51 protein-coding genes (2 of these 51 only partly in view) are annotated in these 57671 nt (G+C 50.8%); 40 read left to right on the top strand and 11 right to left on the bottom strand.

Features of this window, described 5'->3' with window-relative positions:
- From ilvD to BUB13_RS01235, 10 genes are all read left to right on the top strand, one after another.
- On the top strand, positions 1–602 hold the 3' portion of the coding sequence (ilvD, locus tag BUB13_RS01280) for a dihydroxy-acid dehydratase (protein ID WP_072904937.1). Its footprint begins 1069 nt before the window's first position; only the last 602 of its 1671 coding nucleotides appear in the window; the start codon falls outside the window, past its left edge; the stop codon is at positions 600–602.
- Positions 603–747: 145 nt separating this feature from the next.
- A complete protein-coding gene (gene ilvB / locus BUB13_RS01275; RefSeq protein ID WP_072904936.1) occupies positions 748–2445 on the top strand; it encodes a biosynthetic-type acetolactate synthase large subunit in 1698 nt (565 codons plus the stop codon).
- Between the two features lie 37 nt (positions 2446–2482).
- On the top strand, positions 2483–2974 hold the full coding sequence (gene ilvN, locus BUB13_RS01270; RefSeq protein WP_072904935.1) for an acetolactate synthase small subunit: 492 nt from the start codon (positions 2483–2485) through the stop codon (positions 2972–2974).
- 165 nt (positions 2975–3139) lie between these two features.
- Complete coding sequence (ilvC, locus tag BUB13_RS01265; protein ID WP_072905327.1) at positions 3140–4150, top strand: ketol-acid reductoisomerase; 1011 nt, start codon at positions 3140–3142, stop codon at positions 4148–4150.
- Between the two features lie 83 nt (positions 4151–4233).
- Entirely contained in the window at positions 4234–4878 is a 645-nt protein-coding gene (locus BUB13_RS01260; RefSeq protein WP_072904934.1) for a phosphatidylserine decarboxylase family protein, read from the top strand.
- A 26-nt stretch (positions 4879–4904) separates the two neighbouring features.
- On the top strand, positions 4905–5660 hold the full coding sequence (pssA, locus tag BUB13_RS01255; RefSeq protein WP_072904933.1) for a CDP-diacylglycerol--serine O-phosphatidyltransferase: 756 nt from the start codon (positions 4905–4907) through the stop codon (positions 5658–5660).
- Between the two features lie 169 nt (positions 5661–5829).
- The gene (gene pepN, locus BUB13_RS01250; protein WP_072904932.1) at positions 5830–8469 is read left to right on the top strand and encodes an aminopeptidase N; all 2640 of its coding nucleotides are present in this window, start codon (positions 5830–5832) and stop codon (positions 8467–8469) included.
- 11 nt (positions 8470–8480) lie between these two features.
- Positions 8481–9356 (top strand): SDR family oxidoreductase, encoded by an 876-nt coding sequence (locus BUB13_RS01245; protein WP_072904931.1) that lies wholly within the window; start codon positions 8481–8483, stop codon positions 9354–9356.
- A complete protein-coding gene (locus BUB13_RS01240) occupies positions 9353–10135 on the top strand; it encodes an EI24 domain-containing protein (RefSeq protein WP_072904930.1) in 783 nt (260 codons plus the stop codon). Before BUB13_RS01245 ends, BUB13_RS01240 begins: the two co-directional genes overlap by 4 nt.
- Positions 10132–11361 (top strand): peptidase MA family metallohydrolase, encoded by a 1230-nt coding sequence (locus BUB13_RS01235; RefSeq protein ID WP_072904929.1) that lies wholly within the window; start codon positions 10132–10134, stop codon positions 11359–11361. Before BUB13_RS01240 ends, BUB13_RS01235 begins: the two co-directional genes overlap by 4 nt.
- A gap of 21 nt (positions 11362–11382) precedes the next feature.
- On the opposite strand, the gene BUB13_RS01230 is transcribed toward BUB13_RS01235, so the two are convergent.
- The gene (locus BUB13_RS01230) at positions 11383–11697 is read right to left on the bottom strand and encodes a hypothetical protein (protein WP_072904928.1); all 315 of its coding nucleotides are present in this window, start codon (positions 11695–11697) and stop codon (positions 11383–11385) included.
- Between the two features lie 176 nt (positions 11698–11873).
- Between BUB13_RS01230 and BUB13_RS01225 the strand changes: the two genes are divergently transcribed.
- The 12 genes from BUB13_RS01225 (at position 11874) to bamJ (ending at position 25892) form a co-directional block, all read left to right on the top strand.
- Positions 11874–12872, top strand: coding sequence for a class 1 fructose-bisphosphatase (locus tag BUB13_RS01225; RefSeq protein ID WP_084091644.1), 999 nt, complete (start codon positions 11874–11876; stop codon positions 12870–12872).
- A gap of 78 nt (positions 12873–12950) precedes the next feature.
- Positions 12951–15320 carry a DNA internalization-related competence protein ComEC/Rec2 gene (locus tag BUB13_RS01220; RefSeq protein ID WP_072904927.1) on the top strand — a complete coding sequence of 790 codons (2370 nt, stop codon included), beginning with the start codon at positions 12951–12953 and terminating at the stop codon, positions 15318–15320.
- Positions 15321–15370: 50 nt separating this feature from the next.
- On the top strand, positions 15371–16735 hold the full coding sequence (locus BUB13_RS01215; protein ID WP_072904926.1) for a GGDEF domain-containing response regulator: 1365 nt from the start codon (positions 15371–15373) through the stop codon (positions 16733–16735).
- Between the two features lie 189 nt (positions 16736–16924).
- Entirely contained in the window at positions 16925–18151 is a 1227-nt protein-coding gene (hisS, locus tag BUB13_RS01210) for a histidine--tRNA ligase (protein WP_244151827.1), read from the top strand.
- A 142-nt stretch (positions 18152–18293) separates the two neighbouring features.
- Positions 18294–20081, top strand: a complete 1788-nt coding sequence (gene aspS / locus BUB13_RS01205) for an aspartate--tRNA ligase (RefSeq protein ID WP_072904924.1) — start codon at positions 18294–18296, stop codon at positions 20079–20081.
- Between the two features lie 25 nt (positions 20082–20106).
- On the top strand, positions 20107–20805 hold the full coding sequence (locus tag BUB13_RS01200; protein WP_072904923.1) for a LysM peptidoglycan-binding domain-containing protein: 699 nt from the start codon (positions 20107–20109) through the stop codon (positions 20803–20805).
- A gap of 339 nt (positions 20806–21144) precedes the next feature.
- Positions 21145–22101, top strand: coding sequence for a malate dehydrogenase (gene mdh / locus BUB13_RS01195; protein ID WP_072904922.1), 957 nt, complete (start codon positions 21145–21147; stop codon positions 22099–22101).
- A 260-nt stretch (positions 22102–22361) separates the two neighbouring features.
- Positions 22362–22556 (top strand): 4Fe-4S binding protein, encoded by a 195-nt coding sequence (locus BUB13_RS01190; RefSeq protein ID WP_072904921.1) that lies wholly within the window; start codon positions 22362–22364, stop codon positions 22554–22556.
- Between the two features lie 21 nt (positions 22557–22577).
- Positions 22578–23720: a 2-oxoacid:acceptor oxidoreductase subunit alpha gene (locus BUB13_RS01185; protein ID WP_072904920.1), complete on the top strand. Its 1143-nt coding sequence runs from the start codon at positions 22578–22580 to the stop codon at positions 23718–23720.
- Entirely contained in the window at positions 23721–24536 is an 816-nt protein-coding gene (locus BUB13_RS01180; RefSeq protein ID WP_072904919.1) for a 2-oxoacid:ferredoxin oxidoreductase subunit beta, read from the top strand.
- Positions 24537–24561: 25 nt separating this feature from the next.
- Positions 24562–25110: a 2-oxoacid:acceptor oxidoreductase family protein gene (locus tag BUB13_RS01175; protein ID WP_072904918.1), complete on the top strand. Its 549-nt coding sequence runs from the start codon at positions 24562–24564 to the stop codon at positions 25108–25110.
- Between the two features lie 98 nt (positions 25111–25208).
- Positions 25209–25892, top strand: a complete 684-nt coding sequence (bamJ, locus tag BUB13_RS19320) for a BamJ family beta-barrel-assembly machinery protein (RefSeq protein WP_072904917.1) — start codon at positions 25209–25211, stop codon at positions 25890–25892.
- Here bamJ and BUB13_RS01165 read toward each other — a convergent pair.
- Positions 25882–26088 (bottom strand): hypothetical protein, encoded by a 207-nt coding sequence (locus tag BUB13_RS01165; protein ID WP_072904916.1) that lies wholly within the window; start codon positions 26086–26088, stop codon positions 25882–25884. The two genes, bamJ and BUB13_RS01165, sit on opposite strands and share 11 nt — an antisense overlap.
- 265 nt (positions 26089–26353) lie before the next feature.
- Between BUB13_RS01165 and BUB13_RS01160 the strand changes: the two genes are divergently transcribed.
- On the top strand, positions 26354–28888 hold the full coding sequence (locus tag BUB13_RS01160; RefSeq protein WP_072904915.1) for a bifunctional aconitate hydratase 2/2-methylisocitrate dehydratase: 2535 nt from the start codon (positions 26354–26356) through the stop codon (positions 28886–28888).
- 83 nt (positions 28889–28971) lie between these two features.
- Here BUB13_RS01160 and BUB13_RS01155 read toward each other — a convergent pair whose 3' ends face one another.
- The 5 genes from BUB13_RS01155 to BUB13_RS01135 are packed head-to-tail and all read right to left on the bottom strand — an operon-like array spanning position 28972 to position 31574.
- On the bottom strand, positions 28972–29619 hold the full coding sequence (locus tag BUB13_RS01155) for a YceH family protein (RefSeq protein WP_072904914.1): 648 nt from the start codon (positions 29617–29619) through the stop codon (positions 28972–28974).
- A 3-nt stretch (positions 29620–29622) separates the two neighbouring features.
- Positions 29623–30240, bottom strand: a complete 618-nt coding sequence (locus BUB13_RS01150) for a DedA family protein (RefSeq protein WP_072904913.1) — start codon at positions 30238–30240, stop codon at positions 29623–29625.
- A gap of 1 nt (position 30241) precedes the next feature.
- Positions 30242–30811, bottom strand: a complete 570-nt coding sequence (locus BUB13_RS01145) for an HD domain-containing protein (protein ID WP_072904912.1) — start codon at positions 30809–30811, stop codon at positions 30242–30244.
- The gene (locus BUB13_RS01140; protein WP_072904911.1) at positions 30808–31380 is read right to left on the bottom strand and encodes a hypothetical protein; all 573 of its coding nucleotides are present in this window, start codon (positions 31378–31380) and stop codon (positions 30808–30810) included. Before BUB13_RS01140 ends, BUB13_RS01145 begins: the two co-directional genes overlap by 4 nt.
- A 2-nt stretch (positions 31381–31382) precedes the next feature.
- Positions 31383–31574, bottom strand: a complete 192-nt coding sequence (locus BUB13_RS01135) for a ferredoxin (RefSeq protein ID WP_072904910.1) — start codon at positions 31572–31574, stop codon at positions 31383–31385.
- Positions 31575–31744: 170 nt separating this feature from the next.
- Here BUB13_RS01135 and BUB13_RS01130 point away from each other — a divergent pair, with 170 nt between their 5' ends.
- The 13 genes from BUB13_RS01130 (at position 31745) to BUB13_RS01070 (ending at position 48851) form a co-directional block, all read left to right on the top strand.
- Positions 31745–33223, top strand: a complete 1479-nt coding sequence (locus BUB13_RS01130; protein WP_072904909.1) for a sensor histidine kinase — start codon at positions 31745–31747, stop codon at positions 33221–33223.
- A 182-nt stretch (positions 33224–33405) separates the two neighbouring features.
- A complete protein-coding gene (locus tag BUB13_RS01125; protein ID WP_072904908.1) occupies positions 33406–33831 on the top strand; it encodes a type IV pilus modification PilV family protein in 426 nt (141 codons plus the stop codon).
- A 2-nt stretch (positions 33832–33833) separates the two neighbouring features.
- Positions 33834–34775, top strand: coding sequence for a PilW family protein (locus tag BUB13_RS01120; RefSeq protein WP_072904907.1), 942 nt, complete (start codon positions 33834–33836; stop codon positions 34773–34775).
- Between the two features lie 2 nt (positions 34776–34777).
- Positions 34778–35329, top strand: a complete 552-nt coding sequence (locus tag BUB13_RS01115) for a pilus assembly PilX N-terminal domain-containing protein (RefSeq protein ID WP_072904906.1) — start codon at positions 34778–34780, stop codon at positions 35327–35329.
- 27 nt (positions 35330–35356) lie between these two features.
- Complete coding sequence (locus tag BUB13_RS01110) at positions 35357–39208, top strand: pilus assembly protein (RefSeq protein WP_072904905.1); 3852 nt, start codon at positions 35357–35359, stop codon at positions 39206–39208.
- A 5-nt stretch (positions 39209–39213) separates the two neighbouring features.
- Entirely contained in the window at positions 39214–39843 is a 630-nt protein-coding gene (locus BUB13_RS01105; protein WP_139249268.1) for a putative Ig domain-containing protein, read from the top strand.
- A complete protein-coding gene (locus tag BUB13_RS01100) occupies positions 39843–40292 on the top strand; it encodes a pilus assembly FimT family protein (protein WP_072904903.1) in 450 nt (149 codons plus the stop codon). The genes BUB13_RS01105 and BUB13_RS01100 overlap by 1 nt, the downstream gene beginning before the upstream one ends.
- 131 nt (positions 40293–40423) lie before the next feature.
- Positions 40424–40945: a GspH/FimT family pseudopilin gene (locus BUB13_RS18720; protein WP_072904902.1), complete on the top strand. Its 522-nt coding sequence runs from the start codon at positions 40424–40426 to the stop codon at positions 40943–40945.
- Between the two features lie 131 nt (positions 40946–41076).
- Positions 41077–41466 (top strand): IS200/IS605 family transposase, encoded by a 390-nt coding sequence (gene tnpA, locus BUB13_RS19450; protein WP_072904901.1) that lies wholly within the window; start codon positions 41077–41079, stop codon positions 41464–41466.
- A 161-nt stretch (positions 41467–41627) separates the two neighbouring features.
- Positions 41628–44129, top strand: coding sequence for a PAS domain-containing sensor histidine kinase (locus BUB13_RS01085; RefSeq protein ID WP_072904900.1), 2502 nt, complete (start codon positions 41628–41630; stop codon positions 44127–44129).
- Positions 44130–44299: 170 nt separating this feature from the next.
- On the top strand, positions 44300–45667 hold the full coding sequence (locus BUB13_RS01080) for a sigma-54-dependent transcriptional regulator (protein WP_072904899.1): 1368 nt from the start codon (positions 44300–44302) through the stop codon (positions 45665–45667).
- A gap of 294 nt (positions 45668–45961) precedes the next feature.
- Entirely contained in the window at positions 45962–47707 is a 1746-nt protein-coding gene (locus tag BUB13_RS01075) for a DASS family sodium-coupled anion symporter (RefSeq protein ID WP_072904898.1), read from the top strand.
- Positions 47708–47888: 181 nt separating this feature from the next.
- Positions 47889–48851 carry a lytic murein transglycosylase gene (locus BUB13_RS01070; protein ID WP_208610104.1) on the top strand — a complete coding sequence of 321 codons (963 nt, stop codon included), beginning with the start codon at positions 47889–47891 and terminating at the stop codon, positions 48849–48851.
- Between the two features lie 61 nt (positions 48852–48912).
- Here BUB13_RS01070 and purB read toward each other — a convergent pair whose 3' ends face one another.
- Together purB and BUB13_RS01060 are read right to left on the bottom strand one after the other, a co-directional pair.
- Entirely contained in the window at positions 48913–50268 is a 1356-nt protein-coding gene (purB, locus tag BUB13_RS01065) for an adenylosuccinate lyase (protein WP_072904897.1), read from the bottom strand.
- A gap of 82 nt (positions 50269–50350) precedes the next feature.
- The gene (locus tag BUB13_RS01060) at positions 50351–51004 is read right to left on the bottom strand and encodes an RluA family pseudouridine synthase (RefSeq protein WP_072904896.1); all 654 of its coding nucleotides are present in this window, start codon (positions 51002–51004) and stop codon (positions 50351–50353) included.
- Between the two features lie 148 nt (positions 51005–51152).
- On the opposite strand from BUB13_RS01060, the gene hypF reads away from it, so the two are divergent.
- Positions 51153–53432, top strand: a complete 2280-nt coding sequence (gene hypF, locus BUB13_RS01055) for a carbamoyltransferase HypF (protein ID WP_244151821.1) — start codon at positions 51153–51155, stop codon at positions 53430–53432.
- Here the strand turns inward: hypF and BUB13_RS01050 are convergent.
- On the bottom strand, positions 53413–54126 hold the full coding sequence (locus BUB13_RS01050) for a sulfite exporter TauE/SafE family protein (protein ID WP_072904894.1): 714 nt from the start codon (positions 54124–54126) through the stop codon (positions 53413–53415). The two genes, hypF and BUB13_RS01050, sit on opposite strands and share 20 nt — an antisense overlap.
- A gap of 36 nt (positions 54127–54162) precedes the next feature.
- On the opposite strand from BUB13_RS01050, the gene BUB13_RS01045 reads away from it, so the two are divergent.
- Complete coding sequence (locus BUB13_RS01045) at positions 54163–54753, top strand: DUF938 domain-containing protein (RefSeq protein WP_072904893.1); 591 nt, start codon at positions 54163–54165, stop codon at positions 54751–54753.
- 145 nt (positions 54754–54898) lie between these two features.
- The gene (fbp, locus tag BUB13_RS01040; protein WP_072904892.1) at positions 54899–55912 is read left to right on the top strand and encodes a class 1 fructose-bisphosphatase; all 1014 of its coding nucleotides are present in this window, start codon (positions 54899–54901) and stop codon (positions 55910–55912) included.
- 51 nt (positions 55913–55963) lie between these two features.
- Here the strand turns inward: fbp and pfkA are convergent, their stop codons facing one another.
- A complete protein-coding gene (gene pfkA, locus BUB13_RS01035) occupies positions 55964–56926 on the bottom strand; it encodes a 6-phosphofructokinase (protein ID WP_072904891.1) in 963 nt (320 codons plus the stop codon).
- A 227-nt stretch (positions 56927–57153) separates the two neighbouring features.
- Here pfkA and lon point away from each other — a divergent pair, with 227 nt between their 5' ends.
- On the top strand, positions 57154–57671 hold the 5' portion of the coding sequence (gene lon / locus BUB13_RS01030) for an endopeptidase La (RefSeq protein ID WP_072904890.1). Its footprint extends 1801 nt past the window's final position; the window shows 518 of its 2319 coding nt (coding positions 1–518); the start codon lies at positions 57154–57156; its stop codon lies off the right edge, out of view.

The raw sequence follows: 57671 nt of genomic DNA, 5'->3' as shown, positions 1-57671 counted from the left end.
TGGATGAAGAGGTTGTTCATCCGGTCAATGATCCGGTTCGTCCGGAAGGCGGGATTGCTATCCTCAAAGGCAACCTTGCACCGGAAGGAGCAGTGGTCAAGCAGTCAGGTGTGTCCGAAAAGATGATGACTTTCACCGGCAAGGCGCGCTGCTACGACTCGGAAGAAGCAGCGATGGAGGCTCTGATGGGTGGAGAAGTCGTCGCTGGCGATGTTGTCGTCATTCGCTACGAGGGTCCTAAGGGCGGCCCCGGTATGCGCGAAATGCTCGCACCGACCGCAACCTTGATGGGACTTGGCCTTGGCGACAGCGTTGCTTTGATTACCGACGGTCGTTTCTCCGGTGGAACCCGCGGCCCCTGCATCGGTCACATCTCCCCGGAAGCTGCTCAGGGCGGTCCGATTTCTTTGATCGAAGATGGTGATTCGATCAGCCTCGATATTCCGAATCGCAGCCTGAAAATCGATTTGTCGGACGATGTCCTGGCTGAGCGCGCTGGCAAATGGCAAGCGCCGGAGCCGAAGATCAAAACTGGTTGGCTGGCACGTTACGCCAAGGTTGTGACCCATGCGGGAACTGGTGCTGTGTGCAAGGCGGATTAAAATCAAACAAAGTTTCGAAACTATATTGATTTTTATATCTTCAGGGCGTTAAACTCCCTTCTTTACCACCGGCAGTGAATCATCATATTCACTGCCGGTGTCTTATATATGCTGATTCAGAGAGACGACTTTAGAGGAGGATCAGGTGGAACTGACCGGATCGCAGATTTTACTGGAGAGTTTGCAGAAAGAGGGCGTCGATACCGTGTTCGGTTATCCCGGCGGCGCTGTCATCAATATCTATGACGATCTTTTCGATTCGCCGATTGAGCATGTCCTGACTCGGCATGAACAGGCCGCTGTTCATGCTGCTGATGGTTATGCCCGCTGCACCGGCAAGGTCGGCGTGGTGATCGCGACCAGTGGCCCTGGGGCGACCAATACAGTTACCGGTATTGCAACAGCCTACATGGACTCGATTCCGATGGTGGTGATCACCGGCCAGGTTCCGACCCCGTTGATTGGCAACGACGCTTTTCAGGAAGCGGATATGTGCGGTATTACCCGCCCCTGCACAAAACACAACTTCCTTGTGCAGGATATCAAGGATCTGGCACGGACTATCAAGGAGGCCTTCTATATTGCCCGCACTGGGCGTCCAGGCCCGGTTCTGATTGATCTGCCGAAAGACATCCAGGTCACGAAATATAAATTCAAGTATCCGGATAAAGTCAGCTTACGCGGTTATAAACCAACCTATACCGGCAATAAGCGGCAGATCAGTAAAGCCGCCAAAATGCTGCTGGATGCGAAACGCCCGGTTTTCTATGTCGGCGGTGGTATCAACCTGTCAGCCGCTAACGAAGAACTGGTCAAGCTTACCGAAATGACCCAGACCCCGGTGACCACAACCCTGATGGCGATGTCCGGCTTCCCTCAGGACCACGCGTTAGCGCTGGGTATGCTCGGTATGCATGGGACTTTTTACGCCAACATGGCTGTGACCGAATGTGACCTGCTGGTCGCGATCGGTGCCCGTTTTGATGATCGCGTTACCGGTCGTATCGATGCCTTTGCCAAGAAAGCAAAAGTCATCCACATCGATATTGATCCGACCTCGATCAAGAAGAACGTTGCCGTTGATTTGCCGATCGTTGGCGATCTGAAGGATGTTCTCAGCCAGTTGGGAGCTGCCCTGGCTGAAAAGCCGGATGAATTGCAGAAACTGGTCAGTAAAACCACGGAGTGGCGCGAAACGGTCGATGAGTGGAAGCAGAAGCACCCGATGGCTTACAAGCACTCCGAATCAACCATCAAGCCGCAGTTCGTTATTGAGAAGGTTCGCGAGCTGACAGAAGATGACGCCATCATTACCACTGAGGTCGGCCAGCATCAAATGTGGACAGCGCAGTTTTTTCAGTTCCGTCAGCCACGCACATTCCTGACATCCGGAGGACTCGGTACCATGGGTTACGGCCTGCCTGCGGCACTTGGCGCTCAGGTCGCGTACCCTGAGCGGCAGGTGGTCGATATCTCCGGTGACGGGTCTTTCCAGATGAACTCGCAGGAACTGGCGACCCTGGTGCAGTACAAACTGCCGGTGAAAATCGTCATTCTCAACAACAATTATCTCGGTATGGTGCGTCAGTGGCAGCAAATGTTCTTTGATAAGCGCTACAGTCAGACGGTCATGGAACTGCCGATCGATTTCATCAAACTAGCAGAAGCTTACGGCGCTGCGGGTCTTCAATGCGACAAGGTTGGTGATGTTGAGGCGACCATCAAAAAAGCGCTGGAAATCCCGGGACCCGTCCTGATGGAATTCAAGATTTCGCGCGAAGAAAATGTATTGCCGATGGTCCCGGCCGGTAAGGGCATTCACGAAATGGTGCTGGCGTCCTAGCGTCGGTCAGATTTTTTAAGATAGAGAGGATTTTGCAATGAAGCATACAATTTCTGTGTTGGTGGAGAATGAGTTCGGTGTTCTCTCGCGTATTTCCGGTCTGTTTTCCGGACGTGGTTTCAATATAGAGAGTCTGTCGGTGGCACCGACTCTGGAGCCGAATATTTCACGGATGACACTGGTGACCCGTGGCGATGATCGCATTCTGGAGCAGATCAACAAACAGCTGAACAAGCTGATTTCGACCATCAAGGTGGTTGATTTTACCGGCGAGCAATATGTCGAGCGTGAACTGGCTTTGATCAAAGTAACAGCAGAAGCGGATCAGCGCGCCGAAGCGCTGCGGATTGTCGATATTTTCCGCGCCAACGTTGTCGATGTAACACCGAAGTCATACACCGTGCAGATTACCGGCGCGCCGGCCAAAATTGATGGCCTGATTGAGCTGCTGCGGCCGATGGGAATCAAGGAGATCGTTCGTTCCGGCCCGATCGTTATGGGGCGGGGTGCAAAAGGGGTGACCGGTTAGTTTGATCAAGCCAAACGGTTGTTAAGTTGCCGGTGTTTAAGACTTTGCCTCGCGGATAGCTCTGTGTTATAAGTGGCAACCGTTTTGTCACCAAACCTGCTCTGAGGCGACTTTATGACGTGCCGGGCGGGATAAATTTCAGGAGGATTTACACTCATGCAAACAATGCCAGTTTATTATGATAAGGATGCCGATCTCTCCATTATCCAGGGGATGAAGGTTTCTATCATCGGTTATGGCTCCCAGGGCCATGCTCATGCCTGCAACCTGAAGGACTCCGGCGTCGACGTTACTGTCGGCCTGCGTGCTGATTCGTCCTCGGTTGCCAAGGCCGAAGCTCATGGCCTGCAGGTTAAGCCGGTTGCCGAGGCTGTTGCCCAGGCTGACTTGGTGATGATCCTGACTCCGGACGAGTTCCAGTCCCAGCTGTATGCAGAAGAGATCGAGCCGAACCTGAAGCAGGGCGCCACAATGGCTTTCGCGCACGGTTTTGCCATTCACTACAACCAGATTGTGCCGCGCGCTGATCTCGATGTCATCATGATTGCACCGAAAGCTCCTGGTCACACCGTTCGCTCCGAGTTTGTTCGTGGCGGCGGTATTCCTGACCTGATCGCAATTTTCCAGGATGCATCCGGCAAGGCCAAACAGGTTGCCATGTCTTACGCCAGCGGTGTCGGCGGTGGCCGTACCGGCATCATCGAAACCACTTTTAAGGATGAGACCGAAACTGATCTGTTCGGTGAGCAGGCTGTCCTCTGTGGCGGCGCGGTCGAGCTTGTCAAGGCTGGTTTCGAGACCCTGACCGAGGCGGGCTACGCTCCGGAGATGGCTTACTTCGAGTGTCTGCACGAGCTGAAGCTGATCGTCGACCTGATGTACGAAGGTGGCATCGCCAACATGAACTACTCGATCTCTAATAACGCTGAGTACGGCGAATACGTCACCGGTCCGAAAGTGATCAACGACGAAAGCCGCAAGGCGATGAAGGAGTGTCTGGAGAACATCCAGAACGGCGAATACGCCAAGAAATTCATCCTCGAAGGCCAGACCAACTACCCGGAAATGACCGCGCGTCGCCGCCTCAACGCTGCTCACCCGATCGAGCAGGTCGGCGAGAACCTGCGCAGCATGATGCCATGGATTCAGAAGATTGTTGATAAGTCGAAAAACTAATTCGGCTAAACAATTTCATTTGTTTGTGGTAAAAAGGTCGGTCGTTAAACGATTGCCCTTTTTCCTTTTTGCGGGATGAAAAGATGAAAAATCAAAACAAACCGATTGCCGTCGAAGGCTATCCTTTTATAGGACTGTTCGGCTTTGTCACGCTGGTATTTGCCATGATCGGTTGGGGTTTCCTGACCTTCCTGGCCTTGTTGCTCACTCTGTTCACGGTCTATTTTTTCCGCAACCCGGAACGGGTCGTCCCGGAAGGAGATGATCTGGTCATCGCTCCGGCGGATGGAAAAGTCATCTTTGTCGGCGATACGGAAGAACCGCGCTACTTCAAGGAGAGGGTGACCAAGGTCAGCATTTTCATGAATGTCTTCAATGTGCATGTCAACCGTGCGCCCTGCAGCGGCAAAGTGGTCGAAATGTACTATCAGAAGGGCCAGTTCCTCAATGCCTCTCTCGATAAGGCTGCCAAGTGCAATGAACAGGGTGGTATTTTGCTGGAGACGGATAAGGGGAGCCGTATTCTGTTCGTGCAGATTGCCGGACTGGTTGCGCGCCGCATTGTTACTTACCCGGTCATCGGCGATATGCTTAAAACAGGTATGCGTTACGGTCTGATCCGTTTCGGATCACGGGTCGATATCTATTTCCCGAATGGCAGTGACGTGACAATCAGGCTCGGCGAAAAGACTGTCGCCGGCGAAACTGTATTGGGGACACTGCCTTGAATGACGAACCTGTAAACAACGACTGCATGAGAAGCTACAAGCGGGATAACCTGCGCAAGGGGGTTTACCTGCTGCCGAACCTGGTGACCGCCGGCGGGATCTTTGCCGGCTTTTACGCCATTATCGCCACCACAGACGGTAATTTTGCCCGCGCCGCCTGGTTTATCCTGCTGGCCGGTGTTTTCGACGGCCTCGACGGGAAGGTGGCGCGACTGACTGGGACAACCAGCAAGTTTGGTGTCGAGCTCGATTCGTTGGCAGATGTCATCTCTTTCGGCGTTGCACCGGGCGTCCTCATGTATACCTGGGCGCTGCAGCCTTTTGGCAAGCTCGGTTGGCTGGCGGCTTTCCTGTTTGTTATCTGTGGGGCCCTGCGCCTGGCGCGCTTCAACGTCCAGGTGTCAACGGTCGAATCGAAGCGGTTTGTCGGCCTGCCAATTCCTGCGGCGGCGGGAATTGTTGCCACCTGCGTCCTGCTGTTTTACGAATTGGGCGGAACCGGAACGATCAAAAAGGTTTCCGTGGTGATCCTGGTGTTTGCCCTCGCATTTCTGATGGTCAGCAACATCAAGTATTTCTCGCTCAAAGACCCTGAGCTGTTTAAGCGGCAGCCGTTCATGATGCTGGTTGGGGCGATCATGGCTATGATTCTGATCGTCGCCAAGCCTGAAATTATGCTGTTTATCATCGGCATGGTTTACATGATTTCAGGCCCGATCGAAGCGCTCTATCGACGGCGGAAAATAAAATCACAACGGGCGGAGTCGGCAAGCGAGAGCTGATTCAAGCTTAAGACGACAAAACGGGTTGCAGCAGGGGGAGTTGAAAAAGTTCTTTGCTGACAGCCCGTTTTTCTTTTCGGCACCACGCTACCCGGATCGGGTTGAAAGGTGCTATCATCAAAACTTCACTGAATCTATCGGGCTTCATTCCCAATCAGGATAAAATATTATGGCCGCAAATACGAAAGCTCCTGAAGCTATTCACCTTGAAGATTATAAAACCCCCGCCTACTTGGTTGATCAGGTTCAGCTGACTTTTCAGCTGGAACCTTCGGCGACGCTGGTGCGATCTAAATTGCAGATGAGCCGTAACTTAGATCGTACGGAACCGGAACCCTTACGCCTTGATGGCAACAGCATGGAACTGATCAGCGTTGTGCTGGATGGTAAAACCTTGTCGGGCGATAATTACCAGCTTGACGCGGAGGGGGTGACTATTTTTGCGGTCCCGGAAAAGTTCTGTCTGGAGATCGAAACGAAAATTGACCCGGCTGGCAATACCTCCCTGGAAGGGCTTTACCAGTCGAGTGGAAACTTTTGCACCCAGTGCGAGGCGCATGGCTTCCGTAAAATCACCTTTTATCCTGACCGCCCAGACGTGATGGCGAAATTCCGTGTTCGTATTGAGGCGGAGAAGAAATACCCGGTTCTGCTGAGTAACGGTAATCTGATCGCCGAGGGTGAGTTGGAAAACGGTCATCACTATGCTGAGTGGGAAGATCCCTTCCCGAAACCGAGCTACCTGTTTGCACTTGTTGCCGGGGATCTGGTTTGTATCGAGGATAGCTACAAAACCAGATCCGGACGTGATGTGCTGCTGCAGATTTTTGTCGAGGAACGGAACAAGGATTTTTGTGATCACGCCATGCTCTCGTTGAAGAAATCGATGAAGTGGGACGAAGATGTCTTTGATCTGGAGTACGATCTCGATCGCTACATGATCGTCGCTGTTGATGACTTCAATATGGGCGCGATGGAAAACAAGGGTCTGAACGTATTTAATTCCAAGTATGTTCTGGCCCACCCTGAGACAGCGACCGATGCTGATTATCTTGGTGTTGAATCGGTCATTGCTCACGAGTATTTCCATAACTGGACCGGCAACCGGGTGACCTGCCGCGACTGGTTCCAGCTCAGTTTGAAAGAAGGGCTGACGGTCTATCGCGACCAGCAGTTTTCTGCCGATATGAATTCGGCAGCTGTCTGTCGTATCGACGATGTGCGTATCCTGCGTCAACACCAGTTTCCGGAAGATGCCGGACCGATGGCCCACCCGGTGCGCCCCGCCTCCTACGTCGAAATTAACAATTTCTACACAATGACCGTCTATAACAAGGGAGCAGAAGTGATCCGCATGATGCGGACCCTGCTCGGCGAAGAAAAGTTTGTCGATGGTGTCAAGCTCTACCTCAAACGGCACGATGGTGATGCTGCGACCTGCGATGATTTCGTCAGGGCGATGGAGGCCGCTGGCCAGCGCGACCTGTCACAGTTCAAACTTTGGTATTCTCAGGCAGGGACGCCGCAAGTGCTGATCCGCAGTCATTATGATGAACAGGCAAAAAGCCTGCGTCTCGACATGGTGCAGCACTGTCCGCCGACACCTGAAGCGGAGCAGAAGCAACCGTTTCAGATTCCGCTGGCGGTTGGCTTGCTGGCTGCTGATGGCAGCGATATCCCGTTGCAGCTGGAGGGAGAAGATAGTGCGGGAGCAACCACGCGAGTGCTGGAACTCTGTGAAAAAGAGCAGAGTTTTACTTTTATCGGCTTAAAGGAACAACCGATTCTTTCACCCCTTCGCGGCTTTTCGGCGCCGGTTCGACTGAAAGCTGATTTCAGCGACGATGAGCTGGCATTCCGCATGGCACACGACGCTGATTCATTCAATCGCTGGGAAGCGGGGCAGACACTGGCGCTGAAAGAGCTGCTGCGCATGCTGAGTGATCTGGAAGAGGGGCGGCAGTTTGTTCTCAGTCCGAAGTTTATCTGTGCCTGGCGGCATGCGTTGGAGGATCGGCAGGCCGATATGAGTTTACTGACTCAGCTGCTGACACTGCCAAGTGAGCAGTACCTCTCTGATCAGCTAGAGGAATGCAATCCGCAAGCTGTCAGGGAAGTTCGTGACCGTGCCCGCTGGCAACTCGGCAGCGAGTGCCAGGCTGCATTGATGGAGCGTTACCAGGAATGTGCCGATGACGGGGAATACAGTCTTGACCCGCAAGCGGTCGGGCGTCGCAGTCTGCGTAATTTTTGCTTGACGTTGCTGATGGAGCTGCACGATCAGAGGATGACAGATCTCTGCCTGGAGCAATACTATAAGTCGCAGAACATGACGGATCGCCTGGCAGCTTTCGCCGTGATGGTTGATAACCCGGCGCAGGATCGGCTGGCGGTGATAAATGATTTTTACCAGCGCTGGCAGGAGCACCCGCTGCTGATCGATAAGTGGTTCAGCGTACAGGCGATGTCGCACCAGCCGCAAGTATTTGCAGAAGTTGAGCTTCTGTTGCGTCATCCGGCATTCAGTATGAGCAACCCGAACCGTTTCCGTTCTCTGGTTGGAGCTTTTACCCAGAACCTTGGGGCCTTTCACCGTGGTGATGGTGCGGGGTACCGGTTTTTAGCAGATCAGGTTCTACTTCTTGATCAAAAAAACCCGCAGGTTGCAGCGCGGATGGCTGGGCCTTTTACCCGCTGGAAACGGTTGGAGCCGCATCGTCGGGAGTTGATGAAGGCGGAGTTGGTTCGGATGCAGGCAGCGGAGCTGTCAAAAGATCTTTACGAAATTGTCAGTAAAAGCCTGAGTTAGGAGCCCCGCGAGTGCAGCACTATTTAATCGTCGGTTGCGGTGATATCGGCAATAGAGTCGGAAAAATCCTCCTCGAGCAGGGCGCACAGGTTACGGCAACAGCAAAAACCGAAGAACGTGCAAGCGAATTGCAAGAAAAAGGTTTCTCCACCGTTGTCGGGAATTTTGATTATCAGGAAGATGCGCCCAAACTTCCATGCAGCGGGAAGCAAGTGTTTTATTTCATGCCTCCGCAGGGTGGTGGCAAAAGCGACTATCGCATGCTTAATTTCTGTCGCCAGCTTTCACCGGAAAATACACCGAAGAAGCTGGTTTACATCAGCACTAGCGGAGTGTATGGCGACTGTGGCGGTGAGGTGGTGACGGAAGATCGGCCGATCAACCCACAGACAGCAAGAGCGATGCGGCGTGCCAGCGCAGAAAACCAGCTGATGGAGCAAGCGGAAAAGCTTGGTTTCGAACTGGTCATCCTGCGTGTCACGGGAATTTACGGGCCGGGGCGCTTGCCGGTTGCACGCATTGTGCAGGGCCACCCGGTGCTGTTGCCGGAAGATGCCTCTTTTACCAACCGGATTCACGCTTTCGACTTGGTGCAGGTATGCCTGGCAGCGATGGAGCGTGGCGAGCATGGTGATATCTTCAACGTCTGCGACGGTCAGGAGAGCAGCATGACCGATTATTTCCTCGCCGTAGCCGACCTTTATGCGCTGGAAAGACCGAAGCAAATATCGATGGCTCAAGCTGAAAAAGTCATGAATCCGCTGATGCTTTCTTATCAGAAAGAGTCACGGCGGATGTCGAATCGAAAGATGCTGGATAAATTGAATATTACCCTGCAGTTCCCAACCCTGCAGGATGGATTGAAAGTCTGTCGGGAGGAAGAATGATCGGCAAAGTTGCCTCTGCCACCATTAAGCCGGTGGCCGGTTTTACTCGTGGTTTCAGTTACCCGCTACGGGCGGCGAAATTCCTCAGCAAGCGTCCGGGACTGCTGAGATACTTGGCGATCCCATTCGCCATCAATGTGTTGGTGTTTTCCATTTCAGTCTATTACGGACTCGATCTGTTTCAGGGATTGCTGGAAACCTACGCGCCGAATACGGAGGTCTGGTATGGCGCTGCGCTCTATTATCTGGCCTGGACAGTGGCAATGCTGCTGACCAGCGTGGTGGTGTTTTTCACCTTTACCGTGGTTGGTAACTTGATCGCATCACCTTTTAACGAACTGCTGTCAGAGCATGTCGAGGCATTGAAGGTCGGGCGGAAGCCGGACGAGCGGTTCAGCGTTGGCCGTTTCTGGAAAGAAGCGAAGAACTCGATCTTTGTCGAAATCAAGAAAATGTCGGTGTTTATTATCTGCATGGTGCTGCTGCTGGGGATCAACCTGATTCCCGGTGTTGGCTCGATGATTTATGCTGTGCTGGCACCGATGTTCACCCTGTTTTTTCTCGTCGTCGAGTACATGGCTTTTGTCCTGATGCGCAAGCAGCTTACCTTCACCCAGCAGCGTCGTTACATCACGAAACGCCCGGTTCTGATGATTGGTTACGGCTGCGGCATTTTCTGTCTGTTGACGATTCCTTTCGTGCAATTTTTCTGCATCCCGCTGGCGGTTGTCGGTGCAACCCTGCTCTGGTGTGACTTCCCCCGCGAGGCTTCCGAGTGAAACCGCCTCTACTGTTTGTTGCTGTTTTTCTTTTGCTGGGCTCTGTCACCTTTGTTGGTGCGCAGAGCCCATTGCAATTGAATAACAGTGCGGTGGAGTTGTTGGAAGAAGGGCGCTACCTTGAGGGGATAGAGCTGTTGAAAAAAGCGACCTCTACTGCGCCGCATGTGGAGTCCCTGCGTCAGAACCTGGTCAACGCTTACCTTGCTACCGCTGGTTTTTTTCTGCAGCGTCACGAATACGACGAGTTGACTGATTTGATGTACGAGGCCGAGCGTTTCGCTGATAGACGTGAGTGCTGGGTCTTGCGCGGGGTCGGCTTCTATCGGCAAAAACTGTATGACGAGGCAGAGATCGAACTTCAGGAAGCACGTGCGATGGGGGAGCCGGATGCGCAGATCCTCCGTTATCTGGGCGAAATTTTCTATTTCACAGACCGCCTCTATGAAGCGACTGATGTGCTTGAAGCTGCTTCTGAGCTTGCTCCGGACGACAGCGTCTTACAGGACATGCTGGCCAAAGTCCGTCGCGAGTTGTCTGTTGAGCAGGATATGGACAAAACCTACGGAGGACATTTTGTCATCACTTTTGATGGTGAAAAGAATGATGATTTAGGTGACGCTGTACTGGACGTTTTGGAAGAGGCCTATAATGAGCTTGGCTCATGGCTGGCACATTATCCTGAACAGCGTGTTGCCGTACTGCTTTACAGCCGGCAACAGTTTTCCGACCTGACCGGTTCTCCTGACTGGGCCGGGGGGCTTTACGACGGTAAAGTGCGTTTGCCGGTTGGCGGTGTACAGCAGGTCGGCGACTCTGTACGTATGTTGCTCTATCACGAATATATGCATGTGCTATTGCGAGATATTGTCGGTGCGAACCTGCCCGGGTGGTTAAATGAAGGTCTGGCAACTTACGCTGGCGATGAATATCTGCCGCTGCAGACAGATCTGTTGGAGCGGGCCCGGGCAGAAGGGGGGCTGTTCAGCCTGCAGCAACTTGAAGGGACTTTCAGTCGCTTTAATGGTGACGACGTGAAACTGGCCTATCAGCAAAGCCAAGCGATGGTCAGCTACCTGCTCAACGAATATGGCTGGTACCGTTTGCGTGATTACCTCGATGCATTGGCTGCTGGTAACTCTTTTGCAGATGCTTTTGTTTCCGCTTATGGGATCTACGGTTTGACTTACTCTAAGTTTGAAGCTGATTGGCGTGAAAAGGGATAAGCTTGGCTCTTCAAGTTGTTCTTAAGGTGTTTTTTCGTTTTTTATCAATTCAATTTCTTCCTTTAACAGCTCTGCACTCCGCCTGAGGCTGGTCGATTTTTCCAGCAGTCGCGAAACTTCTTTGCTGGCGAGCAGGTCTCTTTGTCCTGCGTGATATTGCTCGGCAACGACTTTCCCCAGCTCGATGTGTAACTGGTCAATTCGCTTCTGCAACGCCTCTAGGTCGATCTTTTTCTGCACCACCTGTTTGTATTGATTGGTGCGAAAGGAAATGTTGTTAAGAGCTGATCCCGCAGTGCGGAAAAGTTTTGTCGATTTTTTTTCATCGTTTTGCATGTGCATCTCCAGCGAGTAAGAGAAAGCGTAAAAGAATTATAGCAACAGTTTCCTGGGAAGAAAGTTGGGAGTAATACAGGCTGGCAGTTGGTGGTTGCTGTGTCTGTCGTTCTACGCTAAACTGCCGTTTTGTTTTTGTTGCCTTGTGCCAAGCCAGATCGGGAGTCTTCAGTATTATGAGTGAACCGGGGAAAACAAAATTTCAGATTGATCTACGCCGCCACCTCCGCGAACAAGAGGTTGATGATAACCTGATCCATCTGATCTGTGAGATTGCGGAAGCTTCCAAGTATATTATTCACTCGATCCGCACCGGTGACCTGGGTGTTGCCGGTACTTCGAACCTGTATGGTGAGCAGCAACTGGCACTCGATGTGCTGGCCGATCGCATCCTGCGCAAGCGGCTCGATCATTCGCGTGTTGTCGCCAACATGATGTCGGAAGAAATGGACGAGATTATCCCGATCTCGCCCGATTGTGACGGCAAGTACTCGGTTGCTTTCGATCCACTTGATGGCTCATCGCTGGTTGATGTCAACCTGGCTGTCGGTACCATTGTTTCGATTTTTGAAGGCTGTGACCTGTTGCAGCCAGGGAATAATCAGGTTGCCGCTATGTACATTCTCTATGGCCCGCGGACGACGCTGGTTTATAGTGTCGGCAACGGGGTGCATGAGTTCGGTATGAACAACCTGATGGAGTACACCCTGCTGCAGGAAAACATCAGGATTGAGCCAAGCGGCAACCTCTATTCTCCAGGTGGCCAGCGTAACAAGTACACTCCGGGCACTGAAGCTTTCGTCACTCATCTCGAAGAGCGGGGAGTCAAGCTGCGCTACAGTGGTGGTTTTGTTCCTGACATTAATCAGGTGTTGCTGAAAGGCAAAGGCATTTTCTTTTACCCGCACCTCAATGATTTACCGAAAGGTAAGCTGCGGTTGCTGTTCGAACTTAATCCGATGGCTTATCTGATTGAGCAAGCCGGCGGTGCCGCTTCAAACGGTCACAAACGGATTCTCGATCTGCAACCAGAGGAAATCCATCAAAGGGCTCCTGTTTTCATCGGCTGTAAAGAGGATGTCAAATTGGCAGAAGAATTTATCGCCAAGATGGAAACGAATCAAAATGAAGAAGAATCAAAAACTCAAGCAAAAAAGAATTCTTCCAAAAAGTAATTAAAGTATTGGATTAAGGCCGGAAGCATTACACTTCCGGCCTTTTCTTCGTATCAATCAGCAAATGCCGGGGGGGACATGCTGCTGATACCTGCGTTGTTATTTGCCACAATTGCTGGCCTGTTGCTGGCGCCATACGCCCAGCTGCCGAAGCCAATAGCGATCGTTGTTTTCGCTTGTGCGCTGTTGTTGGGAGTGTTTCTTAGGCGGCGTCGCTTCGCACTTCTGTTGTTTTTGCTGCCGATATTTTTCCTTCAAGCCAATCTTCGTTATTCGCTTCAGTTTCCTTTGCCATTGCCTGTCGAGACGTTCCTTGAAAATAAGAGCAGGCTGTTGGTGAAGGGGGATCTTCTTTCGGTTCGCCAGTTGACCGATCAGCGCAGTCAGGTCGATCTGGAAATTTTTTCGTTAACTGATCTCGACGGGGCACAACTGCGACCGGAGAGTTGTCGACTGCGACTCTATGTAAACGAGCCTCTGATCGGCTTTCTTCCCGGAGACAAGGTGGCAGTCGAAGCGAAGCTACGTAAACCACGATTGTTTGGCACGCCAGGAGAGTTTCATTGGCCGCGCTATCTGGCAGGACAGGGTATTGCCCTGACCGGGTGGGTGAAAAAGGCGGACCGGATTAAGTTGCTAGGGCGAAGTGACAGGTGGGTTTTGTCTGGGATCACGCAGTGGCGAGAATCTGCTGTGGAAAAATTGGAGCGCTTGACTGATGAAACAGAATCGGTCCTGTTGCGAGCTTTGCTGCTGGGGGAGGGGAAGCTTTTGCCGGACGGGGTTCGCAAGAAACTGGCTGCGGGAGGGATCAGTCACCTGTTTGCAATTTCCGGATTGCACCTCGGTCTGCTTGCTTTGTTCGGTTATCAGCTGCTTCTGACGGTTTATCGCCGCAGCCCGAGATTGATGAACTGGCAGCCACCACAGCGCGTATTGCCGATTCTGTTGCTGCCGCTGCTCTTTCTTTATTTGCTGGTAACAGGTGATGCCGTTTCGACCCGACGTGCGTTTTTTGTCGCGACGTTTGCGGCGTTGTTCTGGCTGTGCAGATACCAGGTAAACCCGCTCCGGCTTTTGATCAGCCTGGCTTTCCTCTCGTTACTCTATAACCCTCTGCTGTTATGGCAAGCTTCCTGGCAGTTGTCATTTGCCGGGGCTGCCGGGATACTGCTGTGGCGGCCTTTGTGGCAAGGCAAAACAGCGACATTGATACCGGTGCTGCACTGGCCGCTGAGGCTTTTGCTGGTCACCGTTTCAGCAACACTGGCAACCCAGTCGCTGGTGCTGGCCAACTTTCACCTGCTTTCGCCCTCCGGCCTGTTGGCAAACCTGTTTGCTGTTCCGCTGGTGTCGTTAATCGCTCTGCCGACCGGTTTGTTGACATTACTTGTTCCGGGGGAAACCTTTCTGCACGAAATGGTCATTTCTTTATCAGCCGGAATTCTGCAGATTATTTTGCTGTTGATCGATTATCTGACTCAGCTCCCGGGCTTAAACGCGCGCTACATTTTTTTGAACATGCGGGAGTACTGGGGGATTGCTTTTCTGCTATTGCTCCCGTTGCTCTGGTGGCAGCTTAAAAATCGCCGACAAAAGCTGTTGATGACAGTTTCATGTTGTTTGCTGGCGGCAGGCTGCCTTTGGCCCCAGCAGAGGTTGAATAATCTGACTCTTTATATGCTGAGTGTTGGTCAGGGAGAGTCGATGCTGCTGGTTAGCCCCGAAGGGCAGTCGATTCTGATCGATGGTGGTGGCTTGTACAGCGACCGATTCGATGTCGGTGAGCGTTTGCTGGCCCCAGCCCTGGGTGAACTGGGAATTGATCGTTTGAGTGCGGTGTTGCTGACACATGATCACCCCGATCATCGCAAAGGGTTGCTTTTTGTTTTGCGCCATTTTCCGGTAGGGCAGTTCTGGTCAGCAGAAGAGGTGGACAACCTGCATCCGGATTTGCAGCGAGTCCTGCGCGAAACAAAGACCCCGGTAGGTAAATTTTCTTCTGGCTGGACACAGGTGCCAGGTTGGATGCAAGAGGGACTGCAGCTTTTTCATGCAAAAGACAGCAAAAACAAAAATAACTCGTCGCTGGTTCTCTACCTGCAAGACAAAAGCGATGGTCTGTTGTTGACAGGAGATCTGGAAAAACAGGGGGTGAATCGCCTGCTGGCTGCCGGTTTGCCCGGACCGGTCAGCTTGTTGAAGCTGCCTCACCACGGCAGCAGGTATTCCAATACTCGGCAGCTGATGCGTGTTACGGAACCTGATATCGCTCTTGTTTCCGCCGGTTATGGCAACAGGTATCGATTCCCGGCGAAAGAACTGGTCGATTTTAGTGCTGAACAAAAGCTGCCACTCTATCGGACAGATACCATGGGAACGATAAAGGCTGAGCTGTCTCATGAGAGATGGAAAGTTACCTGCTGGCGAGATGGGCTTTTTCGTTGACACTGAACAGCTATCGTTGTTTAAATAAAACTCATTATTATAGGGGGCTTATGGTTCCATCCCAATCTACAGTTCTGGTTGTCGATGATGAGCTTTTTTTTCGCAAGCTCTATCAGGACATGCTTTCCGGTGAAGATTGCCGTATTGAAGTCTGTGAAAATGGCGAGAAAGCCATTCAGCGGATGCAAAAAGGTGGCATAGATCTGGTTCTCACCGATATCGTTATGCCAGGTAAGTGTGGCCTTGAAGTTCTGCGCGCTGCTCGACTCCTCCCTGATTCTCCCGAAGTTATTCTGGTGACCGGATATGCCAGCATCGAATCTGCCATTCAGGCGCTGAAAAGTGGTGCCCGTGACTATCTGGTCAAGCCTTTTGATCCGGACGAGTTGAAACATCTTGTGCGGACATGCCTTGAACAACGCCGCCTGCTGGCAGAGAACAGACATCTCAAATCCCAGATAGAACTTTATCAGTCCGGTCAATCAATATCCTCTTTGATCGATTTGAATCGTCTGTTGCCGCAAGCTGTTGATGCTTTGCTGAGGCTGGTTGGTGCAACACGTGGTTGTGCTTTTCTTTGCAAAGACGGAGCAGAGGCGCAGGTCTCAGTTCTACGTAATTTGCGCGACGATAATTGCCACCAGTTCGTCAAGGAGCTGCTGCCGCAATTAAAAAATTACCTGAGTTTCAGCAGCCTGCGAGAATCAGGACTGTCGGCAGGACAGATAAAAAGCCGCGACAGCTACCTGTTGCCTCTGGCAGAAGCGGGTGTCGTTAAAGGGGGCTTGCTGCTTGTAGATGTGCCGGATGGCCTTGAAGGCAGGGCGCCTGTGGCCGACTTGCACTACCTGTGCGAGCAGATTGCGCTCGGATTTGAAAATGCCTGTCGGTTTGAAGATGCTCAGGAGCTGATGTACACCGATGATTTGACCGGGCTGTATAATCATCGTTACATGCAGGTTGCTCTTGAGCAGGAAATCCGCCGCTCGCAAAGATATGGTCTGCAGTTTTCACTGCTTTTTCTCGACCTTGACCACTTCAAGGACATTAACGATCAGTATGGTCATCTCGCAGGTAGTGCGGCGTTGCAGGAAGTTGGCCAGTTGCTGCGCGGCTGCGTTCGTGATGTTGATACTCTGTTCAGGTTTGGTGGTGACGAGTTTGCTGCGATGCTGGTCGAGACAGATGGACGTACTGCCAATATCGTTGCAGAGCGGATCCGTAAAACAATTGAAGAACATGTTTTCCTGGCCACGCAGGAGCTTGATTCTCGCCTTACTGTGACCGCCGGGTACGCAACTTTTCCGACAGATGCAGTGGAGAAGGATGCGCTGCTCGATCTGGCCGATCGGGCGATGTATGCCGGCAAAGATCAGCGCAATGTCGTTCACGGGGTTGAAAGTCTGGACGACTGATCATATACCGCAAACCTTTCCTTTTATTTTGTTCCTCCTGCCGCTAAATTTCTTCGATTGTTATTCTCTCTTTTCGTTCGTGGGAAAATAGGTTATCGTGTCGGGCTTGTGTGAGCAGTCTGCGCCTTTTTGCGCGCTTCAGGTGACATGTAAGAGGATCAGTTTGTGAGTATTACGGCAATTAAAGGGATGAACGATATTTTGCCAGGCGAAATTGAAACCTGGCAGTTTCTGGAAACAACCGCACGGCAGGTTTTCGGAGCCTATGGTTTCTCCGAAATCAGGACTCCGGCAGTGGAAAAAACCGAACTGTTCTGTCGTTCGATCGGTGAGACGACCGATATCGTTGAAAAAGAGATGTACACTTTCGACGATAAAAGTAGTAATTCGCTGACGCTGCGCCCGGAAGGGACCGCACCGGTGATGCGCTCCTTTATCCAGAATAAACTGCATACTTTAGATCCGGTTTCCAAGCTTTATTACACCGGACCGATGTTTCGTTATGAGCGTCCGCAGAAAGGCCGCTATCGCCAATTTCACCAGATCGGCGCCGAGGTGCTGGGGGTGGAGGATGCGAAGATCGACGCCCAGGTCCTGGCGATGCTGCACCAGTATTTCCAAGAGATCGGCATCCAGTCGGTTTCATTACAGGTTAACTCGCTTGGTTGTCCCGAATGTCGTCCGGCCTATCGGCAGCAGTTGATTGACTATCTTGAAGAGCGTCTCGACCGTTTGTGTGATGACTGCAAACGTCGCTACCAGACCAACCCCTTGCGCGTACTTGATTGCAAAGTTGCAGGCTGCAAAGAAGCAACTGTTGACGCACCGGCCATGCTTGAGCATCTTTGTAACGGCTGTGACGAACATTTCACTACGGTCAAAAGACACCTGAACGCACTGGAAATTCCTTTTGCTGTGAATTCTCGGATGGTGCGTGGTCTGGATTATTATGTTCGTACCACCTTCGAAATGGTAACCGATCAGCTTGGTTCACAGAATGCTGTTGCCGCTGGTGGTCGCTACGACGGTTTGGTTGAAAGCCTTGGTGGCCCTGCTTTGCCAGGGATCGGTTTTGCCATAGGCGTCGAACGTCTGGTGCTGATGAAGGGGGATGAGAAGGTCGCTCCTGAAGTTCCGAAGCTCTTTATTGCAGCCCTCGGTGCAAAGGCACAGGATGAAGCGTTTCTGCTGATGAGCCGATTGCAGGCTGCAGGTGTTCGAGCCGAGATGGATTATCAGGGGAAAAGCTTAAAAGCGCAGATGCGGCGCGCAAACAAGTTGAATGCGGAATACACCTTGATTTTGGGTGAGGATGAACTGAACGCAGGTTGTGCCCAGTTGAAAAATATGGCTGATAGCAGTCAGCAGGAAGTTGCTTTAACCCAGTTGGCTGAGGTGCTGGCAACCGCTGGCTGAAGCGGCGAAAAGCCAGGTATGTTAAGAATGATATCCGGTTGATGAGTTGTCCTTGACCGGTGCAAGGGTGGTTTTTATAATCATCGCTTGCCGATTCACATAATAGAAAAAGCAAGATCGGAACCGATTTGGAGGAACTGCTTTGAACGATAAACTAGGAAACTGGAAAAGAACGCATCGTTGCGGTGACCTGACCGCTGAAAATATCGGCCAGGACGTCTGTGTCATGGGTTGGGTTCAGCGGCGCCGTGATCACGGTGGGCTGATTTTTATCGACTTGCGCGATCGTGAAGGGATCGTCCAGTTGGCACTTGATCCGGATCGTGACCTCGCCTCGTTGCAGAAGGCGGAGCAAGTGCGTAATGAATTCGTGCTGGCGGCCAAGGGCAAGGTTTCTCCACGCCCCGAGGGTACTGTCAACCCGAAGATGAAGACCGGCGAAGTCGAAATCGAGATCAGCGAGTTGAAGATCCTCAATCGTTCAGAGACTCCTCCGTTCATGCTGGATGAATTTACTGAGGTTGCCGAGAATATCCGCCTGAAGTATCGTTATCTTGACCTGCGACGCCCGGCGTTGCAGAGCAACCTGCTGCTGCGGCACCTGGTAGCCAAAACCGTGCGCAATTATCTCGACGGACAGGGCTTTATTGAAGTCGAAACACCGGTTTTGACTAAGAGTACTCCGGAGGGTGCGCGCGATTACTTGGTGCCGAGCCGGGTCAATACCGGCAACTTCTATGCTCTTCCGCAGTCTCCGCAACTGTTCAAACAGCTGTTGATGGTATCCGGCTTTGATCGCTACTTCCAGATCGTCAAGTGTTTCCGGGATGAAGACCTGCGGGCTGACCGCCAGCCGGAATTCACTCAGATCGACTGTGAGCTTAGCTACGTCAATAAAGACGATGTCATGGGTGTGATGGAGGGGATGATCGCGACCATCTTCAAGGAGGCGATTGGCGTTGATGTCCAGCTGCCGATGCCGCGCCTTTCTTATGCTGAGGCGATGGAGCGGTTCGGGGTTGATAACCCGGATATGCGTTTCGGTATGGAACTGATTACTATCACTGATCTGGTTGCTGGTTCTGATTTCAAAGTGTTTGCCGATGTTGCTGCCAGCGGTGGGTTGGTCAAGGCTGTTAACGCCAAGGGCTGTGCAACCTTCTCGCGTAAAGAACTGGACGACCTGACTGATTTCGTCAAGATCTACGGTGCTAAAGGTTTGGCATGGGTCAAGGTGAACGAGGACGGTTGGCAGTCCCCGATTGCCAAGTTCTTTAAAGAGGACGAGCTGAAGGCGCTCAACGAGAAATTGGGTGCAGAGGTCGGTGACCTGTTGCTGTTTATGGCCGATAAGCCGTCGATTGCCAATGAAGCTCTTGGCCGCTTGCGTGGACATCTTGGCCAAAAACTTGGCCTGGCCGACAAGCAGAATTATAAGTTCGCCTGGATTACCGACTTCCCGCTGTTTGAGTACGATGAGGATGAAAAGCGTCACGTTGCCGTGCATCATCCATTTACCTCGCCGCTGGAAGAAGATATCCCGCTGCTCGATACAGATCCGGGGCAGGTGCGGGCGCAGGCCTATGACCTGGTGCTTAACGGCTCAGAGGTTGGAGGAGGTAGTATCCGTATCCATGACCAATCAGTCCAGTCGCGGATGTTTGAGCTTCTTGGTATCGATGAGGAAGAACAGCGCGAAAAGTTTGGCTTCCTGCTTGATGCTCTCAGCTTTGGAGCGCCGCCTCATGGTGGTATCGCTTTTGGTCTCGATCGCCTGATGATGATTTTGACCGGCGCTGATTCGATCCGCGACGTTATTGCTTTCCCGAAAACCCAGAAGGCAACGTGCCTGTTGTCTGAGGCGCCGAGTGAGGCAACTGAAAAGCAACTGCAGGAGCTTGGTATCCGTTTGCGGGCGCGTCAGAAATAAGTTTATTTAGCATGACCCGGTGTTTATGTTGAAAACGAAATCGCTGAAAAAGCATCTGCTTTTGCTGGTCGTTGGGCTGCTCATACTGGCAGGCTGTGCGAAACCGCCAGTTGCAGAATTGGAGGATGCGCGCAGCGTTGTGGCCTACGCATATGCTTCTGGTGCGTCTCAGCATGCTCCAAACGTCTATTTGCTAGCTGATGAGGCATTGAAAAAAGCGGAAGCTTTAATGCAGCAAAGAGAATATGAGTCTGCATCTGAGTCGTTGCAACATGCTCGTCATTACTCGCAGAAAGCGTTGGCTCTGACAGTCGAACGGAAAAAGCAGCTCGAACAAGAGCGGTTGGCGAAGTTGGCGGAAGAAAAGCAGCTGGCTGAAGAACTCAGGCAGGCTGAGCTGTTGCGGAAAAAGCAGGAACGTGAAGCCCGTGAAAAAGCTCTGACTGAAAAAAAGCCTGAGCCACCGGTTGAGCCGGAAGCTGTCAAGCCAAAATTGCTGGATAAGGTTGTTGTTGGGGGCGCGGAAAACCTGATGATGATTGCGGCTAGGGAAGAAGTTTACGAAGATGGTATGCTGTGGCCGTTGATTTACAAAGCGAACAGAGATCAAATCAAGGATCCGAAAGAAATTTTTCCCGGTCAGGAGCTGGTTATTCCCCGGGATAAGAGTGAAGAAGAAATTGAGGCTGCAAGACGTGAAGCAGAGGAGTTGAAGCTGTTCTGAGTTGCAGCAAGTTGAAGCTTGAAGAAACTAAAAGCGTTTATTCGGTTGGTTGTTTAACCTTACAAAGACAATCAGGTGATAAGCGCTTTTTGTATTTGAATAATAAGGTTTGGTTTTGTCAAAACAGGAAAATGAAAAACCATTAAAAAACGGTCAATTAGCCTGCCTCGATCGATTTTTAAGATAAATTATCAGGTGCTGTAGAAAGGTTCTTGACAGGTAAAAATTGTTTGTATACTGTATACACCGCAATCTACTGTGAATAGCATAAAGTTAAACAGGGTTATTTCCATGCCTGCCATTTGAGGTAGGCGAAATTATCTTTAAAGGAGAGAGAGAATGGCTAGACCTAAGATTTCGTTGATCGGTGGTGGACAGATTGGTGGCGTACTTGCTCAACTTTGCGCACTGCGTGAGCTGGGTGATGTTGTTATGTTCGACATCGTCGAAAATATGCCTCAGGGCAAGACCCTCGATATCGCCGAGGCCTCCCCTGTTGACGGTTTTGACGTAAGCGTTACCGGTACCAACGATTACAAAGACATCGCTGGTTCCGACGTTGTTATCGTTACCGCCGGTCTGCCGCGTAAGCCGGGCATGAGCCGTGATGATCTGATCGAAGTTAACTCCAAGATCATGACTTCGGTATCCGAAGGTATTCGTGACAACGCTCCAGATGCATTCGTCATCATCATCTCCAACCCGCTCGACGCTATGGTTACCCTCTGCCAGAAAATTACTGGGTTCCCATCTGAGCGCGTTTGTGGTCAGGCTGGTGTCCTTGACTCCTCTCGTTTCGCTGCTTTCATTGCATGGGAGCTGGGCGTATCGGTTAAAGACGTTACCGCTATTACTCTGGGTGGCCACGGTGATACCATGGTTCCTCTCGTTCGCTACGCATCTGTTGCTGGTATCCCGGTTATGGAACTGCTGGAGCAGAAGTACGGTGATGCTGCCAAAGCTCAGGAAGTTATGACTGCTATGGTTGAGCGCACCAAGGCTGCTGGTGGCGAAGTTGTCAAGCTGCTCGGTAACGGTTCCGCTTTCTACAGCCCGGCTTCTTCGGCTGTTGCTATGGCTGAGTCTTTCCTCAAAGATCAGAAGCGCGTTCTGCCGACTTGTGCATTGCTCGACGGCCAGTATGGCGTTGATAACTTCTACGTCGGTGTACACTGCGTCATTGGCGCTGGTGGTATCGAGAAAATCCTTGAACTGAAGCTTGATGAAACTGAGCAAGCTCTGATGGATAATTCTGTCGCTGCTGTTAAAGAACTCGTCGGTAGCATGAACCTCTAAACGGTTTTCCGAACTGGTTCGATCCAGAAGGGCAGCCAATCGGCTGCCCTTCTTCTTAACTGTAAATATTCGAAAATTCGAATTAAGGAAGTCTGATTTCGTCCGGCTCGTCAAAGGCGAATCACTCAAGCCAAAGCGGTAATTTGTTCCTGTATACATTTTAACTGGCGCGGGTCCGCCGCTTGTGTTAGGATTCCGCCGCTTTGGTAAGCTGTTCTATTAATTAAGCAGCAAATTACGTGTAAAGGAGAAAGACGCTAATGAGCGCGAAAGCGGAAATCGAGATCATCGAAAGGTACTGTAAGGGTTGCGCAATCTGCGCAGAATTCTGCCCTACTAAAGTTCTGGAGATGGACGCATTTGTTGTCAAGGTCGCCAATGCTGATGCATGTATCGCATGTAACCAGTGCGAATTGCGCTGCCCTGATTTCGCAATTAAAGTTCACAAGCTGTAAGACGCTATAGGAGGTCGTTTCGTGGCTAAAAAAGTAGCTCTATTACAGGGGAACACTGCTTGCGCCCTGGGCGCTGTTTACGCAGGCTGCACATTCTTTGGCGGCTACCCCATTACTCCCTCTACCGAAGTTGCGGAAGTTATGTCTGAAGAACTTCCGAAGGTCGGTGGAAAGTTCATCCAGATGGAAGACGAAATCGCTGCTATGGCGTCGGTTATCGGTGCTTCCTTGACCGGCGCTAAAGCGCTGACCGCTACCTCCGGTCCGGGTGTTTCTCTCAAGCAGGAATTGATCGGTTACGCATGTATCGCTGAGACTCCTTGCGTTATTATTAACGTCATGCGTGGTGGTCCTTCGACTGGTATGCCGACTGGCCCGGGTCAGTCTGACGTTATGCAAGCACGCTGGGGTACTCACGGTGACCACGCTGCTATTGCTGTTTGTCCTGAGTCCTGTCAGGAGATTTTCACCGAGACTGTTCGTGCTTTCAACCTTGCTGAGAAATATCGTATGCCGGTTCAGGTCCTGTTCGACGAGATCGTTGGTCACATGCGTGAGCGTATCGAGTTCCCTGAGCCAGGTGAACTTGAAGTTATCGACCGCGCTGCACCGACCTGCGCACCGGAAGATTACAAACCGTACGACGCCAAGTCGGACACTGATGTTCCGCCGCTGGCAGCATTCGGTTCTGAGTATCGTTTCCATGTCACCGGTCTGAACAAAGCTGCTGACGGTTTCCCGACAACAAAAGCTGAATTGGTCGATTTCGAAGAGCGTCGCCAGATCGCAAAGGTTGAGTGTGAGGCCGCACGTGCCGACATTGAGTCGAATGAAGAATATAAGTGCGATGATGCTGACGTCATCATTCTCGCTTACGGTTCCAGTGCTCGTTCCGCACGCTATGCTGTTAACGAGTTGCGTGAAGAGGGTATTAAGGCCGGCCTGTTCCGTCCGATTACTCTCTGGCCTTTCCCTGAAAAGCGTGTAGCTGAGCTTGGTAAGCAGGCAAAAGCCATTGTTGTGCCTGAAATGAACCTTGGTCAGATGATTTTTGAAGTAGAGCGTATCGTTAAAAGCGATTGCAAGCTGGCTGGTGTTAATCGTGTTGACGGTGATCCGCTCACCCCGGGTCAGATTATTGACCAGGTGAAGGAGGTACTCTAAATGGCTTACGATTACGAAAAGTCTATCCGCCCCGGTAAGCTGCCGCACATCTGGTGCCCGGGTTGCGGTCACGGAATTGTTATGAAAGGTCTGATCCGTGCCATGGATACCTGTGGTCTGGAGAAGAACAATACTGCCCTTGTTTCCGGTATCGGTTGCGCTAGTCGCCTTCCAGGTTACATGGATTTCTGCACTCTGCACACCGCTCATGGTCGTGCAGCCGCATTCGCTACTGGCGTAAAGATGTCCAAGCCGGAAATGACCGTTATCTGCTGTGGTGGTGACGGAGACGGTACCGCTATCGGTGGTAACCACTTCATTCACGCATGTCGTCGTAACATCGACATGACCTACGTGCTGCTGAACAACCACATCTACGGTATGACTGGTGGTCAGTTCTCTCCATGTACTCCGACTGATGCCAAGGCTTCAACAACTCCTTACGGCAACCCGGATCCGACATTTGATATCAGCAAGCTGGCAATCGGCGCCGGTGCAACCTTTGTTGCCCGTACTACCGCTTTCCACGCCACTCAGATTGACAAGCTGATCGCTGAAGGTATCAAGCACAAGGGTATGTCGGTGATTGAAGTTGTTGACGATTGCCCGACCACTTACGGCCGTCGCAACAAGTTCCGCAGCGTTGTTGATATGATGAAAGTTCTCAAGGAGACTGCTGTTCCGGTTGCTGCTGCTGCCAAGATGAGCGCCGAGCAACTTGAAGGCAAGATTCTGACCGGTGTCCTCTACAAAGAAGACAAGCCCGAGTACTGCGAGCAATATAAGAAGATTATTGATCGCGTACAAGGTGCCTGATCACACCCATAAGGAGAATTGAATCATGAGTGAAAGATATGAACTTCGGTTTTCCGGTGCTGGTGGTCAGGGTCTGATCACCGCCGGAATTATTCTGGCTGAAGCTGCTTCTATCATTGAAGGTAAAAACGCTGTTCAGTCCCAGAGCTACGGCCCTGAGGCACGTGGTGGTGCTTCCAAATCTGAGGTTATCATTGGCGACAAGCCGATCGATTACCCGAAAGCAACCATCGTTGATGCCTGCCTGGCAATGACCCAGGAAGCTGCTGACAAGTATGCTAATGGTATCAAGTCTGGTGGCATCTTGCTTCTTGACAGCGATTTTGCTCCGAAGGCACCGGAAGGTGACTTCAAGGTTTACTACCTGCCGATTATGCGTCTTGCCAAGACTGAAATCGGTCGTGAGATCGTTGCCAACGTTATCGCGTTGGGTGCCATGATCGCTATGACTGGTGTTGTTTCTCGCGAATCTGGAGAGAAGGCCGTTCTTGCAAAGGTTCCGGAAGCTTTTGTTGACCTGAACAAGAAAGCTTATGCACTTGGTTACGAAAAAGCCCAGGAATTGCTCGCTTAGTAAACGGCTTGCTGGTTCTTGACAAATAAGCTATAAAAAGGCTCGGTGATTTTCATCGAGCCTTTTTATTTTTTCGCCACGAGTTACAAGGAGTTGTCATGAGAAAGATTTTCATTATTCTGTTGCTGCTTCTGGCTGCAACCACTGCTTTTGCGCAGGATGCACTGAAAACCGAGCAGGCCAAGCTGGGATATGCTATTGGCATGAATATCGGATTGAACATGAAACAACAAGAAATTGATGCTGAACCCGACCAGATTGCCGCAGGGATGATGGCAGCTCTGAAGGGGGAAGATACTTTGCTGACCGAGCAGGAGATGGCTCAGATTCTCACTGCCTATCAGCAGGAAATGCAGATGAAGCAGATGGCAGCAGCTGCTGCCGCAGCAGAGGAAAACGCAAAGGCAGCTGAAGCTTTTCTCGCCGACAATGGCAAGAAAGATGGCGTGAAAACCCTGCCAAGTGGTTTGCAGTACAAAGTTATTTCTGAGGGAAAGGGTGCTTCGCCAAAGCCGGAATCGATGGTTGAAGTTCACTATAAGGGAACCCTGGTCGACGGCACCGAGTTCGACAGCTCCTATAAGCGCGGCGAACCGGCAAGCTTTCCTGTTGGTGGTGTGATTCCAGGCTGGACCGAAGCTTTGCAGTTGATGAAAGAGGGAGCAAAGTGGGAGTTGGCTATTCCTCCTGCGTTAGCCTATGGTGACCGTGGTGCTCCACCGGTGATCCCGCCGAACTCGGCTTTGGTTTTTGAAGTTGAACTGCTGAAGATTAAAGAGTAAATCGAAAAGACATTTGTTCTTTTGCGGCCCCACCGGACTTGTTCTGGTGGGGTTTTGTTTTGCTTGAAATTGTTTTTTCTGAGTGTGTTTTCTTGCGATTTCTGCAAGTTTTCTTTGCCGCTTCCGTTTGCTGTAAAGGCAGAAACTGACTGCTAACGATTAAAACGATGCTAAGTAAAAACAGTAGTTCAAACATCTTTCTCTCCTTGGCTTGTGTGTGGCTTCAGTATTCAGCTTATGTGTGACAGAAAATGACATCAGTGTCTTTTGGTTATGGTTTTTCTACGCGTTTAATAATGCGGCAATTTGGCTATTCGAATCATTGACGGTTACCTTAAAATCGTATACAGTATGCAATGTTTTGCGCCCGTTCAGGCTGTGAGAACCTGCGAGCGAAATCATCTATGGCTTAAGTCTTTAGAGCAGCTTTCGCTGCAAACCATGAATATGGAGGAGAGAGAATGATTGATGCTTATTTGAAACATGAAGAAGAGCGTAATGCCCAAGGGATTCCAGCTCTGCCGCTGAGCCCAGAGCAAACAGAAGGGCTGTGCGAACTGTTGCAGAACCCGCCTGCAGGAAAAGACGATTTCCTGATGAACCTGTTTACCGAACGGGTCTCCCCGGGTGTTGATCCTGCTGCGGAAGTCAAGGCTGCATTCCTGGCCGATATTACGACTGGCGCCAAGAGCTCCCCGCTGATCAATAAAGTAAAGGCTGTGCAGATTCTCGGTACCATGATCGGTGGCTACAATGTTCAGCCTCTGATTGCTGCTTTGAGTGATGCTGAGTTGGCCGATGAGGCTGCTACTGCTCTGTCCAGCATGACTTATGTTTATGACGCAGCTCAGGACGTTATTGCCCTGTCGAAGAGTAATGCTGCCGCCAAGAAGGTGGTTGAGAGCTGGGCGAATGCTGAGTGGTTCACCAATAAGCCCGAACTGGCAGAAACCATCAAAGTTAAAGTCTTTAAGGTCGAAGGCGAAATCAACACTGACGATTTCTCCCCGGCTGGTGACGCCTGGAGCCGTCCTGACATCCCACTGCATGCGTTGGCAATGGGTAAAACCCGTTTCCCTGGTGGCATCGAAGAAATTGCCAAGTGGCGTGCCGAAGGTCATCAGGTCGCTTTTGTCGGTGACGTTGTTGGTACCGGTTCGTCCCGTAAGTCGGCTTGTAACAGCGTCCTCTGGTGTATCGGCGACGATATCCCGGCAGTTCCGAACAAGCGTCGTGGCGGCGTGATCATCGGTGGCGTTATCGCTCCGATCTTCTTCAATACTGCTCAGGATTCTGGTGCCCTGCCACTGCGTATGGACGTTACCCAGCTGAACATGGGCGATGTGATCACCATCAATACCGCTAAAGGTGAAGTGACCAACGAAGCTGGTGAAGTGGTTTCCACTTTCGAAATCAAGCCGGATACCGTTGCTGATGAGTACCGTGCTGGTGGCCGGATTCCTTTGATCATTGGCCGTTCGCTGACGACTGAGGCTCGCGAAGCTTTGGGCATGGGCGAAACTGATGTGTTCACACCGGCTGACAACCCGACTCCGAAAGCAGGACAAGGCTACAGTCAGGCACAGAAGATTGTCGGCCGCGCCTGTGGCGTTGAAGGTATCCTGCCGGGTACCGCTTGTGAGCCGCTGATGACCACCGTCGGTTCTCAGGACACCACTGGTCCGATGACCGCTGACGAGATCAAAGAGTTGGCTTGTTTGCGCTTCAAGTCGCCGATGGTTATGCAGTCTTTCTGTCACACCGCTGCTTATCCGAAGCCGGCCGACGTTAAGATGCATAACAACCTGCCGAAATTCATCTCCGATCGCGCCGGTGTGCCGCTGCGTCCGGGCGACGGTGTTATTCACAGCTGGTTGAATCGCCTGCTGGTTCCAGATACCGTTGGTACCGGTGGTGACTCCCACACCCGTTTCCCGATTGGCATCAGCTTCCCGGCCGGTTCCGGTCTGATCGCTTTTGCCGGTGCTCTCGGTTTCATGCCGCTCGACATGCCTGAGTCGGTCTTGGTTCGTTTCAAGGGTGAGTTCAATGAAGGTATTACTCTGCGTGATGCCGTCAACGCGATTCCTTACTACGCCATCAAGCAGGGCCTGCTGACCGTACCGAAGAAAAATAAAGTTAACATTTTCAACGGTCGTATCCTTGAAATGGAAGGTCTGCCGAACCTGTCGGTTGAGCAGGCTTTCGAGCTGACTGACGCCGCTGCCGAGCGTTCTGCTGCTGCCGGCTGTATCCAACTCTCCGAAGACAGCGTCTGCACTTACCTGCGTTCCAACGTTGCCCTGATGAAGAAGATGATTGAAGAGGGCTATCAGGATGCAGAAACCCTGCAGGGCCGTATTGATGCCGTCAACGAGTGGCTGAAGGATCCGAAGCTGATCCGCGCTGACGAGAACGCCGAGTACGCTGCCGTGATCGAGATCGATCTGGCTGAGATCACCGAACCGATCCTGGCGTGCCCGAATGATCCGGATGATGTCAAGCTGCTCTCAGACGTTCAGGGAACTCCGATCCAGGACGTTTTCCTCGGTTCCTGTATGACCAACATCGGTCACTTCCGCGCTGCCGCCGAAATCTGGCGTGGTGAGAAGTTCAATCCGAGCGTTCGTACCTGGGTTTGCCCACCGACCCGCATGGATCAGCAGCAGCTTAAGGATGAGGCTGTCTACTCGGTTTTCAGTGCTATGGGCGCACGTCCGGAAATCGCTGGCTGCTCGCTTTGCATGGGTAACCAGGCTCGTGTTCCTGATGGTGTGAACATGTTCTCCACCAGTACCCGTAACTTTGACGACCGTATCGGTAACGGTGCCCAGGTTTACCTCGGCTCCGCTGAACTCGGTGCAGTGACCACCAACCTTGGCAAGCTGCCGACTCCGGCTGAGTACCTGGCTGCCTACAAGGAGAAGGTCGCACCGAAGAAGGAAGAAATCTACAAGTACCTTCAGTTTGACGAGATGGAAGGTTACGGTAAGTAAGGTCGATTTCTGATCGATAACAAAAAGGCCGCTCCGGTTTCGGGGCGGCCTTTTTTATAGCTTGAAATATTGGAAAAAACAGTCTATTCGAACTGTTCCCGGAAAATCTTGAACTCTTCCTTTAAGCTCGCTAGCTCTTCTTTAAGTAGCCTGACGTCTTCTTCCAGGGTGGAAACGGTGCTACTGGTCGTCGTTTGTACCACGGTCCCTGATTGGTTTAACTCCTCTTCGTCAACAGGGCCGCTGAGAAGGTGGGCATAACGGTGCTCTTTGCGGCCGGGCTGACGAGCCAGTTTGGCCACCATCGGTGGCTCTTTATCGATCAGTTCCTGCACGCTTTGTTCGACTCTTGTCAGCTCTTCGAAGCGAGCCATGCGGTCGCAGCGAGAGCGTAGTTCGCCCGGAGTCTGGGGACCACGCAGCAGCAACTCCGCCAGAATTGCCAGTTCGTGATCATCAAGATAAAGTTTTTCCCTTAAAATATGACGAAATTTTATGACGCGACTACCAGCATCTTGCGATTGCATCGCCAAGCCTTTTTTTCGCAATGATTCGACGGCCTCCATCACGTCAGCTTCTTCCAGTTGCATGACTGGATTACGGTTCGATTTCTGGTTGCAGGCGTTTGTCAGGGCGTTGGGACTGAGCGGGTAATAGTCTGGCGTAGTCATTTCTTTTTCGATAAAAGCGCCGAGTACGCGGGCTTCGATGACCGATATATCAATGTCCATAATTTATTTCTCTCCTGAAGATTTCAGACTGCGACGCAGCCAATAGTGGATTATTGTAATCGCTAACGCCAGCAGGACCAGCAGGCCAAAACGAGCAGTCATACTTTGCGCTTGTTCCCAGCTTGCTCCGCCCAAATAGCCAAGACCGGGATAGACGATTCCCCAGAGGGCAGCGCTGATGACAGCATAAATGCTGAACAGTTTTGCAGGCATGTTCGATAAGCCTGCAATAAAAGGGGTAATGCCACGAATTGGGCCGAGAAAACGAGCGAAGAAAACACTTTTTCCGCCATGGGAGCAAAAGAAAGTTTCTGATTGTTTAACCAGCATGCGGTGCTTACGAAAACTTCTGGTCAGCAGCAATTTGCTGCCAAAATGGCTGCCCAGCCAAAAGCTGAGGAGGTCACCCAGCAGAGCACCGCTTGCAGTAAGGAGCATGATGGGAAAATATAACCCTTTGCCTTGGAATGCGAGGAAACCAGCCAGAACGATAAGGGTACTGCCAGGCATAAGTAGGCCAAATATCGGTAATGACTCGATGAATGCAATCGCCAGGAGAAGGAAATAGTAACTGTTTCCTGCCGGTAAAAGCTGGATACTCTGATGTAACCAGTCATTCATGTTATTTCAGTTCCGGCTCAAATTGTTTCTGCCATTGGTCAAAAACAAAAAGTTTCTCTTTGCCGAATTTACGCAGTGTTTTGCGAACTTTTTCGAGAGATTTTTCATTGCCTCGATTTTTCTCGCTTTTGGAATAGAACAGGTCTGCATAGCAGATAATCTTTTCCTCCAGCGAGACAGGCAGCATATCCCGTTTCGGTAATGGAAGCTTTTGGTTTTCGATTTCTTTCGCCGTTAAACCGATACCGATGTGGCGCTCACAAACCAGCGCATGACGCTCAAGGCCTTCCTTTTCAAGAATATTCCGGCCTTCGATGCCGTGCTGCAAGTAAGAACCGGAACCATGGCAATCGAGTTCGGGCGTGTCTGTTCGAATCATTCCGATATCATGCAACATGGCTGCCTCAGCGATAAATTGCAGATCGGGCTGTGCCGTCGATTTCAGGTTGCGTGCTATTTTTAGCGCCCGTCGACTGACCTGTCTGCTGTGTTCCAGAAGGATCTGGCGAGCTCGAGGTGAGTCGGCATAATACTTGTTGATGAGTGCGACTGGACGTACCGGAATTTTCATTTGCTGTCTTTAGCCGGGGGGACAATTTCGGTAAAACTGTTGGCAATATCCTGAAAAAACGGCAAAAGTTCATCAAATCGACTGGATGGATATTCGAGAGAAAGGATGAAGTCCCGCTCTTGCCCTTTAATCGCTATGGTCAAACGGCCATATTTCTTGTCATGCCCCAACAATTTGAGAGCATCTCCAGAGGGTAGTTCGATCTTCTCAACTTTCCCGCTTTCAAGTTCCGGAACAGTCGAGAGATAATTACTCAGTAGATCGGTCAGTTGTTTTTCCGTGTCGGAAAGCCGGCTTCGAATTAACATAACTCCTGCTCCGCGATCTTTACTCTGTAGATCTTTGATTTCCCACCGAACGGTGTCAGCACTGTATTTCGGCGATGAGACCGGTGTTTGCAGACGTTCCCAGTTCAACGGATGCTTGATGGCGAAGCTGAGCCGCGCGTCAATGTACAGCTGCTCGTTAACGTCATTTCCCGGTTGCTGTTTGGCAACGGATGAAATGCATCCTGTGAGCAAAATACCGATGCAGCTGAAAAGCAGAAGTCGGATCAGCTTGCGGCCCATGCTTAATCGTTCCAGGTGATGCAGGCTACTGGGCAATTATCCATCGCTTCTTCAATTTTTTCCTCAGTGTCACCAGTCGGGTTGTGAATTCCGGCTTTGTGTTCCGAAACCATTTCAAATACTTTTGGGCAGATGCGGGTACAGGTTTCGCAGCCTATACAAGCTTCAGCGTCAAGGTAAGGTGTTCTTTGCATGGGATATGTCCTTTTAGACGAAGTATTGGGTTCTCTGATTAGTAATTATCTAACATTTTCAGTGAGCTTATAAAGCCTAGATTTCATTTTTTTGCTGAATTATGATGATTTTATATTGTTAATGTTTTGTTATTTTATTTGAAGTGATACCACGTTTATGGAGATATGGCTTGCGACGAAATGCTGGTTTGCGAAGTGAAGTTTTGTTGACCCTTACCTTGCTGATGGGCGCTGCTCTGTTGTTTGGCGGAGTTTTGTTGCTAAGGTTGTCGGAAAAAAGTCTGCTTGAACAGCGTGTCGTTCAGTTGAACGCACTAACGCAGACACTCGGCATGGCGATGTCGCAGGCTCACGCTGGTGTTTCGCTGGAAAAAAGCGAACTGATGCAACGATTACCACAGGAGCTCGGGGTTGCTGGATGGTGGATTTACGATCGCAACCTCGAATTGTTGCACTCAGATGTAAACGGAGATTTGAAGCCTTTTACTCAACCGCGTTTGCAGCAAGCAAAACTCTTGCAAGACCTGCAGCGTGAGATTTCGTTTCCATCTCTTCTCGACCTGTCAGGCAGTCCGCAAACTTTTGCTCACTATGCAGTCCCCTTGCTAGAGGAAAATCGTTTCCGAGGGATCTTGGAAATTCACTTTTCTCTCGATGATATCCGTTATCGATTACTGTTTTCGCAGAAAGTCATTTTTGCTTATGTCGTTTGCTACGGCATTGTTCTCGTTTTAATTGGATACTATCTGCTTCAGAGAAATGTCATCAGCCCCGCTCGTAATTTGCTAAAAGCCACGGAGGCTGTTGGCCGTGGCAGCTTGGAAACACGGTTGCCGGTTGCTGGCCCACAGGAGATTGCAAGCCTGGCAGATGCCTACAATAAAATGGTTGAAGCATTACAACAAAGCCGCAATGAAACTCAATCTCATATCGATATGCTGCAGAAGACGAATCTCGAACTGAAGCAGGCTAGGGATGAGCTGATTCGTAGCGAAAAGCTGGCATCAGTCGGGCAATTAGCTGCAGGACTGGCTCACGAACTTGGAAATCCTTTGGCCGCGTTGATCGGCTACCTGGAAATTTTGAAAAACAGATTGTCGGCAGATGATAGCGAAATAGTAAGTTGCTCTTTAACAGAAGCGGAACGGATCGATTTTCTGGTTCGAGAGTTGCTCGACTTTTCGCGACCTTCATCTGATTGCATCGAAGAGCTTGATCCTGTCGAAATTTTAAGGGATACGGTCGGATTACTCCAGAGGCAGGGCGCCTTGGATACGATCAAAGTCATAGACAGGCTTCCTGATGAGTCTGATGCTGTTCGCATGAGTCGCCACAAGCTTCAACAGTTATACGTTAATCTCCTTTTAAACGCAGTGCATGCATGCTCGGGTGAGGGTGCTGTGACTTTGAGTGCGGACAATATTGAGGGTTCGCTCTCAATTCAGATTGAGGATAGTGGCTGTGGTATTGAACCCGAAGAGTTAGATAAAATTTTTGAACCTTTTTATACCAGCAAGAAATCCGGAGAAGGAACGGGTCTTGGTCTTGCAATCTGCCATAGAATTGTTGATGAGGCCGGTGGTAAGATTTCTGTTGATTCGAAAGTTTCTGTCGGCAGTTTGTTTCGAATTGATCTACCTGTCGTTTGATGTTGTGCAAAGTTTGCAAAGCAACAATGTATATATTGCACTTATTTCTTTATTGGCGCTAACCTTTGGTCTATAACCTATCGCAATGATAGGCTTAGATTGAGTTTTTGTTTCGGCATTTTTATTGCGTAAATTTTTTATAATGTTAACTTTATGTTACGTTTGTTTATAGGGGATATTAAATGATGAAGTGTCTGCTCTTAAGGAAATTTTCCTCCGATAACTCTGGTTTTACCTTGGTTGAGGTTCTCGTTGCTTTGACAATTTTCTCCATTGGTCTGCTGGCACTGGCTGGAATGCAGATAACGGGGATTACCGGCAATACCAGAGCACAGTCACTTACAGCGAAAACGGCACTGGCCGATGGTGTCGTTGAAGAGTTCCTCGCAATGGACGGAGATGATGCAAACCTGTTAACGGCCGTGACAGACAGCGCATGGACAACTGTTGACATTGAGGGAGCAGGAACGTGCAATGTCCTTGTTTCTGTAGTTGTTGACCCTGTTATTGATGGAACAACTCACACCGGTTTGTCACAAATCACGGTAACAGCTTCAAACCCTAAGCCACCGAATGTTGTTAAAACCGTTATGAAGCGGAGGTTCTAAATATGTGCCGTCCGTTGTGTTTGCAGAAGCCGAAGGGTTTTACCCTTATAGAAGTTCTTGTTGTCATGGTCATTATGGGGTTAGTGGTGATTGCAGCCATGGGACTTTTTATTGACAACAAGAAAACCTCAGCGACTACAGAAGAGGTCGTTGATGTCCAGCAGAACCTGAGGATTGCGTTAGAAACTCTTGTGTCTGATATCCGCATGGCAGGATTCCTTATTCCAGCCGATGAAAATCCAATTACAGGTGCACCAAATATCTTTGGCATTGATGCTAACCGCGATGGCGATTTGGATGATACCGATGACGTCGGTAATTTTTTCACCTTGCAGACCAGTTCTTCTCTGCGAGCCTATGCTCGTGTCGTTGATGAGGCGTTTTCAACCCCCACAGTGACGTTGGAAGTTGAAGACGTGATGGAGGATGCTTTCGCTTCCGGTCAGTGGATTAAGGTCATCCGCCCTTCGACATTAGAAGATTTGAGTCCTGGTGAGAACTGGGCAGTTACAGCTGTTGATTCTGGGGCCAATACGATTTCAGCAACCGATACCGGGGCTGGAGGAAGTTACGTCAGTGGAGCAATTCAGGCGGGGGACATGGTTGTTCGTAAACAAAATGGAGAAGCTTACCCTGCTGTTGTCAATTACTGGTTGCGGCCGACGCAAAATGCTGGGACCAATAACTTCGAACTGGTTCGCCAGGATGATGTTGGCGCCAGTGTTGTTGCCAACTTTATCAGCGCCATTGATCTGACCTACTTGATGGAGGATGGCACTGAATCGAATGCACCTGCGGTTGCGAATCTTGATCAAATCAAAGCGATCAGAATCGTCGCCTCTGCGCAAACGGATAATACGAAAACCGGTTTGGATGCTTATTCAGGAACAAAAACACGTACGCTGCGAACTGTTGTCAAGATTCGCAATGTCATGGGGGATTAACCATGAAATTACTGAAAGTTAAAAAGTCTGGAGAAGTTCTCGGTAATGAAAAGGGTTTTGCCCTGATTCTGACTATGAGCATGCTGACGGTTTTAAGCATTACCGGGGTGATGGTTTTGAATACGACCGACACTGAACTGAAGATAACCAGTAATGCTCGTGCTAATAGTGAGGCATTTGTCGCTGCCGAACTGGCGGTCGAATATGCTCAGAATAAAGTCATCCTCGATCCAGGCTCTATTGCAGCAGGCACAAATTATGACCTTATTGATGACGATAACGATATTGCAGACCTTTTGCCCGATGGAATGGAGCTTGAGGTTAATGGCAGAAACGAAATCGATTTTTACACCGGTCTGCCTCCAGCAGGCATGTCGAATCAGACAAGCACAGATGCCTATATCAGCAACATTTATCGGACCAGCAATTCGACGGATACAGGTGATGGTGGCGATGCTGCATATTACCGGGTCTCGGTTGAGGCGAGAGCCAGAGATCGAGCAGCTGCACGGGTAGAAACTCTCTTTGTTAATCGTGGTGGTCAGGTTTTTTAAAAAATGAGAAGTTACTGGGGAGTTGATATGAAAAATAAAGTTTTATTGATAGTCGTTGTTTTAGTTTTGTCGCTTGCCTGCCAACTACACGCCAAACCTGATTATTACTATGGCGATGCTGCTGTATACACCGGGACATCTTCCGAGGCACGCCCGAACATCATGTTCCTAATTGATAACAGTGGCGCCATGAAAGATATGGGCAGCGTTGAGCCTTATGACCCTTCCGTCGACTATAGCGTTGGGATGGCCGTTCCCTACCCGCGTGAGCAGGTTTATCTACGCAATGTCGCCAATGAGAACAATACGAATTACCAGGAAGTAAGCTTCACTGTTGACGAAATTGAATGTTCGCGGATAACCGACAATGAGGGGAGTGGAAGCTGGCAAACCAGTTTTTACGGGATCGACAGCGATGGTGTCGAAGTGACCGATTATGCCGACACTGATGGTGATGATACTTATCACCGGGCCAACCCTGACGGTGATGGCTTTGATGATGATAGCGGTGAAACCCATCCACGCTACGCATTAGAGCAAAATGGTTTCTGGTATGGGGCACTCCATTCGCAGGGCTATTGTCCTAACAATCAGAATCAGTTCGAAAATTATTTTACAGGAAACTTTCGAAACTATTTGGAGAATGTCGCCGTAGCAACCACTTGGGCTGCAAATACTCCATATGCTATGGGCGATTTAGTTGAAGAATCATCTGCTGTCGAGGGTTTGATCCTAAAATGTGTTGGTGCCGGAACCTCGGGTGGCACAGCTTTAGACTGGGACAATATGGTTACAGGTACCATCTTTACCGATGGAACTGTTTCCTGGGAGGTCCTTGGAACTGTTATGGACATGGTCCAATACCAAATGGAGCATGTGGTTTTCGATCAGGTTCGCGAACTTGCCAACATGGGGATGATGACTTTTGGCGACAACAACCATGGTGGTAAAATCATTGTTCCGGTTGTTAAAGCTGGTTTGAACGATACTGGTGGCCCAGACAATTATGACGATTTGGTCGCCGGTTTGACAGTTTTGGAGGACTTGGTTAACGGCAATACTCAGCCGGTTAACGAATCGATGTGGGACGCCTACCTTTACTGGATTGGTGAAGCAGACAGCTCTGATGGGATTGCCAGTGATAGCGCTGCCTACGATTCCCCGATAGAGCACTGGTGCCAGAGTAATCACCTGGTTATTTTGACGACAGGTAGTGCGGGCAATAACTCGCAGACCAAAACCAAAGTGAGAACGGAATCTGGAGAAGATAGCGGCGACCTCACTGGTGATGGACATGAAGGTTTGGCCGATGATGTTGCGGCGCTTCTTTATGATTACCTGAATTATGATATCGATGGTTTCACCCCGAAGGTCAACACCCACATTATCCAGATGATGACTCCGGAAGTAGAACGTTTGAAAACGGCGGCAGAGACATATGGCCACGGTATTTATCGCAACATCAATAATCCAGGTGAGCTCATTGAAGCTTTGACCGATATTATTACCGGTATCCTTGAAGAGGATAGCTCCTTTGTTGCCCCGGTTGTCCCGGCCAGCCCGGAAAACCGTGCTTATAGTGGTCAGCGGATTTATCTTGGCTTCTTTAAGCCGATGGAAGACGAACCTTGGTATGGCAACCTGAAAAAATTTGGTCTGAATTACTACAGCCAGATAACAGCGTTCAATGGTTCTGGTGATACGGTTCTGGCCACAGACAGCGATGGTTATTTCCTGACTGATGGTGATGGCAATCCAACAATTGCGTCTTTCTGGTTTGTCGATGCAAACGGTGACAATGTGCCGGACGATTTAGACGGCGGTTGGGTTGATGATGGTGGGGTTGCTGAAATTTTGAAGGGAAATGTTGCCAGTCGCAATATCTACACAATTGCGGATACAGCGTCTCCTGAAACAGACCTGAATGCAGATGAGAACTTGTTCAAGGTAAATACTGATGGTAGCCCGAATATATCAGCAGCAACTCTCGATGTTGCAGATGATGCGACGGCGGTAAAAACAATCAACTTCATCCGTGGCTATGATGCCTTTGGTGATGCTGGTGGTGCAACAACTGACGTACGCCCCTGGGTTATGGGCGATATTATGCACTCCAAGCCTGTGGTGCTGAACTACGCTAACTACACGTTCACAGAGGCAAATGAAGCGGACAGCGCCGTGAACAAAGCCTATATTTTTGTTGGAGCTAATGACGGGATGCTGCACGCATTCAGAGATTCCACTGGAGAAGAGGCGTGGGCCTTTATTCCGCCTGATTTGCTGCCGAATCTGCAATACATTCGGGATACCGACCATCATTATTACTTTGTCGATAATTCACCGACTATATATGTTTATGATGAAGATAATGACGGTACTATCGAGACCGGCGGGACGAATCAGGACAAAGCAATTCTGATTTGTGGTATGCGTCGTGGTGGCGGTACCAGCACAATTACATCCGGGCCGAGCGGATCATATTTCGCAATCGACATCAGCAATCCGGAAGACCCGCAGTACATGTGGAGTATAAATAGTGACACGACCGATTATGGTGAAATGGGCCAGACCTGGAGCTTGCCACGGTTAACCAAGGTCCGTGATGGCAGTGCCAGTAAAGTTGTTGTTGTTGTCGGTGCTGGCTACGATACAAACGAAGACTTGCGTTATGGTCAAAATCAGCAATATCCAAGCACTGATGCCAATACTATTACCTCTCTTGCCAGCCAGGGGGCAGAAGGTGTGACCAGTGCCGGCACGTCAGATCCTTATCTGCCTAGTGGCCGCGGCATATTTATGATTGAGCTTGCGTCTCTTTCATCAACCGATGGTTCTCCTGATTTCACCAACAGCGGTGATCTGGTCTGGTCTTACACATATGATGATGATTCAAATATGACCTATTCGATTCCCAGCGACCCGTTGGTGATCGATCGTGATTCCGATGGTTACACTGATCATGTCTACGTTGGTGATACTGGTGGTCAGTTGTGGCGTTTCAATATTAACGGTTCCGATACTACTAACTGGACCGGAACTCGTATTTTTACTGCGAATGTCAGCACGAGTAGTGATAATGGCAGGAAGATTTTCTTTAAACCGACGGCTACTATCATGGGATACGATACCTTCCTCTACTTTGGTACCGGCGATCGAGAACACCCGCTGAATACTGCAGTGGCCGACAGGTTCTATGTTGTCCGCGACAGGCAGAAGCCGTCTCCTTCGGCTAGCGATCATGTCTGGGATTATGCAGTTGATGGACCTTTGACAGAGAGTAAACTGGTTGATCTAACGGAAGACCAGCTACAGGACTCCAGTGTTTCTGGGACGGTAAAAGAAACCCTCAGGGATAAGCTGAGCTACCCGGATTATACTGATAATCCGGATAATGATACGAGTAACAGCGATACTTACTATGGCTGGTACATTAAGCTGGTTAACCCGGAAATTGACGATAACGGTGATGAAATCCAAGCGAAGTACGGGGAGAAAGTCCTTTCTGTTCCTAAGGTTTTCAATAACGTCCTCTATTTCACAACCTATACACCAATAACTCCGAGTGATGCTGATGACCCCTGTGCCGGACAGCTTGGCCCTTCATTGCTTTATGCAGTGACAGCAGATACTGCAGAAGCGGTGTATAATTTCTATGAAGGGAATGATACTGTCGATGACGAAACGGGTGAAACAACGCCAGTGCTTGCACGTCAGGATCGTGCATTGAATGTTGGTGATGGTATCGCATCTGAGCCGTTAATTATGGTTAACAGCAAAGGGGCTGTGTCCGTCATGGTTGGCCGTGGCGGCGGTTTCTTTAATACGGGAGCAGTTGGTGAAGTTGACCCGGTGTTTCCACTGTACTGGATGAAATGGTAGTCAATATGCGTTTGATGATTTGCCTCTTATTGAGTTGCCTGCTTTTTTGCGCGAATTCTTTTGCGGAAAAGCAGGTGGCCGTCATCAAAGCTATCCAGGCGATACCGATGCAATTCACTGTTGCTTCTGGACTGACCGTTGAACCCGTTCTGGTTGACGGGGCTACTGGCTATAGCTTTTCCTATCGCTGGTTTCTAAATGGTGAAGAGTTGCTGCAAGACGAGGGGGCTCGTCTGCCTGGTGAGAGGTTTAGCCGTGGTGATGAAGTTGCTGTTGAGGTGACACCGATAAATGTAGATGGCGTTGCTATGCAGCCTTTGCTGGGGTTCCCCCTGACCGCTGGGAACGCTTCACCTGTTATCAGCTCGACGCCTCCGACCACTTTTACCGAAAATACGTTCAACTATCAGGTAGAAGCTTCTGATTTGGATGGTGATCAGTTGAGTTACAGCTTGGAGAGCGACCTTGCGGCAATGACAATTGACACTGAAAGTGGATTGGTGCGTTGGTCTTTCGATGAGATGCCGATCGGTGTTTTTAATGTGTTGATTGTGGTTGATGATGGTTTCGGGGGACGAGCAGAACAAGCGTTTGAGTTAAATCTGGCCCATGTTTCCAAGGGGGCGATGGAATAATGAATAGTCGAGGAATGACTCTGCTAGAAGTTGTTGTTGCTGTACTAATTTTGGCCTCACTGGCTGCGGCTGCCATACCTTCATACGTGTCGTGGCGGGAAAATGCTGAGTACCAGCAGGTCGCTCGTGATATTTTGACTGGTTTGCGAGATGCCCGCACGACAGCGGTAACGGAAAATCAGACAGTTTTTGTCGAGGTAGATATAGATAATCATCAGATGTTCTACGATACCGTTGCGAAAACTTTATCGGAAAGAGTCACGCTGGAAACGCGTGTCGACACGGCTGCCGCTTGGTCGACAGCGAACGGGGGCGACACGAATAAACGCTCAACAACTTTTTTGGCCAACGGCTCATGCTCAAATGAATTTTACATCAGGGTAAATGAAGATGACGATCTGGTTGTGTCGATAGGCTCTACGGCAACTGGTTTGTCACGTTTACCTTAGGTTGCTTCAGGAATACATGGTTTTAAATGCTTGGATTTCATCCAGGCATTTTTTTTGAGTTTTGTCTTTCATTAACATGTCGAGTTCTCCTATTATCTTTTAAAAATATATTTTATAGGGGGGATGAAGTAATGAGGGGGGCTCGTGGATTTACTTTGTTGGAGGTCGTCGTATGTCTTGCGGTTGTGTCGATCATGCTGGGACTGGCGTTGCCGCAAATACGCACTCTTTGGGACAGTGCTGCGGAAAAGGAAGCTGCTAGAAATGTGCTGGCTGCTCTTCGCCTGGCCCGCAGCCAAGCGATTACTCACAATCTGGAATACCAGGTTGCTTTTGACCTCGATAGTCGCAGCTTCTGGCTGGAGCGGGGAAATCTGAGTAAAGACAGTACCGAATGGAACTTTGTAAAAGAACTTGGGGCATTTTCATCTGGGCTGGGTATGGCGACTAAGAAGGAGTGTAACCACACTGTTGGAGACGGTGATTTTACAACCGCTGATAACAGTATACAGTTTAATCCGAATGGAACTTGTGGGTCGAGCGGTTCTGCCAATTCTCGTTATATTTGTGTTCAGGACGAAACCGGTGGTACGGCATACCGAACTGGCGTGCCTTCATCTATTACTGGTCGGGCGATTATCATCGACTATTAAATATCTCGCTAGCAGATAATTGTTGGTGGTAAAAGATCCTCGTTAGGCGGGGATCTCTTTTATTCGGTCGAAGACAGAAGGCCACGGCTTTAGCCGTGGATGAATGAGACCGGAGGTGGTATTGTAGGTGGATGGACGTTCGAGTTTCGGCACATTCAGCCTATTGCTTGCAATACCATGTCGTCCGGGTATGCAAATACCGCCGTAGGATCCTGAAGTCTGGTGTCCGTGAGTACCTTGGAAAGGTACTCTCCGGCCTATTGCGGCAGATGCCCGGCGTAGAAATCGAGACGATTGGCTATGATGGTGATCACCTCCATATGGTGATGACCATCCCACCGAAGTATTCAATTTCTGAGGTGATGGGAAGATTGAAGAGCCAATCGTCGTCCCGAATGCGTAAAAAGTTTGAGTGGCTGTCCAAGGTCTATTGGTCCGATAATATCGTGTGGTCGCCGGGCTACTTTGTGAGTAGTGTCGGTGTGGATGAGCAGACCGTAAAGAAATACGTAGAGTACTAAGGGCGGCAGGATTCAGGTCAGCACCGTGAGGTGCTGTGACTTTAAACTGATTGCAAAAGCAATCAGTTTGCGAAGCATCACATCAGGACCCCGGGTTTACCCGGGGGTATCTATTCGCCTTTCTCCTTTTCCCTTTCACTTTTTCCTTTTATACTCGGCTCATGTTTCGCGTCAATCTGCATAAAAAGGTGCTGGGAGCCTTTCTCCTGCTTTCGTTGGTTCCTTTGGTGCTGTTGCTGATCAACTCGCATCACAGCCTTCGGATCGTGGAAGACTTGCTGCGTCAGCGCACCACTGAAGCGCTTGATACCCAGGCGGCAAAAGCGCTTGAGTTGCGAGCGGAAATGGTGGCGCGACAGGTCAGTACTTTTCTTCGCGAAGTTGAGGGCGATCTGCATGACCTGGTCCTCTTACCCGCCGATACGCAGCATTACCTCGATTTCAGCAAGCGGCACCTACGAGAACTCTGGTATCGCCGTGGCAGCGATATGGCGCCGCAGGAAATCCGTGAGCAGGTTCTTTTATACACCGAACTGGCCTATGTCGACGCAACGGGGCAGGAATTGATCCGGATTGTCGATGGCAATGTCTCGTCCGAATTGAGAAATGTCTCTGATCCGCAACAAACGACATACGGCATTGAACAGTATTTCCGGCGGGCGACAGAGTTGCCCGCTGGCGAGGCCTGGGTTTCCCGACTTCATGGTTGGTACGTCAACCGGGCCGAGGAGCTTAGCGACGGCGATATCCCGATGGAGGCTGTACAGGAGGCCCCTTATCGTGGGGTGATCCGTTTCGCTGCCCCGGTGCGGCGGGGTGGGGAACTGCAGGGGGTAGTGGTGCTTTCTCTTGATCATCGGCACCTGATGGAGTTTACCCAGCACATCTCTCCAACCGACGAGCGCTATGTTGTTTTCCCCTCGTACGATAGCGGTAACTACGCATTTATGTTTGATGATCTGGGCTGGACCATCGCCCATCCCAAATATTGGGATATCCGTGGCTATGACCCTGATGGGACGTTAGTTCCGGCCTACAGTGAAGAGACAACAGGAGAAGAAAAACGGCAGGGACGATTACCGTTTAACCTGCTGCAGGCGGCTTTTATTCATCCGAATTATCCGAAAGCGGCGAACGCAGTACGACAGGGTGAGACCGGTGTTGTCGACACCACAAATATTGGTGGCTCGAAAAAAATTATGGCGTATGCTCCGATTTTTTACAGTCAGGGAGCTTACAAGCAAAGTGGCATTTTCGGCGGCATTACGATCGGTTCAGAGGTCGATCACTTCCATCAACCTGCTGTTGCCACGTCGAAAATTATTCGCCGGCAGATTACCAATTACTTAAGTGAATCCTGGATGGTGATCTCTGTCACTGTCCTCATTGTTGTCTTTGCTGCTTATACCCTGTCAAACAGTATTGTTCGCCCTCTGTTGTCACTGACTGAGGGGACGCGCGAAATGATTCGCGGCAACCTGTCGACGCAGGTCCAGGTAGGTACATATGATGAGGTCGGCGTGTTGGCAGAATCGTTCAACACGATGGTCGACGAGTTGAACAACCGGCGGCGGCGTTTGCTGAAGACTTTGCAGGCGTTAAGGCGTTCGCGACAGGAAATAATTGAGGAACGCAACTTCAAGGACACGGTTTTTGAAAACGTTGAAACAGGCATTTTGACTGTGAACCAGAAGCAGCAGATTACCTCGATGAACGGACCTGCATGCGAAATTCTGCAGGTTGGGCGTCTGCAGCAGGACAGCGACTGGAACCTGTTGTTGTCTGAGTGGCCTGAATTAGGCGAGGTTGTCAGTGATTGGTTTGCTTTGGGGACATCTGCAAACCAACAGCCAGATCAACGTTATATTACTCTTGATCGCCAAGGACGTACGATGACTTATCGTCTGGCGATGTTCCCCTTGAACTTTCGCCAACAGGCGGGCTGGCTTGTGACTGTTGAAGATTTAACTGAGCGGGTCAATATGCGTGAACAGATGGCGCGGATGGATCGACTTGCATCGCTTGGGCGGATGTCGGCCGGGATTGCCCATGAAGTTCGTAATCCACTCACCGGTGTCAGCTTGTTACTCGATGAATTGCATGATCGCCTGCTCGGTAAAGAAATGGACCAGCAGCTGATCCGACGTGCTCTCGGGGAGATTGAGCGGCTTGAGATGCTGGTCAGCGAAATGCTTCGATTTGCCACCATGCCAGCTCCACAGCTGGTTCATGGTCAGGTTGAGGCCGTGATACAGGATTCTCTTTTCCTGATCCGCAAACAGTGCGAACGGCAGAAAGTCCAGTTGGTGGAAGATATTGGCGAAGGGTTACCGACCGTGATGCTGGATGCCGATCGTCTCAAGCAGGTGTTGCTGAATCTCTATAATAACGCCCTTGATGCCATGCCGGATGGCGGTCTACTGCGGGTAGCGGCCAGGCAGGACGAAAATGGCATCGAAGTCTCGGTGACCGACAATGGTCCCGGCATCCCGGCTGAGAAGATTCCTTTACTGTTCGAGCCTTTTTATACCAGCAAGGGGCAGGGGACCGGCCTCGGCCTGTCCATCAGCTACAACATCATCACCGATCATGGCGGTGAGATCTCGGTTGAAAGCGTTCCTGGCGAAGAAACGGTTTTTCGTTTTTCCCTTCCTTTGTGTTGAGCGGAGCACATTGCTCTATCATGTTCCGGCTGAAAATAGCCTTTTACTTCGCCCTCCGATCTCCTTCCTTTGTATTGATGGCTAAAAATAGCCATTTACGCTTGTCTTTTATTTTCTCTCTGGCTATATTTGGACGATCCATCCGTATACGGCAAAGAAAGAGAGCGTTTATGCAGAAAATATTGATTGTCGACGATGAAGCTTTTATCCGCGAAAACCTAGAGAGGATTCTCGCTGAAGACGGTTATCGTTCGATTTCAACTGAATCCCCAGATGACGCCGTACGTATCGTCGCTGAAGAGGAAATCAGCCTGGTGCTACTCGACCTGAACCTCGGCAGCCACAGCGGGCTTGATGTGCTGCGGGCGATGAAAGAGGTCGATCCGGACATTCTGGTTATTATCATCACCGGCTACGGAACGGTTGAAAGTGCCGTGGAGGCACTGAAGATCGGCGCTTATGACTACATCAAGAAACCATTCAAGGCTGATGCTATCCATTTGATCGTCAAGCTGGCGCTGGAAACACAGAGCCTGCGCCGACAGATGAAGCGGCTTTCAAAAGAGGAAAGCGGGATCAATATGGTCGGCAACAGCCCGGCGTTGCTGCAGATTTTCCGCCAGATCCGCGAGGTCGCTAAGCATGAGACCGCCACCGTGTTGATCACCGGTGAGAGTGGTACCGGCAAGGAACTGGTGGCGGCGGCTATTCACAACCTGTCGCCACGCAAAGAGCGACCATTTATCGAAATAAACTGTGGCTCTCTGCCATACAACCTGCTTGAATCGGAGCTTTTCGGCCACGAGCGGGGTGCCTTTACCGATGCGAAGAACCGCAAGATCGGCCTGTTCGAAGAGTCTGATGGGGGCTCGATTTTTCTCGATGAAATCGGTGAAATGGATATGAACCTGCAGGTGAAATTGCTGCGGGTGCTGGAAGACCGAAAAATCCGTCGTCTTGGTGGCAACCGCAATATCGACATCAACGTGCGAATAATCGCCGCGACCAACGCCGACTTTAAAGACGCCATAGAACGTAAAGAATTCCGCGAAGACCTCTATTACCGGTTGAATGTTTTTCCTATTCATATACCGCCATTGCGTGACCGACGTGAAGATATTCCTGTTCTTCTGGAGCATTTTCTGCAACGTTTCAGCAAGGAATTTCACAAGATGATGAAGGGCTTTGCCCGTGAATCACTTGACCTGATGATGCGTTATCATTGGCCAGGCAACGTGCGTGAGCTGCGCAATGTAGTCGAACGCATTTGCATTATGCACAATGTCGATCATATCCGCGCTGAACACTTGCCGCGCGAGATTTTTGGCGAAGCGCCACAGAGCGAAGTTCCCTTCACTTTTGAAATTCCGCCTGAAGGCATCGTGCTGGATGATGTTGTTGGACAGGTGGAAAAAGACCTTGTTTCGAAGGCTTTTCAAATTACCGGCGGCAATGTGGCAAAGACAGCCCGTATTCTCAATGTGCCGCGCGGAACCCTGCGCTACAAGTTGGAAAAATACCATCTCGGTAACGAATAGAACAGGATTACAGTAGTATAAAGGAAAGCCGATCCTGAATGGCCGAAATTGGCCTATAGGATCGGCTTTTTGTTGTTTTTCGCCTTATCACATCCCCATGTATTAATCTGATGGCCGTTTTCAAAATCTTTAACCTGCTGAAATCAAAAGAAAATATAATTTGTTGTATACAGTTTTCTGTTTTTGGCACCTGCGTTGCTCTGTTCCAAAACTCGAAAGTCGTTTGAAAATTTCCGTTCGAGCTGATCAATTTGGTCGGCTTGGCTAACAAGATAACGAAATGGGAGGAGCAGGATGCTAACAGCGTTGTGGGATCGTCTCTGGACGATGCACTATGAAACTAAGGAAACTTTTGCTTTCACTCCGAAAGCAATGAAAAAGCTGCTCGGCAAAAAAGGAATTCAGGTTGTTGAGCGTCGGACTGAGCATGACGTTGACCTGGCTGATGAGATCGACGAAGCTCCAGCGGAACACAACAACCGGCTGCAGAGTTCACCCGGTGGTATCGACGAAGGTGATCCGAAAGAGTATACCAAACGCCAGAAGATCGGCTTGGCTCTCGGTCCGGTTCTGTTTCTCTTGATGCTGCTGGCACCGACTCCGGCAGGTATGAGTGATTCCGCGCAAAAGATGGCAGCTGTTGCTTTCCTGATGGCAACCTGGTGGATGTGCGAGTCGATTCCGATCCCGGCAACCAGTCTTCTGCCGATTGCCTTGTTCCCGATTATGGGAATCATGAAAACACAAGCCGCAACCGCGCCTTATGCCAGCCACCTGATCTTTCTGTTCATGGGTGGTTTTATCATTGCGCTGTCGATGCAGCGTTGGGAGTTGCACCGGCGGATTGCGATGAATATCGTTAAGGCTGTCGGATTTTCGCCAAGCCGTTTGATTTTTGGCTTCATGGCGGCAACAGCAGTCCTTTCAGCCTTTGTTTCTAACACAGCGACAACGGTTATGATGATGCCGATCGGTCTGGCAATAATCTCTCACGTTATTGAAGAAGGTAAGAAAGAGGGCCTCGACAAAGAGATCGATTTTTCTCAAGGTAAGTTTAACTTCGGCCTTAATTTGATGCTCGGTATTGCTTACGCAGCTTCCATTGGTGGTGTCGCAACCCTGATCGGTACCCCGCCGAACACGGTTCTTGCCGGCTATCTACAGAAAACCTACGGTTACGAAATCACTTTCGTCGATTGGATGAAAGTAGGTGTTCCTCTGGTTGCTGTCATGCTACCAGTCTGCTGGCTCTGGTTGACCCGCGTTGCCAATCCGATGAAACTGAAAAAAGTTCCGGGTGGTCGTGATCTCATCAACCAAGAGTTGAAAGAAATGGGACCGATGAATACCGGCGAGCGCTGGACCGCACTCGTTTTCGGTCTGACCGCACTCGGCTGGATTTTCCGTAAGCAACTGGCTTTCATTTTTCCTGACCCGAAAATGGTGACTGATGCGGCTATCGCCATGGTTGGTGCACTGGCACTGTTTCTGATCCCGATCAACATGAAAAAGAACAAGTTCGTCATGGATTGGCACTGGGCCAGTAAGATGCCCTGGGGAGTGCTGATTCTGTTCGGTGGGGGCTTGGCGATGGCCGCAGGTTTTAAAGCGACCGGGCTGGCAGAGTGGATCGGTAAGCAGGTTGGCCTGCTGGAAAACGCACCGATCGTGGTCCTGGTTCTGGCCGTCGCGACACTGATTATTTTCCTCACAGAATTAACCTCGAATACTGCGACTTCTGCGATGGTTATGCCGATTCTCTCCGCAGTCGCTATCGGCTTGGGCCAGAATCCGCTGTTGCTGGTGGTTCCAGCAGCGATTGCCGCCTCCTGCGCCTTCATGCTGCCGGTTGCGACTCCGCCGAACGCGATCGTTTTCGGTTCTGGTTATGTCTCCATTCCGCAGATGGCACGTAGCGGACTTGGCCTTAATTTCATCGGTATTGCGCTTGCCGTAGTTGCCACTTATGTGCTGGTGATCCCGGTATTCGATGTGGTCATCGGCGAGCTGCCAACATGGACTCAGGTTCTTCCTAAATAAAACAACACGCGGCAGATGGTTCGGGTTGAGCCATCTGCCGTGACCTTCTCTCTATTCGTCCATTGGACATTCCCCTGCTGCGACTTCTCTTCCGTAGCAGGGATTTTTTTTATGTTCTCACCGCAACTGAATACAGATTTGTTATCTTATTTTTAATCTAAATCTTTGAAGGGGGGATGTGATGACGATGAGAGGATTCAGTTTCTGCCTGCTTTTACTGGCATTCACTCTACTGTCGAAAGCGCAGGCAGCTTCTTACGATGACTGGTTGACAGAACTTCGCCAAGAAGCTTTGAGCAAGGGGATCGAGCAGGCCACGGTTGAGGCCACGTTAAAACAACCGGAATTGCTCGATTGGGTGATTGAAGCCGACCGCAACCAGCCGGAATTTAAAAAAACTCTGCAGGAGTACCTGGATGGAGCATTAAGCCAGAAGCGGATCGATCAGGGCCGGCAGATGCTGGTTAAAAACCGCCGCTTGCTCAATCGTATCGCAGGGAAATATCAGGTTCATCCACGGTTTATCGTCGCGCTCTGGGGAATTGAAACCTACTACGGAAAGCACACCGGAAAAGTGCCGATTATCGATGCCTTGGTGACGTTGGCGTTTGATGGCCGGCGGAGTGCCTATTTTCGACAGGAGCTTTTCAATGCTCTGCGGATTATCGATGCCGGGCACATTCGTCCTGAAAAAATGAAAGGTTCCTGGGCAGGGGCCATGGGCCAGGTTCAGTTTATGCCTTCATCGTTTCTCAGGTTTGCAGTTGATGGTAACGGTGATGGCCGGATTGACTTGTGGGACACACCGGAAGATTATCTTTCTTCTGCGGCGAATTACCTCGCTGCAAGTGGTTGGCAAAAACGGCGCACTTGGGGCCGGGAAGTCCGCTTACCAGAAAACTTTGACAGCCAGTTTTATGGTTTGGAGCAGCGTTTGCCATTGGCCAGATGGCAACAGCTGGGTATCCGGCGGCTTGATGGGCGCGCCTTGCCGCGGTTTGCGATGGACGCATCTCTGATCCGTCCGGAGGGTCAAGACCGAGCGTTCCTGGTTTACGACAACTACCGCACACTGATGAAATGGAACCGAGCACACAGCTTTGCTATTGCAGTTGGGCTACTGGCGGATGAAATTGGGCGTTAAAGAGGAGGACAAAAAAAGGATCGCAAGCGCGATCCTTTTTTTGTCCTAGTTTGATTGAAAATTAATCGAGTAGGTCGACAATCTTCGACGCTATACCGATGTAGCTGCCGGGGGTCATCTCCAGCAGACGCTGCTTGTCAGCCTCATCCAGCTCCAGCTCTTCGACAAACTCTTTGATGGTCGCCTGGTCGATTTTCTGGCCGCGGGTTAACTCTTTGAGTTTTTCGTACGGTTTCTCGATACCCGCTTTGCGCATCACGGTTTGGATCGGCTCGGCCATGACTTCCCAGGCATTATCCAGATCATCTGCCAGGTTCTGCTCGTTCAGCTTCAACTTGCCGAGCCCTTTGAGGGTCGATTTGTACGCGATCATGCTGTAGCCGAAACCGACGCCCATGTTACGCAGAACGGTCGAGTCAGTCAGGTCGCGCTGCAGGCGCGAGATCGGCAGTTTGGCCGACAGGTGATTGAAGATGGCGTTGGCGAGGCCGATGTTGCCCTCGGAGTTCTCGAAGTCGATCGGGTTGACCTTGTGCGGCATGGTCGATGAACCGATTTCGCCTTTTACTGTTTTTTGACCGAAGTAAGCCATCGAGATGTAGGTCCAGATATCGCGGTTGAAGTCGTTGAGTACGGTGTTCCAGCGGGCGATGGCGTCGAATAGTTCAGCCATGTAATCGTGCGGCTCAATCTGGGTGGTGAACAGGTTCTGCTTCAACCCCAGCTCGTTTTCGATAACACCCTTGGTCAGGGCAACCCAGTCAACCTCAGGGTAGGCCGACATGTGAGCGTTAAAGTGACCGACGGCTCCGTTCAGCTTGCCGAGCAGCTCGACATCGGCAATTTTCTCACTCTGCTTCTGCAGGCGGGCAGCGAAGACAGCCAGTTCTTTACCGATGGTGCTGGGAGATGCGGTCTGACCGTGAGTCCGTGAGAGCATCGGTACATCTTTGAATTCTTTAGCCAGCTTACTGATGAAAGCGATAATCTCCTGCTGATTCGGACAGAGGGCAGCGAGGCCGTCTTTGAGCATCAGCGCGTGGGAGAGATTGTTGATGTCCTCCGAGGTGCAGGCGAAGTGGATGAACTCTGAGAGGTCTTCCAGGCTGGTGCCTTCGATCTGTTCTTTCAGGTAGTACTCAACTGCCTTGACATCATGGTTTGTGACCGCTTCGATCTTTTTGATCTTTTCCGCTTCTGCCGGAGTAAAATTGGCGACGATCTGCCGCAGAGTCTGCTCTTCCTCAGCGGTCAGGGTACGGCACTCGGCGATCTGCTCCTCGGCACAGAGGGCGATCAGCCACATCACTTCGACCTTGACGCGGTTCTTCAGCAGCGCGTATTCGGAAAAACACTCGGTCAGTTCGGTAACTTTCGATGCGTAACGCCCGTCAATCGGGCTGATGGCGGTAATCATGTCGGTCTCCTTACGGTAATTTAAAGACGGCACTATAAAGCAGCTGGGGGTTGGCTGCAACCCCTCAATAAATATGATTCTTTTAGAAGGGGGGCGGGAGCCAAAAATTCAGTGCTTCGCCGGTTTGTGGATGAGAAAATTCCAGGCGACAGGCGTGCAGCAGCAGCCGGTCAGCCTGATGGTAGGTTTTCTCGTCAGCGTAAAGGTCGTCTCCCAGGATTGGATGCCCCAAGGCCTGCATGTGGACCCGTAGTTGATGGGTTCGGCCTGTGATCGGTGTCAATTCAATGCGTGAGGTGTCGGAACTTTCGTCGTAATCGAGAACCTGGTAATGGGTGAGGGCAGGCTTGCCCTGATTCTGATCGACGATCTGTTTCGGCCGGTTCGGCCAGTCGCAAATTAGCGGAAAGTTAACACTGCCTCTGATCGATTGCAGTTTGCCGCTGACTACAGCGAGGTAGGTTTTTTTTACCTTCCGCTCCGAAAACTGCTTGTTCAGCAGGCGGTGGCTTTGTCGATTTCGTGCCAAGACCAGAAGACCTGATGTCGACATGTCGAGTCGGTGAACGATCAGGATCTCCGCGTGCTCCTTCTGCAGTCGCAGCAGCAGAGAATCCTCATACTCAGGGCGACGGCCGGGTACGGTCAGAAGCTCGGCCGGTTTGTCGGCGATCAGCAGATCATCATCGGAGTAAATGATCTCCGGCTCGGTGTCAGGTGGACGGTAGTCGAACAAAGTGTTTATCCAGCAGGAAAAGGTGAGCTAAGTGAAAGAGCGATCTTAGCCGGAGAGCAGAACGAAAGAAAGTAAAACCTGATGTTGTATACGTCGTTGCTGTGCGTGCACGAAAATGTCACAATGCTGCCGCAATAGAGGAGGTTGCGTGGCGGTTGTAGCGAGACGGGTCAGAATTGAGGGAATTGTTCAGGGGGTCGGTTTTCGCCCCTTCATCTATCGTTTGGCACGCGAGCGTCAATTGGCCGGAACTGTCCTTAATGACAGCCAAGGCGTGTTGATTGAAATAGAAGGTGAACGGCGAGGGATAGAGTCATTTCTTGCTGCCATCGAAACGGAATTGCCGCCACTGGCATCCATATCCGGTTTTCAGGTTGTTGATTCCGTTCCGACCGGGCAGAGCGGTTTTGTCATTGTCGAAAGCCAAAGTGCGCAACGGAGGGTCGCACAGATAGCTCCCGATTCATACGTCTGCCCCGACTGTCTGCGCGAACTGTTCGATCCGAACGACAGGCGCTACCGCTATCCCTTCATCAACTGCACCAACTGCGGTCCACGTTACAGTATTGTCACCGATATCCCTTACGATCGGCCGTTGACCACCATGGTCGATTTCCCCATGTGTCCAGCCTGTCAGGCGGAATATGAGGATCCTGTCTCTCGCCGATTTCATGCTCAGCCGAACGCTTGTGCGGACTGTGGCCCGCAGCTTACTTTTGCCGATGAAAATGGACAGCTGATCGCTGCAGCAGAGCCGTTGGTCGAAGCGATCGAAAGATTACGGGCGGGGCAGATCGTTGCCGTCAAGGGGCTCGGTGGCTATCATCTGGCAGTCGATGCGACCAACGATGAAGCGGTGAAAAGACTTCGGCAGCGCAAGCATCGGGATGAAAAACCGTTCGCCGTAATGGCTTATAACTTGGAACAAATTTGTCGTTTTTCGCATGTCTCTCCGGGCGAGGAACGATTGTTGACGAGCGTTGAACGGCCGATCGTTTTACTCCGTCAGCGCAAGGACCATGGTCTTTCATTAGAGGTTGCTCCGAAGAATAAATTCTTCGGTACTATGATACCTTATACGCCACTTCATTATCTTTTACTTGAACAGTTTCACGCAATAGTAATGACCAGTGGCAACCAGGGCGACGAGCCGATCGCCTTCGAAAATTCGGATGCACAGAACCGTCTCGAAGGGATTGCCGATTGCTACCTGCAACACAACCGTCGCATCCATATTCGCACAGATGATTCCATCGCTCGGCTGCTCGACGGAGAACCGGTACTCTATCGCCGATCACGTGGTTATGTTCCGCGCGGTGTTAAGCTGTCAGGTGAACAGAAACCGGTACTGGCCGTTGGCGCCGAATTGAAAAACACCATCTGCCTGACACGTGGCGACCGGGCTTTTCTCAGTCATCACATCGGGGACCTGAAAAATCAAACTGTGGTCGATTCGATGAAACAGGCGATCGATCACTTTCAGGGTCTGTTGGAAGTGCAGCCCACGATTATCGCCCATGATCTGCACCCTGATTATCTTTCAACCCATGTCGCCGAAGAGTTGGCCGGGGAGTCTAACTTGGTTGCCGTGCAGCATCACCATGCACACTTGGCCAGTTGCCTGACCGATAATGGCCGAAATGAAGCAGCGATCGGCGTGATCTTCGATGGTATCGGCTACGGTAATGACGGTCATATCTGGGGCGGAGAGTTTCTTGTCGGCGATTTGTATGATTTCGAACGGGTGGGACAGTTTGCTTATCGCCCGATGCCGGGTGGAGATGCCGCGACCAAAGAACCCTGGCGGATGGCGGTTAGCTACTTGCAAGCGGTTTATGGTAACAAGCTGCCCGATCTTCCTTTCTTGCAGGACGTTGAGTCTTCCGGTCTGAATCTGTTGCTGCAGATGATTGAAAAACAGCTCAATTCGCCGTTGACCAGTAGCGTCGGCCGACTGTTCGATGCCGTCGCTGCACTGGTCGGTTTGCGCAACAGGGTCAGCTATGAAGGACAGGCTGCGTTCGAACTGGAAATGCTGATTGCTGCGAGCGGTGAAGCAGAAGCTCCATATCGGTTCGATGTCGTTGCTGCTGCCGGCCTTCTGCAGATCGACGCTGTGCCGATGATAAAAGCGTTAGTGGCAGATTTACGTGCCGGTATCGAGCCTGCCGTTGTGAGTGCCCGCTTTCATAATGGTCTCGCGCAGACGATTGTCGATGTCTGCCGACAAATTAGAGGCGAGCGAGGCGTTTTACCGGTCGCGCTTTCAGGCGGCGTTTTCCAGAACCGCTATCTGACGGAACGATCGGCAAAACTGCTGCGCGAAGCTGGTTTTGACGTGCTGCTGCACCGGCAAGTGCCACCGAACGACGGAGGACTGGCCCTGGGGCAGGCTGTGATTGCAGGTGCTAGAGCAGGGCACGAATAATCATCCGCAGCGCCAGAACTGTGATCAACAGTTTGAAGAGCTTTTTGAATCGTTCTTCAGGAACTTTCGCACGCAGTTTGGTGCCAGCGAAAGATCCTGCGATGACTGCGACAACCATGCCGGCCATCAACGGTAGGTAGCTGCTGAAGGCAAAACCGATAAAGCCGAAGGTGATGATTTTGGCCAGGTGAACGATCGTCATCAGTGCCGAGGCGGTGACTACGATCTGGTCTTTCGAAAGCCCTTCACGCAGCAGGATGGGCATGTTCAGCGGCCCGGTCGCGCCAACAAACAGGGTCAGTACTGCCTGCACAAAGCCAAGACCGAAAAACCGCCCTGGTAGCCTGAATTTCTGCTTCCATTGCGGCCACCAGGTCATGATCAGGATGAAAGTTCCAAGCGGGACCGGCAGGAACTCGCTGGGGAAACGGATGAAAAGGTCGGAGCCGAGCAGCGAGCCGAGCACGCAGCCGCACAGAAATGGCCAGACGATCTGCCAGCTGATCTCCTTTAAAGCAAAGATGCCACGGCTGGCGTTGCTGGCCAGTTGAGCGACGCCGTGCACCGGCACGATCGCCGCAGGCGGCAAGGCAACGGCCATAACGGAGATCAATAGCATGCCACCGCCAACACCGAGCACGGCGGTCAAGGTTGATGAGAAAAAAGCGGCTGTGATCAGGAATGCTGTTGTCATCAGGGTATCATACCCCAGAAAATTACAGGTTTGCAGATGAAGAATTACAGTGAGTCCTGCGAACGAAACAGGGAACCTATCCTTGACGTTCTACGGCAAGAGTTGGCAGAGACGACAGATGTTCTGGAAATCGGCAGTGGTTCAGGTCAGCATGCGTTGTTTTTAAGCGTGGAATTGCCTCATTTACAATGGCAGCCGAGTGAACGGCCTAAGCTGATCGACGATTTGCGTGGCAATCTGCGGCAAGCTGCTGAAAATGTTGTTCCCGCTGCCGAACTGGATGTGACGCGTTTGCCTTGGGCAGTCGAATCGTTCGCGGCAATTTTCAGTGCGAACACGCTGCATATTATGCCGATTGAAGCGGTTGCGGATTTTTTTGCCGGAGTCGGACAGGTGCTTTTGCCTGGTGGAAAGCTTTGTGTTTATGGGCCGTTCAACTACAACGGAAAATTCACCAGTGAGAGCAACGCAAGGTTTGATCGTGGGCTGAAAGAAAAAGATCCCGAGCGTGGAATCCGTGATTTCGAACAGCTGAACCGGTTCGCTGAGCAGAATGGACTGGAACTGCTCAACGATCACGAAATGCCATCTAATAATCGGCTGTTGGTTTGGCGCAAGATTGGGTAATGGTTTTCTGCCAGTTTCGCGATGTTTGACAAAGTGGTGACACTTCCGGATACTGGTCAGGCTTTATGCTGAAACAAGAGAAAATTACGGCTGGCGTAATATAACGGAAACCCTGGGGAATAACGGATACGGATAAGGAATCAGAATGTCGATACACAAAACGCTCGGTGAATTCATCATAGAAAAACAAGCTGACTTTCCCCATGCAAAGGGCGAGTTAAGTGCCTTGTTAAGTGCAATCAAGCTGGCTGCAAAAATTGTTAACCGCGAAATCAACAAGGCTGGCCTGGTTGATATCACCGGTGCAACAGGTGTAGAAAACGTTCAGGGTGAGCAGCAGCAAAAGCTTGATATGTACGCGAATGAAATCTTCAAAAACGCGCTTATTGCTCGCGGTGAAATCTGTGGTATCGCTTCAGAAGAAGAGGACAATTATGTTTTTTTCGACAACAAAAACAGCCGTAGCGGTAACTATGTTGTTCTGATGGATCCCTTGGATGGCTCATCAAATATTGATGTGAATGTTTCTGTTGGGACGATTTTCTCGATCTACCGCCGCGTTTCACCGACGAATGGTCCTGTCGGGATAGAGGACTTTTTGCAGGTGGGCCGAAAGCAGGTCGCAGCAGGCTATGTCATTTATGGCTCATCGACCATGCTTGTCTACACGACCGGCAATGGCGTTCACGGTTTTACCTATGACCCGTCGATTGGCGTTTTCTGCCTTTCCCACGAGTCCCTGACAATCCCGAAATCCGGCAGGATTTATTCAATCAACGAAGGAAACTACGTCAAGTTCCCGCTCGGGGTGAAAAAGTATTTGAAATACTGTCAGGAAGAAGATGAATCGACAAACCGCCCCTATACTTCGCGCTACATCGGTTCCCTGATCGCCGACTTTCACCGTAACCTGCTGAAAGGGGGCATCTATATTTACCCCCAAACAGCACAGGCTCCATCGGGAAAATTACGCTTGCTGTATGAATGCAACCCCATTGCCTTTTTGGCCGAGCAAGCCGGTGCGCTGGCGACCGATGGTTTCAGCCCTATTCTCGATATAAAGCCAACTGAGCTCCATCAACGTGTTCCCTTCTTTACGGGATCACCAGAAATGATGGATACGGCACATCAATTTATGAAAGAGTTCGAAGGCAGCTAATTGCCTTCAGTACTCGCTCGTTTTAGCTTTAAGGCGGTGTCCATTTTCAGTTTAGACCGATAACCGATTTGCCAGTTGTGGCAACATCGGGTCTATCGGGCGACTTTCCGCGTTGACCACTTTTTCCAGGTCGGTCAGTTTGATGTCCGCACTCTGCAGGCCGACCATTTTCCCGTGATTGCCCTTGAGCAGGTTCTCCACGGCGGCCTGTCCGAAGCGGGCGGCAAGCAGGCGGTCGAAAACAGTCGGCGAACCACCGCGTTGATAGTGGCCGAGGACAATAACACGCGTTTCGAATCCGATTTTGTCTTTGATCTGATCGGCAATGTCCTGCGCTTTGCCGGCACCCTCGGCGACCAGGATAATTGAATTGCTGCGTCCCTCGCGGTAGCGGCGGCGCAGGTCTTCGCAGATCTGTTCCAGATCGTAAGGTTCTTCCGGAATCAGACTGAATTCAGCACCCGAAGCAATCGTTGCCACAACCGCCAGGTAGCCGCAGCCGCGGCCCATGGTTTCAACGACGAAAGCGCGATCGTGAGATGATGCGGTGTCTTTCAGATTGTCGACGGCGGCAACGATGTTGTTAAGCGCCGTGTCAACGCCGAGTGACATGTCGGTGAAAGGGATGTCGTTATCGATCGATGCGGGGATGCCGATCACTGGTACGCCCTGTTGGTGGATGGCGTACCCACCGTTAAGTGAGCCGTCGCCGCCAATGACGATCAATCCTTCGACGCCCATTCCTTTCAGGTTGTCGGTTGCCAGCCGTAATCCTGCTTCGGTTTTCATTTCTAGGCAGCGGGCGCTCTGCAGGAATGTGCCGCCGCGCTGAAGGACGTTGCTGACCGATTTCGTTGTCATATTTTCATAGAGGCGATCGATCAATCCCTGGTAGCCTTTGTAAATACCGATAACGTCAACCTGCATTGCCAAACCGGCACGAACAACCGCGCGTACGGCAGCATTCATTCCGGAACAATCCCCGCCACTGGTCAAAACTGCGATACGTTTCATCAAATGCTCCATCTATGGGAAATGACTTGAATTATGTCGAGTGTGAAAATTAAGAAGTGAACTGCAGAAAGTAAACCAGCGGCAAACTGGTTTGTCAAAAAATATCTTTCCCTCTGCTGGATTCGAATAAAAACTGTGCAGCCTGAGTAAGTCTTTGATATAACAAGATGTTATTAGGAGTTTGTTTCGATCCGATCTGTTGCGTGTTTGTTCCGAGGGGTAACAAAATGTCGAACAATGTACCGATACCGAATGTCCTGCCAATTTACCCGATCAAGGAACAGATTGTTTTCCCGTACATGGTGCTGCCGGTGTTTTTTACCACTGAAACAGCGCCTATCATCGAAGAAGCGATGCGGAACGACCAGTTGCTTGGCGTGGTTTATTGCCCCGGCAGTAAAAACGTCTGTTCGTTCGATGACCACCCGCGTATCGGCACGGTCTGTAAAATCAATCAGCTGATCAAGTTCCCCAGTGGTGGTGGCAAGGCAACTTTCGAAGGTATCAGTCGATTTGCGTTGAATTCTCCTGTCAGCAACGATCCCTGCCTGACGTCATCCATCCGTGTCATTCCCGAGCAGGATTCGCAAGGGGTGGTGTCGGAGGCGTTGGTGCAAAGCGTCAACGCGCTGTTGAAAATCGCCTTGGCTTACGGGCAGCCGCTGCCTGAAGATGTCATGAAGATGATCGACCGGATCGAGCACCCCGGGCGACTGGCGGACATGGTCGCGGTTTACATCGGGAT

This window comes from Malonomonas rubra DSM 5091 (genome assembly GCF_900142125.1).
GTDB classification, from domain to species: Bacteria; Desulfobacterota; Desulfuromonadia; order Desulfuromonadales; family Geopsychrobacteraceae; genus Malonomonas; species Malonomonas rubra.
The sequence above is the reverse complement of the archived record's forward strand: the minus strand, read 5'-3'. Positions and strand labels throughout refer to the sequence as shown.

Coding starts and splice junctions, on each gene's coding strand:
- BUB13_RS01230 (WP_072904928.1), bottom strand. CDS start 11,697: ATGCAAAACGATGAAAAAAAATCGACAAAACTTTTCCGCACTGCGGGA.
- BUB13_RS01135 (WP_072904910.1), bottom strand. CDS start 31,574: ATGCAAAGAACACCTTACCTTGACGCTGAAGCTTGTATAGGCTGCGAA.
- pepN (WP_072904932.1), top strand. CDS start 5,830: ATGGCCGCAAATACGAAAGCTCCTGAAGCTATTCACCTTGAAGATTAT.
- mdh (WP_072904922.1), top strand. CDS start 21,145: ATGGCTAGACCTAAGATTTCGTTGATCGGTGGTGGACAGATTGGTGGC.
- BUB13_RS01155 (WP_072904914.1), bottom strand. CDS start 29,619: ATGGACATTGATATATCGGTCATCGAAGCCCGCGTACTCGGCGCTTTT.
- BUB13_RS01220 (WP_072904927.1), top strand. CDS start 12,951: ATGCTGCTGATACCTGCGTTGTTATTTGCCACAATTGCTGGCCTGTTG.
- BUB13_RS01070 (WP_208610104.1), top strand. CDS start 47,889: ATGACGATGAGAGGATTCAGTTTCTGCCTGCTTTTACTGGCATTCACT.
- BUB13_RS18720 (WP_072904902.1), top strand. CDS start 40,424: ATGAGGGGGGCTCGTGGATTTACTTTGTTGGAGGTCGTCGTATGTCTT.
- BUB13_RS01145 (WP_072904912.1), bottom strand. CDS start 30,811: ATGAAAATTCCGGTACGTCCAGTCGCACTCATCAACAAGTATTATGCC.
- BUB13_RS01105 (WP_139249268.1), top strand. CDS start 39,214: ATGCGTTTGATGATTTGCCTCTTATTGAGTTGCCTGCTTTTTTGCGCG.
- BUB13_RS01240 (WP_072904930.1), top strand. CDS start 9,353: ATGATCGGCAAAGTTGCCTCTGCCACCATTAAGCCGGTGGCCGGTTTT.
- BUB13_RS01075 (WP_072904898.1), top strand. CDS start 45,962: ATGCTAACAGCGTTGTGGGATCGTCTCTGGACGATGCACTATGAAACT.
- BUB13_RS01140 (WP_072904911.1), bottom strand. CDS start 31,380: ATGGGCCGCAAGCTGATCCGACTTCTGCTTTTCAGCTGCATCGGTATT.
- BUB13_RS01050 (WP_072904894.1), bottom strand. CDS start 54,126: ATGACAACAGCATTCCTGATCACAGCCGCTTTTTTCTCATCAACCTTG.
- purB (WP_072904897.1), bottom strand. CDS start 50,268: ATGATTACCGCCATCAGCCCGATTGACGGGCGTTACGCATCGAAAGTT.
- BUB13_RS01225 (WP_084091644.1), top strand. CDS start 11,874: ATGAGTGAACCGGGGAAAACAAAATTTCAGATTGATCTACGCCGCCAC.
- pssA (WP_072904933.1), top strand. CDS start 4,905: ATGAGAAGCTACAAGCGGGATAACCTGCGCAAGGGGGTTTACCTGCTG.
- BUB13_RS01215 (WP_072904926.1), top strand. CDS start 15,371: ATGGTTCCATCCCAATCTACAGTTCTGGTTGTCGATGATGAGCTTTTT.
- BUB13_RS01200 (WP_072904923.1), top strand. CDS start 20,107: ATGTTGAAAACGAAATCGCTGAAAAAGCATCTGCTTTTGCTGGTCGTT.
- BUB13_RS01180 (WP_072904919.1), top strand. CDS start 23,721: ATGGCTTACGATTACGAAAAGTCTATCCGCCCCGGTAAGCTGCCGCAC.
- tnpA (WP_072904901.1), top strand. CDS start 41,077: ATGGACGTTCGAGTTTCGGCACATTCAGCCTATTGCTTGCAATACCAT.
- BUB13_RS01165 (WP_072904916.1), bottom strand. CDS start 26,088: ATGTTTGAACTACTGTTTTTACTTAGCATCGTTTTAATCGTTAGCAGT.
- BUB13_RS01260 (WP_072904934.1), top strand. CDS start 4,234: ATGAAAAATCAAAACAAACCGATTGCCGTCGAAGGCTATCCTTTTATA.
- BUB13_RS01125 (WP_072904908.1), top strand. CDS start 33,406: ATGATGAAGTGTCTGCTCTTAAGGAAATTTTCCTCCGATAACTCTGGT.
- fbp (WP_072904892.1), top strand. CDS start 54,899: ATGTCGATACACAAAACGCTCGGTGAATTCATCATAGAAAAACAAGCT.
- ilvC (WP_072905327.1), top strand. CDS start 3,140: ATGCCAGTTTATTATGATAAGGATGCCGATCTCTCCATTATCCAGGGG.
- BUB13_RS01190 (WP_072904921.1), top strand. CDS start 22,362: ATGAGCGCGAAAGCGGAAATCGAGATCATCGAAAGGTACTGTAAGGGT.
- BUB13_RS01120 (WP_072904907.1), top strand. CDS start 33,834: ATGTGCCGTCCGTTGTGTTTGCAGAAGCCGAAGGGTTTTACCCTTATA.
- BUB13_RS01115 (WP_072904906.1), top strand. CDS start 34,778: ATGAAATTACTGAAAGTTAAAAAGTCTGGAGAAGTTCTCGGTAATGAA.
- BUB13_RS01175 (WP_072904918.1), top strand. CDS start 24,562: ATGAGTGAAAGATATGAACTTCGGTTTTCCGGTGCTGGTGGTCAGGGT.
- BUB13_RS01085 (WP_072904900.1), top strand. CDS start 41,628: ATGTTTCGCGTCAATCTGCATAAAAAGGTGCTGGGAGCCTTTCTCCTG.
- pfkA (WP_072904891.1), bottom strand. CDS start 56,926: ATGAAACGTATCGCAGTTTTGACCAGTGGCGGGGATTGTTCCGGAATG.
- hisS (WP_244151827.1), top strand. CDS start 16,925: ATGAACGATATTTTGCCAGGCGAAATTGAAACCTGGCAGTTTCTGGAA.
- BUB13_RS01100 (WP_072904903.1), top strand. CDS start 39,843: ATGAATAGTCGAGGAATGACTCTGCTAGAAGTTGTTGTTGCTGTACTA.
- BUB13_RS01110 (WP_072904905.1), top strand. CDS start 35,357: ATGAAAAATAAAGTTTTATTGATAGTCGTTGTTTTAGTTTTGTCGCTT.
- BUB13_RS01080 (WP_072904899.1), top strand. CDS start 44,300: ATGCAGAAAATATTGATTGTCGACGATGAAGCTTTTATCCGCGAAAAC.
- BUB13_RS01045 (WP_072904893.1), top strand. CDS start 54,163: ATGAAGAATTACAGTGAGTCCTGCGAACGAAACAGGGAACCTATCCTT.
- bamJ (WP_072904917.1), top strand. CDS start 25,209: ATGAGAAAGATTTTCATTATTCTGTTGCTGCTTCTGGCTGCAACCACT.
- BUB13_RS01160 (WP_072904915.1), top strand. CDS start 26,354: ATGATTGATGCTTATTTGAAACATGAAGAAGAGCGTAATGCCCAAGGG.
- ilvN (WP_072904935.1), top strand. CDS start 2,483: ATGAAGCATACAATTTCTGTGTTGGTGGAGAATGAGTTCGGTGTTCTC.
- BUB13_RS01150 (WP_072904913.1), bottom strand. CDS start 30,240: ATGAATGACTGGTTACATCAGAGTATCCAGCTTTTACCGGCAGGAAAC.